This window comes from Asticcacaulis endophyticus (assembly GCF_014652575.1).
Classification (GTDB): domain Bacteria; phylum Pseudomonadota; class Alphaproteobacteria; order Caulobacterales; family Caulobacteraceae; genus Asticcacaulis; species Asticcacaulis endophyticus.
Genome location: NZ_BMZB01000003.1, coordinates 401,348 through 441,729, shown reverse-complemented (window position 1 = coordinate 441,729; position 40,382 = coordinate 401,348). Strand labels below are relative to the sequence as shown.

Annotated in this window: 23 protein-coding genes (1 of these 23 cut by a window edge); 17 read left to right on the top strand and 6 right to left on the bottom strand. The window is 57.0% G+C overall.

The window, feature by feature from the left end; all coding sequences use genetic code 11:
- The 6 genes from phnE to IE102_RS13065 all read right to left on the bottom strand — a co-directional run.
- On the bottom strand, positions 1-1,012 hold a 1,012-nt coding region (phnE, locus tag IE102_RS13090; protein WP_189487366.1), incomplete at its 3' end, for a phosphonate ABC transporter, permease protein PhnE.
- Positions 1,013-1,014: 2 nt separating this feature from the next.
- The gene (locus tag IE102_RS13085; RefSeq protein WP_189487364.1) at positions 1,015-1,776 is read right to left on the bottom strand and encodes a phosphonate ABC transporter ATP-binding protein; all 762 of its coding nucleotides are present in this window, start codon (positions 1,774-1,776) and stop codon (positions 1,015-1,017) included.
- Positions 1,773-2,693 carry a phosphate/phosphite/phosphonate ABC transporter substrate-binding protein gene (locus IE102_RS13080; RefSeq protein WP_189487362.1) on the bottom strand — a complete coding sequence of 307 codons (921 nt, stop codon included), beginning with the start codon at positions 2,691-2,693 and terminating at the stop codon, positions 1,773-1,775. The genes IE102_RS13085 and IE102_RS13080 overlap by 4 nt, the downstream gene beginning before the upstream one ends.
- A 212-nt stretch (positions 2,694-2,905) precedes the next feature.
- On the bottom strand, positions 2,906-4,948 hold the full coding sequence (locus IE102_RS13075; protein WP_229807750.1) for a sensor domain-containing protein: 2,043 nt from the start codon (positions 4,946-4,948) through the stop codon (positions 2,906-2,908).
- 496 nt (positions 4,949-5,444) lie between these two features.
- Complete coding sequence (locus IE102_RS13070) at positions 5,445-6,701, bottom strand: aminotransferase class V-fold PLP-dependent enzyme (protein WP_229807749.1); 1,257 nt, start codon at positions 6,699-6,701, stop codon at positions 5,445-5,447.
- A gap of 74 nt (positions 6,702-6,775) precedes the next feature.
- Positions 6,776-9,112 carry a TonB-dependent receptor plug domain-containing protein gene (locus tag IE102_RS13065; RefSeq protein WP_229807748.1) on the bottom strand — a complete coding sequence of 779 codons (2,337 nt, stop codon included), beginning with the start codon at positions 9,110-9,112 and terminating at the stop codon, positions 6,776-6,778.
- A 459-nt stretch (positions 9,113-9,571) separates the two neighbouring features.
- Here IE102_RS13065 and IE102_RS13060 point away from each other — a divergent pair, with 459 nt between their 5' ends.
- The 17 genes from IE102_RS13060 to IE102_RS12980 all read left to right on the top strand — a co-directional run.
- Entirely contained in the window at positions 9,572-10,054 is a 483-nt protein-coding gene (locus IE102_RS13060) for an RNA polymerase sigma factor (RefSeq protein WP_189487356.1), read from the top strand.
- A complete protein-coding gene (locus tag IE102_RS13055) occupies positions 10,048-11,007 on the top strand; it encodes a FecR family protein (protein WP_189487354.1) in 960 nt (319 codons plus the stop codon). Before IE102_RS13060 ends, IE102_RS13055 begins: the two co-directional genes overlap by 7 nt.
- A gap of 492 nt (positions 11,008-11,499) precedes the next feature.
- Positions 11,500-13,131, top strand: coding sequence for a ShlB/FhaC/HecB family hemolysin secretion/activation protein (locus IE102_RS13050; protein ID WP_189487352.1), 1,632 nt, complete (start codon positions 11,500-11,502; stop codon positions 13,129-13,131).
- 27 nt (positions 13,132-13,158) lie between these two features.
- Positions 13,159-14,940, top strand: coding sequence for a DUF2341 domain-containing protein (locus tag IE102_RS13045; RefSeq protein ID WP_189487351.1), 1,782 nt, complete (start codon positions 13,159-13,161; stop codon positions 14,938-14,940).
- A gap of 11 nt (positions 14,941-14,951) precedes the next feature.
- Positions 14,952-15,359, top strand: coding sequence for an ExbD/TolR family protein (locus IE102_RS13040; protein WP_189487349.1), 408 nt, complete (start codon positions 14,952-14,954; stop codon positions 15,357-15,359).
- A gap of 3 nt (positions 15,360-15,362) precedes the next feature.
- Positions 15,363-16,049: an energy transducer TonB family protein gene (locus IE102_RS13035; RefSeq protein ID WP_189487347.1), complete on the top strand. Its 687-nt coding sequence runs from the start codon at positions 15,363-15,365 to the stop codon at positions 16,047-16,049.
- A 27-nt stretch (positions 16,050-16,076) separates the two neighbouring features.
- The gene (locus IE102_RS13030; RefSeq protein ID WP_189487345.1) at positions 16,077-17,630 is read left to right on the top strand and encodes a putative porin; all 1,554 of its coding nucleotides are present in this window, start codon (positions 16,077-16,079) and stop codon (positions 17,628-17,630) included.
- Positions 17,631-17,642: 12 nt separating this feature from the next.
- A complete protein-coding gene (locus IE102_RS13025; RefSeq protein ID WP_189487343.1) occupies positions 17,643-18,116 on the top strand; it encodes a hypothetical protein in 474 nt (157 codons plus the stop codon).
- Between the two features lie 57 nt (positions 18,117-18,173).
- On the top strand, positions 18,174-30,752 hold the full coding sequence (locus IE102_RS13020; RefSeq protein ID WP_189487341.1) for a filamentous hemagglutinin family protein: 12,579 nt from the start codon (positions 18,174-18,176) through the stop codon (positions 30,750-30,752).
- Between the two features lie 74 nt (positions 30,753-30,826).
- A complete protein-coding gene (locus tag IE102_RS13015) occupies positions 30,827-31,591 on the top strand; it encodes a SapC family protein (protein ID WP_189487339.1) in 765 nt (254 codons plus the stop codon).
- 17 nt (positions 31,592-31,608) lie between these two features.
- Positions 31,609-32,205, top strand: coding sequence for an OmpH/Skp family outer membrane protein (locus tag IE102_RS13010; protein WP_189487336.1), 597 nt, complete (start codon positions 31,609-31,611; stop codon positions 32,203-32,205).
- 1,166 nt (positions 32,206-33,371) lie between these two features.
- A complete protein-coding gene (locus tag IE102_RS13005) occupies positions 33,372-34,442 on the top strand; it encodes an ABC transporter ATP-binding protein (protein WP_189487334.1) in 1,071 nt (356 codons plus the stop codon).
- Positions 34,442-35,320, top strand: coding sequence for a carbohydrate ABC transporter permease (locus tag IE102_RS13000; RefSeq protein ID WP_189487429.1), 879 nt, complete (start codon positions 34,442-34,444; stop codon positions 35,318-35,320). The genes IE102_RS13005 and IE102_RS13000 overlap by 1 nt, the downstream gene beginning before the upstream one ends.
- Complete coding sequence (locus tag IE102_RS12995) at positions 35,317-36,153, top strand: carbohydrate ABC transporter permease (protein WP_189487332.1); 837 nt, start codon at positions 35,317-35,319, stop codon at positions 36,151-36,153. Before IE102_RS13000 ends, IE102_RS12995 begins: the two co-directional genes overlap by 4 nt.
- Positions 36,154-36,161: 8 nt before the next feature.
- Complete coding sequence (locus IE102_RS12990) at positions 36,162-37,463, top strand: ABC transporter substrate-binding protein (protein WP_229807747.1); 1,302 nt, start codon at positions 36,162-36,164, stop codon at positions 37,461-37,463.
- Positions 37,464-37,472: 9 nt separating this feature from the next.
- Complete coding sequence (arfA, locus tag IE102_RS12985; RefSeq protein ID WP_189487328.1) at positions 37,473-38,987, top strand: arabinosylfuranosidase ArfA; 1,515 nt, start codon at positions 37,473-37,475, stop codon at positions 38,985-38,987.
- Between the two features lie 331 nt (positions 38,988-39,318).
- Positions 39,319-40,382 carry the start of a TonB-dependent receptor gene (locus tag IE102_RS12980; protein WP_229807746.1) on the top strand. 1,795 nt of this gene lie beyond the right edge of the window, so the window shows 1,064 of its 2,859 coding nt (coding positions 1-1,064); its start codon is at positions 39,319-39,321; its stop codon lies beyond the right edge, outside the window.

The following is a 40,382-nucleotide window of genomic DNA, read 5'->3' as shown; positions in this document are numbered from 1 at the left end:
AATAATGCTTCCTGAGCCTTGCTGATATCTGCTCAAGGATGAGCACCAGCACAAAAATCGCCACCAGTATCGTGCCGACATGGCCGTAATCATACATGTCGTAGCGGCCTTTGAGTTCCTGCCCGATCCCGCCTGCACCGACCAGACCGATGACGGTCGCCATGCGCACATTGCGGTCGAGAATATAGAGGGTCGAGGCAATATAGTTCGGCCAAACCATTGGCAAGATCGCGTGGCGGAAAACCTTAAGGCGGCCCGCCCCAATGGCGCGCAGGGCTTCTTGGGGCTTCGGATCAGCGGCTTCGATATCGTCGGCATAGAACTTACCGAAAAACCCGGCGGCATGCAGCGCCAACGCCAGTATCCCCGCCACCGGCCCAAAGCCATAGGCCAGCACCAGAAACAGTGCGCTGATCAGTTCCGGCACGGCGCGTAAGGCGCTGACCACCCCACGACTTAACCCCTGTACCCAGCGATTGGGCGCCAGATTAGACGCCCCCAGCAGCGCCAGCGGCAAGCCCAGAATAACCGCAAGTATTGTCCCCCACAGGGCGATCTCAAGGGTCTCCAGCATCTTAACCCCGACCGTCATCAGATAGCCGTAGGGCTTGACCAGAATCTCAGTGGTCTCGGTCGTGGTCTCGACCATAAGCGTGTCGGGGTTTAGGGTTTCAACCTCAGTGGTTTCGCGCTCTATATAGGAAAACGCTGGCAGCTTATCGCGGTCGAAGTTTTCAATCCGGCTGACCTCGATGCGCTCGGCCATCTCCAAAGGGTATAACTGTCCGGCCACGGTCGCAAAACCCTTGGCGACCTGACTGTCGGCACCCGACCCGAACACCGATCCGACCGCTTCGGCGGTCAGAGCCACGGCCCTGGGCAGTTCGACCCGCACCGCTGTCTGCCACAGGATAAACACCGCCAGCAACGACAGGATCAGGGTTTTCAGGCCATAGGGTTTGGGATAGCGCCACGTTTCGGTGGCCACAGGCGGGGGTATCAGCGGTTTCATGGTCAGGCGAACTCAGGCGCTAAAGCCGGTGTCACCGGCGTCTGATAGATGCGGGCGGCGGCATCGGCGGTAAGGTCGGCGGGCGGGCCATCAAAGACCAGTTCACCGGCCTTAAGGGCCACAATGCGGTCGGCAAACTTAACCGCCAGATCAAGCTGATGCAGGCTGCACAGGACCGTCGCGCCGCGGGCGCGGGCTTCTCGCACCAGCAAGGCCAGAATGTCCGCGCTCACCGCCGGATCGAGGCTGGCGACCGGCTCATCGGCCAGAATAATGGCGGGATCGAGCATGAAGGCGCGAGCAATCCCGACCCTTTGTTGCTGCCCGCCGGATAGCTCACTGACCCGGCGCGTCAGATGGGCTTCGCTTAAACCGACCCGGTCAAGCAGGTCGCACACCTTGGCCCGATACTCGCGTGGGAACAGGTTCAACAGGGCGGGCAGGGTTGGCACAGCGGGCAAGGCACCGGCAATCACATTGGCTGCGACCGTTGCCCGTGTGGTCAGATTAAACGCCTGATGGATCATGCCGATGGTCGGGCGGATGGTTTTCAAACTGCGCGCGGTGATCTCAATGTCGCCCACAAACAGCTTACCCGATGTCGGCTGGTTCAGACCATTAACACAGCGCAACAGGCTGGATTTACCAGCACCTGATGGCCCCAGCAGGACACAGACCTGACCCTTTGGGATGGTCAGGGAAATGTTTTTCAGGGCCTGGGTGCCGCACTTGTGGGTTTGGCTGACCGCCTCGAACCGGATCACCGCGCCGAGGCCTTCTTCAGGATTTCGCCTTTTAGCCGGTCATCAATGCGCGCCATGGTACGGGCCGCGACACTGAATTTGGCGGCGGAAAATTTGGTGTCATAGCGATCGACTTTGGCTCCGCCATAGCCGCGGATCATGTCCGGCGTCACACCGGGGGCGGTATGGACGGTCTCAAACGCCGATTTTAGCTTGACCTTAAGCGACGCGGGCAGGCGGGTGTTCATCACAATCGGCGGATAGGGAATGGCGATGCTTTTGGCGATAACGCGGATGCTTTTTGGATCGACCGCGCCCTGACGGATGGCCTTATCGAAGCTGTCAAACGACAGGGCGGCGACATCGACCTGATTTTGGGTAAGTGCGGCCAGACTTGAGGCATGGCTGCCGGTCAGGCGCAGAGCCGAAAGGTCTTTGACCGGATCAAGGCCCGCATCCATGATCATGCTGACCGGAAACACAAAGGCCGAGGCCGAATTAATGTCGCCAAACGCCACGCGCTTGCCCTTGATCTGGGCCACGGTTTTGATGGGGGAGGTGCTGCGAGTGAACAGTCCTGCATAGTAGGACGACTGGCCCTTTTCGACCGCGACCGCCAGCAGTTCGGCGCATTTACGCTGATGGGCCTGCACAAAAGTGACCGCGCCCACGAAGGCGATATCGGCCGAGCCATTACACATGGCCTCAACCACCGCACCGTAGGACTGACCCACACGGATGTCGAAGGTCAGGCCGGTCTGGCGGCTGATGGCATTGAACAAGGGCGTATAGTCGGCCCGCGTCCCGTCCTCAGTACCTCCGTCTGCCGGTATCAGTATGACCCTGAGCGGCTTTGCGGCCATAGCAGGCCCTGACACCATAAGGGCGGCCAGCACCGCCAGAGCAAGAGACACCAGACCTGACCGGAGCGTGTGCATATCGCGACCCTACTGTTGACTGCCCGCCTTAAAAGGCAGGGTCTAAGCCCGCATCATGACAGCTATGTGAATTTCACTCATTTTTTTCTATGAAAATAATGAGGGAAAGGGCTTATCGAGAAAATCCAGTGGGGGGACGCTAAGCGAGCGACACGCGGCTTGGATCGATATCCCAGGCCGTTGAACTTCGAAAACGCATCACAGCATCCATTTTATGCGCCTCCGAAACTTCTGTTCGTGGGCAAGGACACAAGCATATCACCTACGGCATGGGCCGTCATAGGTCGCCCCAGCAAGTAGCCCTGAGCCTGATCGCAGCCCTCCTGAGTAACGCAGGCCATCTCGTCCTCAGTTTCAACCCCTTCGGCGGTGACGACCGCGCCAAAGCTTTTGCCCAGACCAATGACCGCGCGCACGATAGCAAGGTTTTCCGGCGTGGAGGACATGTCGGAGATAAACGAGCGGTCAATTTTAAGCTTGTTAAACGAAAAACATCGCAGATAGGCAAGGCTTGAGTAGCCGGTTCCAAAGTCATCCAGCGCGATATGGATGCCTAAGTGTTTGAGCTGGTTCAAAATACGCACGTTTTCCTGAGTGTCGGTGAGGAAAATGGACTCTGTAATTTCAAGTTCCAGCCTGTGCGGTGATAACCGCGACTGCTCCAGCGCCCGCATGACGTCTGCAGCCAGACCAAAGCCCGTGAATTGCCGGGGCGACAGGTTCACCGCCACCCTTATGGTATTTGGCCACTTGGTGGCTTCAGCGCAGGCCTGCTGCAGCACCCACCTGCCAATCGGTTCGATCAAGCCTGACGATTCAGCGACCGGGATAAATTCGTCAGGCGATATAAGACCGCGTGTCGGATGCTCCCAACGCAGTAGGGCTTCAAAGCAAATAATTTTGCGGGTACGCGTGCAGACGATGGGTTGATAGTTAAGGTAAAGCTGGTTCTTTTCCAGGGCAGTGCTGAGTTCTTCACGCAAAATACGCTGGCGATCGGCTTTCTCCTCCATCGCAAACTCAAACCAAGCATAGTCACCTTTACCCGTGGATTTGGCCGCATAGAGCGCAAGGTCGGCACGCTTCATGAGCGCATCGGCACTGCCGCCATGCAAAGATCTCAGCGCAAGGCCTGCGCTACATCCGATTGAGACATAATGTCCATCTACCGTGAAAGGCTCACACAGTGATGAGATCAAGCGGCCGGCAAGCTGCGTTGCGCTCTCCTGAGTGATCTGACCTTTGTGGATGACGCCGAATTCATCACCGCCCAATCTGGCCGCGACGTCGTCATCCCCCATGTGGGATAACATGCGCGTGGCTACCTGTTGCAGCAAGTGGTCGCCGACATGGTGACCAAGACTGTCATTCACAGCCTTGAAGCGATCTAGGTCAAGCAGCAGCAGGGCGAAATCACTGTCGGTCGCAGAATTTGCATCGATATGGCGATCAAGGATGTTTTGAAACTGCAGTCGGTTTGGCAAATCCGTCAGGATATCGTGTAAGGCCAGGTGACGGCTGCGTTCCTCTATCCGCAGTTTCTCGGTTACATCTTCGGAAATGCCGAGCAGATATCTTGGTTTTCCGTTGATATCGGGCACACCAACTTTTTGCGTTCTTAAGGATCGCACACCGTTCGGCGTCGTGAGCGGTTCATTTTCGATGGTAACGAGTTTTCCGGACGCCACCACCTTCTGATCGGCCAGCCGGAAGCGTTTTGCATCTTCAAGGTCGAACAAATCGAAGTCAGATTTTCCGATCAGGTCATGGCGACTTATTTCGAGTAGCTCCTCTCCCGCCTTGTTTAACAGCACAAACCGGCCGTCGCGGGCATCCTTTACGAACAGCATGGAGGGTATGCTCTCCACGATCGCATCAAGAAATATCTGGGTACTTTGCAGTTCCACGGAAGCCTGTTCGCGCTCAGTGACATCGATATTCCAAACGATCACGCAGTCTTCGTCGCGATAACGCGCGGGACGGGCAAAGCGCAGAACCTTTATTTTCTCGCCACTGGCCTTAAACTGGGTAACGTTCTGCTCTGGGACGAGAAACGCGGCCAGGCTTTCCGGGCCCATACGCCCGTGGAGGAAATCGCCCGGCGTATGCAGATCATTGAGCGTTTTTTCGATCAGGTCGCGCTTGGTGTACCCATAAAGATCACATGCTGCGGTATTAACGGCCACAACCTTTTGGTTTGCCAGGTTAAATACCCACATTGGGATGGGATTTTGTTCGAACAATATCTCGAACATATCCTTATCCTCGAACGGCCAGTCGAGACATTGACTTTCGCTTACAGCAAGCCGGTATGTTTCCATGTCTTCGTTCTTCTACGACACCTCTTACAAACGCAACGCGTGAGGTATTTCCAAACGACAATGTAATCGATCAAGATTTCCAATCGCTTAATCTGAACGATTAAAATTTAAGGAATCTCGAAGCGGTAATATGACAAGGAAATGTTCATTAGATAGTCTATAAATAACTGATCCTGAAATTACATTTTTACCAATAAAACTTTAGATTGCGTGCCGTATTTGAATAGGTTCTATTTTACCAATACCGAAGTCTATATAACTGCCGCCCGGCTATATTTGAGAAGACGATGTTGGCATTCTGATGCAACGGTGGCGTGGCTCCATTTTGGGGCCTTAACAGTTCGCCAATTTCCGCTTTCGGGCTTAGCCCGCGGTACCGTGTAAATGACCGCTTCGGGCGCAAGGGCGCTACTCAGGCCCGCAGCGGACTTCAAAGAGTGTGTACAACGCTTAACAACTGCGTCATGTCGGCAGGGGTTGAGCTTAGGCCCGGCGTCACCCGGATGCAGGCTCCGCCGGCAAGTCCGGTGCGCAGAACGGTGAACAGGCCGTGCTTGTCCAAAAGCCGTTTTGCCACCACAGCATGGGCTTGCGGAGACGGATCATGCCGCAACCGGAACGACGTGATCCCGACATGCAGGCGCGGATCGGCGGGGGTGAGCACATCTACCTTTTTTAGCTCTCGCACCGGTTCTGCCCACAGGGCGCGCAGATAGGACAGCCGTTGCTCACATGCCGCAGACCCGATGCGGGCATGCAGGCTCAGGGCCTCTATGGCGGCCATCTGGGCGGCGAAATTGGCGGTACCGGTATGGACGCGGGCAGAGATCGGATCGCGCTCGCTGACCGCTTCCCCCATAAACGGATCTATGTCAGCGATGCGGTCTCGGCGGATATAAAGCGCACCTACGCCGAGCGGCGCGCCGATCCATTTGTGCAGGTTAAAGCCCGCAAAATCAAACCCTTCAGCCTTAACATCGACGGGCATCTGGCCCCAGGCATGGGCGCTGTCGACCAAGGCATCGACGCCGTGGGTGCGGGCCATAGCGATGATATCGCGTACCGGCAGCCTCAGCCCGCTACGGTGACCGATCTGGGTCAGCAGGATCAATCTAACCTTGGGGTGGGCTTTCAGCGCCTGTTCGTAGGCATCGATCAGCCCCTGATGGCTGGCCGGATGGGGCAGGGCGATGTGCACAACATCGACGCCCCGGCGCGTTTTCAACCAGTCGATAGCGGTTTGCATGCTGTCGTAATCATGGTCGGCCATCAGCACGGCATCACCAGGTTTCAGACGGTTGTAGCCGCTGATCAGAGCCTGCATCGCCTCCGTGGCATTGCGGGTCAAGGCAATTTCTGACGGGTCGGCATTGAGTGCCGTCGCGATCTGCTGACGCAGGCGAATATAATAGGGCGCAAACTCCCGACGGGTGAAATAGGCGCCCTGCTGGTTGATGGTCTCAGTATGGCGCGCAAATGCCGCCTGAACCGCCAGCGGCATCTGGCCAAACGCGCCAAATTCGAGATTGATCACACCATCGGGCCGGGCCGGATAGGCGGCGGCGACCTTGGCCCAGCCGGTCTCATCCTTTGGACCCGTAGGGGCGTTCAGGTCACTTGCGGTTTGAGCGTTTGCCATTGCGGGCAGCATAGCGCCCAGAGCGGTCAACACGGTGCGGCGATCCATAGTCAGGCTTTCCATAAAAACACAAAGGGGCGGACCGAGGAATCGGCCCGCCCGGATCAGATATGACGTTAAACTTAGAATTTGGCGTTCAGGCGGACATAGGCCTGAGCCCCATAGGTGTCATAAGGGGCGTTACGCGAATATTCGATCCCGCGTGACGCCTGGAAAAGAGCCTTTTCGGGATAGTCATCAAAGAGGTTTTCCACCGACACCTTAAGCGACAGGTTGGTGTTGATGTCGTAAAGCACCGAGGCATCGACAAAGTTCATCACGCCAAAGGTCTGGAAGATGTCGCCGGTCGAATTGCCGGTCGAGTCGGTCCAGCTACCGTAATGGCGTACCCGCACCTGATACTCGAACGGGCCTTTGCGGAAGTTGCCGGTAAAGCTGGCATTATTCCGGGGCAAGCCCTCCTCAAAGTTGCGCTTGGTGGTCGGGTTAGCCGTCAGCGACCCGCCGGTGATCAGGGTCTTATTGGTGTTGTAGGCCAGGGTCAGGTTCAACTGACCGTCCCATATCGTGCGGGCATAGCTGGTCACCACGTCGATACCCTTGGTGCGGGTGTCGTAATCATTGGTGTACCAGTAAACGGACGTGAAGCTGGCCGCCGCCGGATAGCCCTGCGCGACCAGAGCATTTTTTTCAGCCTGTGTCAGTGTAATGGACGACGACTGGCCGAGCCGGTTATTGACGTCGATCTGGTAAAGGTCGATCGTGCCCGACAGGCCCATATCGGTGCGCCAGACAAAGCCCATGGTCAGGTTGTCCGACTCTTCCGGCTCTAGCGGCTTGGCACCCTTGCTGACGGCAATAGGGTTAAGCGGTGACAGGCGGCCATTGGTGAAAACCTGAAGCGTGACCGTATCCAAACCTTGAGAGACTGACAGTGAATTGATTTGACCCGGCGTCGGCGCGCGGAAGCCGGTCGAGACCGAACCGCGGGCGGCGAACTTGGGGCTGAAATCATAGCGGGTCGATAGCTTCGTGTTGGTGGTGTCGCCGAAGCTGTCGAAATCTTCGTAGCGTACCGCAGCCGCCCAGGTCCAATCCGGGGTGACCTTGCCTTCGACATCGACATAGGCCCCGTAGCTTTCCTGCGACCATTCTCCAGCCTGCACGTCCGAGAAACCGGGGAAACCATTTGAACCTACGGCCAGACCGTCTTTGGCACCCGCGCCGACCGCATAGGAGGCCGCATCACCGGCACCTATTGTATAGGTTTCTTCGCGGCGTTCAGCCCCGAAGGCGATGTTGAGCGGCTCAGACAACCCCACATCCAGCCGGTAAACGCCGTCGGCATTGAGGTTGACTTCGGCTTGAGTTTGCGTGCCGAGGAAAAAGTCAAACGGCGAGTCTGGGCCCATCGACGCATTAATAGTGTTATAGAGGTAAAACTCGGTTTCGTTCTCACCGATCGAAGCGCTGAGATCCCATGTAAAGACCTCGCCGCCACCGCGCAGACCGGCTACGGCCTGATAATCCTGATATTTGGCCTCTTCACGCGGCGTAAAACCGAGCGGATAGACCGATTTCAGATCCCAGCCGGGGAAGCTTAGCACAGGCTTATAAACGCTGGCGTTCGAGGTGGCCGACGGGATGCGCCAGTTGATGTCGTTGATGCCTTCGCCCTTGGCGGCGGTACCAAACGCATAAAGCTCACCAAAGCCGGTCTCCAGCGCACCGTTAAAAGTGAAGTTGTAGTTTTTGGTGTCTGGCGCGCCCCAGTGCTGAACCGGATCAGGCAGATCAACACCCGGATTGGCCGCTTCATAGGCCAGAGCATCGGCACGTTGATGGCTGCGCGACGTCATGGCCGCGTCGGCCCATTCTAGTGCTGCGGTGACAAAGCCGCCGTCAAAGGTCTTACCGGCCTTGATACCGGCACGGGTCGTTTCGCCGTCACCTTCAAAATACTGCGAGCGCTGCACATAGGCCGCTACGCCCGGACGCTGATCCAACTGGATATTGATCACCCCGGCAATGGCATCAGAGCCATACTGGGCCGAGGCGCCATCACGCAGCACTTCGACCCGGCCGATGCCGAGGCTGGAGATCTTATTCAGGTCGGCACCCTGAGCACCGCGCTGCCCCAGAAAGGCCGAACGGTGAAAGCGCTTACCGTTGATCAACACCAGGGTCTGGTCTGATCCCAGGCCACGCAGGCGGGCCGGACGGATGAACTGCAAACCATCCGACGACGGCAGCTTAAGCACCTGAAGCGACGGAATGACCTGCGCCAGATTATCGGCCAATTCCGAAGACGCGCCGTCCTGTACGGCCTTGGCCGAGATGACATCCACCGGGGTCAGGCTGTCGTATTTGGTGCGGCCTTTTTCACGCGTGCCGGTGACGATGACCTCCTGCACGGCATCTTCCACGGGGGCCTGAGCGACCGCGGCGGGGGCGATCATCCCCGTGACTATAGCGGCAGACACTGACCAAAACGAAACGGAAGTGCGGACGTTGCGTAAATTGAAGGCGGGGCGGAAATGCATGTCGTGATGTCCCAGAGGTAGTTGAAAGTTACTGGGGCGGTGCTACGGCGAATTCACAACAGCAAGTTAATGGAATTATGAAACATTAAATACGGTATACGCTCCGCTTTGGGTACTATCCGCCACAATCTCAAATCCGCACGACCGTCTGTATTGTGGTTTTAGCACTCGTAGTTTTCAAATAGCGTAGAGTATTTTGAGCTGGTGGTACGGGTGTGTGCAAAAATATCGTCTACAATAGGTGGCCGTGGAGTTCAGGCCTGCGAGACGTAGGTGCATGGCGGTATACATTATCCGTCACAATTTTATATTATGATACCTGTTTGACGCCATTTGATAAAATGGTTCTTTAAAATTTGAGGGCTTCAGGCGGGGATGACGGCCTCTGTTTCCGAGATCATAATCCACTTGAAAAAGGTTCTGTCGCGCCGGGGCGTTAATCCGCAGGACTCCGACGACTTTATTCAGGAAGCGCTTATCCGGCTTCAAATATATCAAAAATCAAACGAAGTCCGGCAGGTGAAGGGGTTTCTGGCCCGTACCGTCGTCAATCTTGTGATAGACTCATACCGCAAGCATAAGGATGTCGATGTGGCCCCTGAGCCGGTGGAAAATTACACAATCGTCGATAATTATCCGCAACCGGATGAGGTTTATGCCTCAAAACAACGTCTACAAAGATTAAGCCGTGGTTTTGCAGCCCTTGATCCCCTGACGCGGCAGATTGTTCGTGCCCAGAGGGTTGAGGGGTTAACGGTAGCGGCTATTGCAAAGCGGCACGGCCTGAGTGCCAGTGCCGTCGAAAAAAGGCTGGCAAAGGGATTGGCGTTTCTGTTGGATTGGATGAAAGAATGGTAAGGTCATCAGTGTCTTACATTCGTGAGCAGACGACAGGCACGTCTGTCAATCATCAGGCCGCGCAATGGATCATCGACTCTTCAGAGGGGGCCGCGGCGACCGGCGGGGCCATGGATGACTGGCTGGCTGAAGATGATGCCCATATTGAGGCCTATGCCGAGGGGCTTCTGATTTGGGAGCAGTTGGGGCAGATAGCCCAGGACAGTCCGTCTGATCGCCTTATTCAGCACAACAGATGGCGTTTGCCTGCGGGTATCGCTGCTATGGCGGCGGTCGTGTTGCTGGCGTTTGGTTTCAGTTCTGTATTCCTGATGCCGACCTACAAGACCGGCATTGGTGAGCAACGTACGGTGCGTCTTGATGACGGCACGCGGCTGGTGCTCAATACAAATTCCGTGCTGAAAGTGGATTTCGAAAAAGGTATTCGCCGGGTCCGTCTTGAGCGGGGCGAAGCGCTTTTCAATGTCGCCCATGACAAGCAAAGGCCCTTCGTAGTTGAGGCGAATGACGGATATGTCGAAGCGGTCGGGACATTGTTTGTCGTGAGGTCTGAGGCACGGGGCATGGAAGTGACCCTACTGTCGGGCCTGGTTGATATTGGGCACGGCGAATTTAATTCATCTGCTAAAATATCGCTCACGCCCGGCGATCGCTGGCGCGAGACGGGGGCGGCGTCGGTTTTGGACAGGCCTAAGATTGAGACGGTCACAGCCTGGCGAAACGGCGAGATCATATTTGACGAAACGCCGCTTAATGTGGCGGTGGCCGAGGTCAATCGCTACACCAAAAAGCCCATCGTCTTAAGTGACAACCGTACGGCTCAGCGAAAAATAAGCGGTGTTGTGCGTATCGCCGAACCTGAGATTTTCGTTGAAACCGTAGCCGGTGTTTATGATCTCCGCGTCAATAATTCTGACAAGGCCGTTACCCTGTCGAACAAGGTCGCCCCTTAAGCCTGACTGCTGGCACGGGACACGCTTTGCGGCGGCTTTAGCCGATGGCCCAATTGCGGCTTAATGCCGACAGGTTCAAGTATATCGCCCGTGAGGGCCATCAGACCTTATTTCGGCGGCGCAGCAAAAAATATTCTAGAATCTTCACTTAACGGATGTGGGTTCGTCATCCGGATTACGTCATCAATTTAGAGGCCGCATTTATGGGGCCTGAATGAAACAGATAGTTCAATTTTTATTGAATTGTTTTGGGTTCGTTCAATAGATGACGGCTTATCAATAATAGTAATATTTTCAAGTATTCATGAATTTATTCATGGGTTTAATTTGTCGTGCGTGTTATTAAGTTATTGATTTATTTCATTTATTTGTAGCCATGTCATAAATACTTCAAGGTAATATTGTAATTGACCGGAGTTGGGGGTTGTCCTGTTGGGGTTTCATTTAGGGCGCTCATCTTTTTTTATTTAATTCTACTCCGAGGGTTCTTGAATGCTTTCGAATAAATGGCTTTTCGCCAGTGCGATAGCGCTTGGCTATGGCATGGCTGCGTCTGTGCAGGCGCAGGAGGCGGTTTCAGGACCGGAAGCTGAGACAGAGGCATCTGTACAAGATGATGAGCGTCGTCTGGATGTTCTGAACTACCGGATTGAAGGCAATACGGTTCTGACTCGGATGGATGTTGAGAGTGCGGTTTTGCCGTATCTGGGGCCGCAGCGCAAAGTGTCTGATGTTGAGGCCGCGCGTCTGGCGCTGATGAAAGCCTATCACGCCAAGGGCTTTGAGACAGTTGATGTGCGCATACCTGAGCAGGACGTGCGCGGGGGCATTATCCGGTTTGAGGTAGTGGAACTGAAAGTCGGGCGCCTGCGGGTTAATGACAGCCGTTATTTCTCGCCCGAAGATATCAAGGCGCAGTTGCCGTCTTTGGCCGAGGGGGGCGTGCCGAACTACAAGAACGTGGCCAGTGAGATCGCCGGGGCCAACAAATCAGCGGACCGATTAATTACTCCGACGCTGCGGGCGGGTGATACGCCCGGCACGGTCGATGTCGATATCAATGTCGAAGATAAGCTGCCGGTGCATGGATCGTTTGAAATTAACGACCGCGCGTCTAACCGCACCAAGCGGGCGCGGATTGCCGCGGGCATCAGTTATGCCAACCTGTTTCAGATGGGCCATAGCCTGAACCTGCAGGCGCAAGTGACACCTGAGAAGCCGGAAGAGTCGTGGGTGGTGTCGGCCTCCTATGTGGCACCGATCCGCGACACGCCGTGGACGATTGTTGGCTACGGCGTGCACTCCGACAGCGACGTGTCGGCTCTGGGCGGGATCAATGTTCTAGGGTCGGGCGACATTTTTGGTCTGAGGGGTATCTATACCAAGATCACCGGTGAGGCCGAGACGGCGCGGGTGCATCAGATCACGGCAGGTATAGATTATAAGAGTTTCAAGGAAGATCTGGTTCTAGGCTCGGATACGGGCAAAACGCCGATCGACTATATTCCGCTGACCGTTCAGTACACGCAGTCACAACGCACTGAGGATTTTGATTTTGACTTCAGCGTCGGAGTCAATCTGGGCCTGCGTGGCCTTGACGCTACTGACAATGAGTTTGCCAACAAGCGTTATGGCGCCAAGGCCAACTGGGTCGTGCTGCGCTCGGATGTCGGCTACCGGTATAAGTTTGATAGTGACTGGCGTGCAGGTGCCAAGGTGTCAATGCAGTATGCCGGGCGGCCGGTGATCTCGAACGAGCAGTTCTCAGCGGGCGGTCTTGATAGTGTCCGGGCCTTTTATGAAAGCCAGGACTTAGGCGACGACGGCATCTCGGTGCAGTTCCAGGTCGATACGCCGTCCTTCCATAAAAAAGCGGGAACATGGCTGAATGAGGCACGGGCGTTTGCGTTTGCCGATGATGCGGCTTTGCGCATTTACGAGCCGCTGGCCGGTCAGCATGAAACCACGGATCTGTCGAGTGTGGGCGCAGGTATCACCCTGCGAGCGCTGGAGCGGCTTAACGCTTCGGTACTTTTGGCGCACCCGCTGACCAACAGAAATTCCGTGATCGAAGACATCGACAACAACCTCCGTGTGCAGGCGCGCATCTGGAGCGAATTCTAATTTATTGAGTGATGAGGAAGTGCTGATATGGCTTTCAAGAAGTTTTTAGTAGCGGCAGTGACGGCGGCAGTATTGCCGACCTCGGCAATGGCATGGTGGGATGAGGGTTATGCTCATCGCCGTTCGGTGACGCTGAATGCCGGTGTGGTTAAGGGGCTGACGTCTGAGGTCAAGCGCGCGCCGGTGCTGGTGCGGTTGCACAGCGGGGTGCTTGATTTTACGCAAGTTAAGCCGGACGGCAGCGATCTGCGCTTTGTGGCGGGCGACGACAAGACGCCGCTGAATTATCACATTGAACGCTTTGATCCTCTGGCCGAGCTGGCGCTGATCTGGGTAGACGTGCCAGCGGTGGCGCCCGGTGCCAACCAGACGATCTGGCTTTACTACGGCAACGACACAGCCAAGCGGGTATCGGATGCGGGCAAGACCTATGATGGTGAATACAGTCTGGTTCTGAACCTGAGCGAGAACGCGGCGGTTCCAGTCGATCAGACCGCCAATGCCAATCGCCTAACGGCGGCCAATGCCAAGCCGACACTGGAAGGCCTGATTGCCGGTGGTTTGAGCCTTAACGCCCAAAGTCAGGTGCGGGTGGCCCCCAGTGCGTCACTTAATGTTCCGGCGGGCGGCAAGATGACGGTCTCGGCCTGGGTTAAACCGGCGGCCGGTGTGGCCGCGGCGGGAGATACCGCGCTCTACACCAAGCTGAGCGCGGGTGGGGAGGGGGCACCATCGCGCCTGACCGTCGGGCTTCGCGACGGTGCGCCTTTCGTGCGTCTGGGCGCCAGTGAGGCGGTCGCGGCAACACCCTTGCCCGAAGGCACGTGGGCCCATGTGGCGGTGACGGCCGATGGCGAGACCGTGACGCTGTTTGTCAACGGTGTCGCGGCGGGGTCGTTTGCGGCGGCCTTACCTGAGCTGGGCGGTGAAGAGGTGCTCGGCACGATCTCTGGTGTCGCCGGTTTTACGGGTGATGTCGATGAGGTCAACCGCGCCAATGCGGCGCGCTCGGCGGCCTACATCGCCCTTCAGGCTCAGTCTCAGGGACGCTCGTCCGGGTTTGCCACCGTAGCGACCGAAGCCGAAGACGCAGGTGCCGCCAATCATGATTATATGCGTATTCTGGTCAGCGCTCTGACGCCGGATGCCTGGGCGGTAATTATCCTGCTGACGATCATGTCGGTGATCTCATGGATCATCATGGTGATGAAGGGGCAGATGTTTGGCCGCACCAACCGGGCCAACCGCAAGTTCCTTGAGATCTATCAGACGGCAACGCGCGGGCAGGGGGCTCATACGGGCCTAACGAACAAAGATCTGTCGTCTCAGTATCCTCAGGCGTCGGTAGCGCGCCTGTTCTCGATCGGCCAGGACGAACTGCGTCAGCGTATGACAGAAGCCAAGGATCTGGGGTCCAAATATGCCATTGCCCCGCAATCGGTAGCGGCGATCCGTTCTGCCCTTGATGCCGGCCATGTGCGCGAAGAGCAGCGTCTGGCGAAATGGATGGTTCTTCTGACCATTGCGATCTCCGGCGGTCCGTTCCTGGGCCTTCTGGGCACGGTCTTAGGGGTTATGATCACCTTTGCGGGCGTGGCGGCGGCGGGTGAAGTCAACATCACCGCTATCGCACCGGGTATTGCCGCGGCGCTGCTGGCGACGGTGGCGGGCCTTGCGGTCGCGATCCCGGCTCTGTTTGGCTACAACTATCTGACCAGTCAGCTTGATAATATCTCCGCCGACAATCAGGTGTTTGTCGACGAACTGGAAAAGCGCATCGCCGAAACCTACCGCAACAGTGACCGGTAAGGGGCGCGTTCATGAAAATTCAATCCAAGCGTAAACCCTACGATGATATCAACATTACGCCGATGGTCGACCTGACCTTCGTGCTCCTGGTGATCTTCATCCTGATGACGACGGCGGCCATCCAGGGCGTCAAGGTCAATCTGCCTAAGGCGTCAAGCTCGGTCAGTCTGGCCCAGCCGACCACCAAGGCCATCACGGTCGACAGTGCGGGCCAGATCTATCTCGACACCTTTCCGGTGACGCTGGATGAGCTGGAATCCGAGTTGCGCACGCTGAAGTCTGCCACGCCTGAGTTTCCTGTGGTCATCAAGGGAGACCGTGTCTCCCAGTATGGCCGCATCATGGAAGTTCTGGATGTGTGCGGTCGTGTCGGCATCACCCAGATCGGTCTGGTCAGCGAACGCGTACGGAGTTCGTAAGCCATGATTGAACCTCCCAAGTTCAGGCTGCGGGATAACGTGCCGGTGATCCTGCTGGGCGTAATCGTGGCCGCCGCCCTGCTTCTGGCAGGCTGGTGGCTGTGGCCCAAGGGTGAGGCTGTGCGCACGGAGCGGGTGATCCAGGAAATTGCCCTGGCCACCCCGCCACCGCCGCCGGAGCCGCCCAAGCCGGAAGAAAAGGTTATCGAAGAACCTGAGGAAGTTGCGCCGGTTGAGCAGCCTTCGCCGCAACCGCCGTCGCCCACGCCGTCTGAAACTCCATCGGACGCACCACCGTCACCTTCCACAGAAGCCGCCGGTCTCGACCGGCTGGCGGATGCGGGATCTGACAGTTTCCGCCTGAGCTCCGGCAAGGGCGGGGGATTGTTCGGTCGCGGGGGCGGCGGGGGTGGAGGTGACTGGGATGCGGCGGTGGCGCTGCACATCACACGCGCTCTGCAACGTGATCCGCGTACCCGCAGTGCCAAGGGCAGTGTCAAGGTGGCGGTCACTATCGATGCAAAGGGCCAGTTCACCTCAGCGCGTTTGTTATCCAGTACGGGCGATCCGGAGCTTGACGCGCATATCCGCGCCGTCCTGTCCGAGATCGGTCCCATGAGCCGTGGGCGTCCGCCCGGTGTGAACGGTTCGCTTAACTTCACTATCAATCTGAAACGATCCGCCGGTTAAGCCGCGCGACTTAAAGGAAACCTGACCATGTCTCTTCGTACCTCCCTTTTTGCCGGCAGCGCCTTGCTCCTGTCGCTGGCGGTCACCTCACCGGCTCTGGCTCAGTCCAGCGATGTCGGCATTGAAATTCTGCAATTGCTTGTCGATGAGGGGGTTATTCCTCATGCCAAGGCTCAGGAGATCCTGACCAAGGCCCGCCAGACCGATGCCGCCAAGCGTGAGGCTGAGGCCGCCAAGACCGCCTCCACGACCATTGACGTGGCTTATGTGCCGGAAACCGTGCGGGCGCAGATCAAGGCTGAGGTCAAGCAGGAAGTGGTGGCACAGGCCAAGTCCGAGGGCTGGGTCGCGCCGAACACCCTGCCGGATTGGGTGGACAGCATTAAGATCAGCGGCGACTTCCGCGCCCGTTTCCAGAGCGAAGACTTCCCGACCTCGGTCATCACAAACGGGATCGTGGTCGAAGGCAACCCGCCGGTGTTCCCGAACGCCGCCGCCATCAACCGCGCCGGTGGCGTCAATATCGCTGACGGCTTCCCCTTGCTGAACTCAACCATCGATCGCCGCCGTTCCAACTACCGCGCCCGCCTCAAGTTCGAGGCTGATATCAATGATAAGGTGTCGGTGGGTTTACGTCTGGCGTCGGGTAATGACAACAACCCGGTGAGCACCAACACCAGCTTTGGCGACTACTTCTCCAAAGATGAGATCTGGATCGATCAGGCCTATGTCAATGTCAAGCCTATCAAGGGCCTGACCCTGACGGCGGGCCGGATGCCTAATCCATTTTATTCGACCGATCTGGTTTGGGATACGGACATCAATCTTGAAGGTCTGGCAGTGTCTGGCGATTATGGCTTTAATGACAGCCTGAAGATCTTTGGCACGGCGGCGGTTCTGCCGTTGCAGGAACGCGAAATCTACGACGACAGCTATCTCTATGCCGCTCAGGCCGGGGTCGGCGGTACGTTTGCCAGCCAGTTCGGCTATAAGGCCGCGCTCAGCTATTACGACTTCAGCAATGTTCAGAGCACAGTCAATGCGCCGAACTCGCGCCTGACCGACTGGTCAGCGCCGAAGTACCTGTCCAAGGGCAACTCACTGGTCAATCTGCGTACCGATGGCACGACTTTCCTCGCGGGTCTGGCCTCCAAGTATGAACTGATGGCGTTTACCGGTCACCTCACTTACGGCACGGGCCCACGTCAGTACCGCCTGTCCGGGGAAGTGGTCAAAAACCAGGGTCACGACACGGCGGAACTGCTGGCCCTGGGCCTGCAGGACTCCGGCGATACCGGCTATCAGATCCGTTTTGATGCCGGTTATCCGGTTATCACCGAGCGTAATCAGTGGCGGGTGGCGGCAGCCTTCAAGCATGTCGAAGCCGATGCGGTTCTGGACGTGTTTACCGACTCCGACTTCGGCCTCGGCGGCACCGACAGCGAAGGCTACATCCTTGAAGGGGAATACGGTGTCTACAAAAACTTAAGCGTGAGCGCGACCTGGTTGTCGTCGGACTCGATCGACGGCCTGCCGTTCTCGGTCGATGTCCTGCAACTCAACTTCAACACCCGTTTTTAAGGAGGGATGACCATGACCTTTCTCTCCAAACTCTTTGTGATGTCTTCGGCTCTGGCCGTGATCTCAGGTGCGCCGGTTTATGCTCAAACCGCCGCTAAGGCCCCGGTTCAGGTCGATTCCAAGGCGCGGATGACCCAGCTTGAGGCCGATCTGCACCAGCAAACCACGATCGCCCAAAATGCCCGTCAGGAAGTCGAGCGCCTGCGGGCGGAGTTGGCTCTCAAGGACGAACTGATAGCCCTTGGGGTTCAGCGCAATGCCGAGCTTTACGCCATCGCGTCTGAGATCGCCGACAAGGGTCTGAGCAAGCGCTCGTTAGAGCCCTTCGTTCAGGCCAGTCGCGTCAAGATGGAAAACCTCAAGCAGTCCTATGAGGATCGTCTGCGCGCAGCCCGCGTCTACGACACCACCCTTGCGCCCAGCGTTCAGGCCCGCATGGAACAGGATCTGGCCAAGCCCAAAACAGATGGCGCGGGTACTCAATAACCGCGCTGCTACCCCTGATATGTTTGCCATATAATTTTTGATTACAGGAAGTCTTCCATGTCCCGCATCGCCGCCTCCGCCCGTACCGGTCTGACCGGTTCACGCCGGCTTAAAGCCAGCGCCAGCCTGATGGTTCTGGCTCTGGCCGCCAGCGTTTCGTCCACCAGTGTCTCGCCCGCCCTTGCCGCGGAACCCTTTGCCAACATGGTGGGCATCCAGGCCGGACGTATCATCGGCACCGGGCCAAACGCGCAGGTCGCTCAGTGGACCGGGGCCAACGCCCCGGTTATCGGCACGGACGTGGACGGTCGGGCGCTCATGACCATCCAGCAGACCCAGGCCAAGGCCCTGCTCGACTGGGAAGACTTCCGTCTGCAAACCAACGAAGTGCTGGAGTTCCAGCAGCAGTCGGCTGACTGGATCGCCGTTAACCGCGTCCACGGTAATCAGGCCGCCGAAATCAACGGCGAAATCAGGGCCATCGGTAAGGTCTTCGTCCTCAACGACAACGGCGTCCTCATCGGTAAGGACGCCAAGATCAACACCCGCACCCTCGTCACCGGTCAGGGCATCTCCGACGTCCTGATCGACGGCAAAACCACAACCCTTGTCCAGTCCAAAGAAAAAGCCATCCTCGACTGGTCCGACATGTCCTTGCAGGCCGGTGAAGTCCTCAAGTTCCAGCAACAAAAAACAGATTGGGTCGCCCTCAACAGGTCTTACAATGTCGACAAAACCGTTCTGGCCGGTGATGTCAAAGCCGACGGCCACATCTATCTGGTTGCGCCACGCGGCCTCGTGGTTGACGGCAAGATCAACGCTCAGCAGGTCGTGCTCTCGTCGCTGTTCATGCGTAACGACCAGTTCTTAGGTGACCCTGATCAGAACTCGGCAACCGGCGGGTTGATTTCCTATACCCGCCGCCAAGAGCAGGGCGGGATCATGAACCCGACCTTTACCAATACCCGCTTTGCCGGGTGGGGCCTCAATCCGAACGGTGAAGGCTATAATCCGCTGGGGTGGAAAGACGCGATTGTAGGGCTTGGTGATAACCAATACGGCTTTAATGCCCCCTACTACAAGCTGATGAATGGCGGTCCCGAAATCGTCGATGCCAATGACCCGCTGAAGTACAATGTCACCATCGGTAAGACCGGCTCAGTCACGACGGGCAAGTTCGGCAAGGTCATGTTGTTTGGTCCAAAGGTCACCAATTTTGGCCAGATTAACATACAGGACGAAGGCCAGGTCATTATGGCCGCCGGTGAAAACGTCTGGCTGCAACCGGCCGGCAGCGGGATGCTCGCCGCCGGTAATGGCCGGCTCGATGCCTATGTGGGGGCTTTATATCCCTTGGGCAATTCGCTTGGGTTTACGTCTTGGGACAAACCGCCGCAAAGAGCGAACACCGAAGAATGGCGCGCCTTTTACTCTCTTCTTTTGGGTCGCAATGTCGCACTGAACGAAAACCTCAGCACCGCCGATCACACTAAGATTTGGTCCGGTGGCTATGTCTTTAACGGCACGCAATATGTTTATAATCCAAGCCTGATTGAGACCTATATTCATACTATTGAGGCTGAGCGCGCGCAAACCTATACCGCGCGCAACGAGGGCATAATCAGCTCCAAGCGTGGTGGCAGCGTGGTGATGCGCGGTCTGAATCTGGAGCAAATGGGGGCCATCGATATGACCTCCACAGCCCTGTTCCGTAGCGATATCAGCCTGTTCGCGTCGGTTTGGGATTGGCGTGGGGGACCTGGTACGGAATCTGACAATCGCGCCACCGCAGTCCCCGGCCACGGTACGGTCGTGTTCGGCAAGGGCAGCCTGACCCAGATCACGCCGGACCTCGATTCCACTGATGCCATTCCGGTTTCATCCGGGGCCCAAAGCGTTGGCCAGATCAAGATCAACGCCCGCAGCGTCCACATGCAGGAAGATTCGATCATTCACATGCCTAGCGGCAATATGAATGTTCTGCTCGATGCCGGGGCTCACATCTTTGATAACAATCTCGGCGCGGGGTCCAATCAGGGCAACGAGGACGGCACGCGCTTTTTGATGGAGCGCGGGGCGACCATCGATCTGTCGGGGTGGGAAACCACGCTTGAGATGGGCTACCATCAGGTAGCGGGTAAGCTTTATGCTGCGCAACTGGCGGACTCGCCGCTGCAACGTGACGGCGCGCTGTATCGTCAGGAAATCTCCGTCGATCGCCGCTATGGCACCAATCTGGCCAACTGGCAGGGCCTTGATAATTTGTCACAAGGCACGCTGGGTCAGTTCCTGACCAATGGCGGCACGCTGAACATGGATATCGGCGATGACTTCATTATGAAGTCGGGCTCCGTCATCGACGTATCCGGCGGGGTGACGACCTATAAGGACGGCTATGTCTATACGACCTTATTGCGTCGTCTGGATGGCTCGATCATCGATATCCGCGAAGCTGACCCAGATGAGCTCTACATGGGGCTGGCCAATCAATGGACGGTTTACGATACCAAGTGGGGCAAGCAAACCACCTACAATATTCCGCTAATGACGGCGACCCAAGGGCGGTTCGAGACCAGCTACCAGCATGGTGGCAAAGGCGGTACGGTTGACATCATGGCCCCCGACAGCGTGTTGCAAGGCACACTGAAAGGTGAAACGGTCACGGGACGGTATCAACGTCAGGGCGGCACAATTCCTGTGGGCGGGGCGTTTATCCTCAACAATGCCGGGGAATCTGAGGGCGAGTACGTCAGCAACAATATCCTGATCACCGCGCGCGAAACGGCACTCAACGCCAATTTTGGCTTTACGGATAAACTGAGCGACACCTACGGCGAGCTGTTTGGTGTGGAATTTGATCGCGAAACCGATCCGGTAAGCAGCGATAGAGCACGCAGCGGCAACACCACCTTAACGTCGGCGGACTTTTTCAACCGCTCCACCATGGGCAGCTATACCCTTAATCAGGGCGGTGTTTCCGGTGATCATACCGCCGTTCAGGTTGAAGCTGGTGTGACCCTGAACCTGCAAAACGGCGCCTCGTTTAGTCTGGCGGCGGATCAGCGCATCGAGTTTTTGGGTTCCATCCGCACCGAAGGCGGTGACGTATCCTTAAGCGGTATGGGCTTGACCTTGGGCGGTAGCACCAAGATCGACACGCGCGGGTCATGGTACAGTGATTACGAAATCGATCAGTATATAGCCCTTGATACCCTGCCGCGTATCCATGGCGGGGACATCACGCTGTCGGCCAACGGCGATATTTTGAATAATGCCGATAATGTCGGACTGGTGCTGCCGGACACGGTCGTGCTGGACATGAGCGGCGGCGCGTGGGTAGAGCGCAGTGGTAAACTCAATGGTGGCAAGGGGGGTAATCTCACTATCAATGCCCTGTTGGCTGAGAAGGATGAACTGGATCTTAGCGGCTTATCCAATGCGCGGGCTTACGGTCTGGGCGGCAATGGCGCGTTCAGCTTACGCTCCGGCGATGATATCATCATCGGGGCGGCGCTACCTGTTGCTGATGAGGCGGCAACCGGTCGGCCACCGCTTTTGTTTACACCGGATTTCTTTGAAAACAGCGGGTTCTCGGCGATCAATCTGATCGGTAAGTCGGTCGAACTGATGGACGGTGTGCAGGTTCACGCCACCAGTGCGTCACTTCAACTGAAAGAGCCGGCACCGCTTAGCGGTAAGCCGCCCGCATTCTGGGCACCGTCGGGTACCGATATCTATGATGTCGCCGAAGCCCGCTACTTGGCGCCTGAATTACGCAGTCCGTCCCTGCGTGGCGGCATGACCATCAACCTCAGCGCTCAGGGCGTCACGGCGGGGGCCGCCCTCGGCGACGTCCGCATCGGTGAAGGCAGTCTGTTGGCCACGGAGGTGGGCGGCAAGATTTCTCTGCGCGGTAATACAACCGTCGCCGGGACCATTCTGGCACCTGCTGGCGCGATTAGCCTGGCATCAGATACGGCAACCGGTAACTTTGTTCATGTGACGGACACCGGCAGTCTTCTGGCGCCGGGTGTGGCGCTGATCACCTCACGCAATGTCGTGGCAGGCCGTGAGCTGATTGGTGGTGAGATTTATGATGGCGGCAAGATCACGCTGACCGCCAATGAGATCAAGCTCGACAAAGGCTCAAAGCTGGATGTGTCGGGTACGTCGGCGACCTTCGATCTTCAGGACAGCAACCGCACAGGGGTGTATGTCCCGGTGACGCTTGCCTCCAATGGTGGCGCTATCGAAATCAATGGTCAGCGTCTGGCGATCAATGATACGGCCTATAAGGCTAATGCCGGTGGTGCCGGTGCCCGCGGCGGCAGCCTGACGCTGAACTGGACCGTTCAGATGGGCGGCGGCGGCACGCCCGGCGGCTATACGCCGGCGCAGGTGCTTGAGCAACTGGAACAGTATGTCGAGTGGGGCTATGTCACCGACAAAGACTTTAATCCGATCACCAGCCTCTACGGCATCGATCTGAGCACGATTGCCTGGGAATATGTTGTCGGGCCGCTCGATTTCCCGCCGGGCTACATACTCAATAACCGGGCTGAGGTCGTCGCCCTGTTTGATGCCTATGGTGCGGCCGCCGCCGGACCGGCGCCGATGCTGATCATTGGTGAGGCGTTCTCAAGGGGTGGCGGCAGCGGGCCGGATATTCCGAACGCACTGGTAGAACTGTTTACGCTGGCGGGCTATTCGCCACCGCCGCCGTCAACCGAAGCGCCGATCGTCACCACCTTGTCTCCGGATAAGATTGCGGCGGGTGGCTTCTCGGCTCTGACCATTAACGCCTCTCCGGGTGTTGTGTTTAACGGCGATGTCAACCTGGGCGGTAAAAAGGCTGACGGCTCCTATATCTTTGACACCCTCAACATCAACGCCAGCCAGATTGTCGGCAACACCGGCTCAACCGTGCGGCTTGAAGCGGGTGTCGTAGTTTTGGGACAGAACGAGACCATTCTGCCCACGTCGGGCTATGGATCGCTGCTGGGCATAGACCCTGCCGGTCAGGGTACGACCATTACCGTATCAGCGGGCACCCTGCTTCAGGTCGGCAATGCCAGCTTCCATGGCTTTGAGGATACCCGACTGAATTCCGGTGGCGATATTCGTTTCGCAGGCATCAGACTTGCGCCAAATCAGGCGCCTTCGGGATCTTTGTACTCGGCCGGAAAGCTGACGCTTAAGGCTGATCAGGTCTATGCCGGTACGGGCCGTATTTTCTCGGTAACCTCCGATACGGCTATTGAAATTCTGGCTCAGGATGACGGCGGGCTGATCAATGACAGCCCTTATGAAGCGGCCGCTAAACTCACCCTCAAAGCGCCGACCATCATTCAGGGCGGCACATTGCGCTCGCCCTTGGGCACCCTGACCCTTGAGGCCTATGATAATGGCACGCAAGGATCGGGCGACCTGATCTTCAAGGCAGGTAGCCTGACCTCGGTTTCCGGCGACGGCAAGTCGATCCCTTATGGCTATACGGCCAACGGCGATACCTGGACCGATCCGTTTACCGGTCTTGAACTGACCACCCTTCCGACCAAAGCGCTGAACCTGACCGCAGATAAGGTCGATCTGCAAACGGGGTCCGAGATAGATGTCTCCGGTGGCGGTGATCTGTTTGCCCGCGAATTCGTTCCTGGTGTGAACGGGACGCTTGACTGGCTGACCGGCTATCGTGACGTCGATTATAATTGGGTCACAGACCCCGGCAGTATCTATGCGGTCATCCCTGATTTTGAGGGCAATATAGCGCCTCTGGGGTTTGGTTCATCGCAAATCGGCGCGGGCGATAAGGTTTACCTGTCCGGCGGTTCCGGACTTAAGGCGGGCTACTACAGCCTGTTGCCGGCGGAATATGCGCTGATGCCGGGTGCTTACCGTGTCACGGCGCAGCATCGTTATAGCGGCAGCTTTGTCGATGCCAGCTTGGGCACCAGCCGGTCGTTGACGGATGGTTCATCCGTTCAGGCGGGTTATGTGGTCTCAGGTGCTTCCGGGGCGCGTGATCAGCGCACCCAGGGCTTCCACGTTATGTCGGGCCAGACGATGCGCACGCGCTCATTCTATCGTGAGACGACCGCCAATACCTTCTTTGTGTCGGATGCGTTCCTCAAGAAAGCCCTGCGCACCAACCGTCCGGTCGGCGAAGTGCCGCGTATACCGCTGGATGGCGGTTCGGTGGTGTTCAGAGTGGCCGAAAGCCTTGAACTTAACGGCAAGCTGACCTCTGGCGCAGCCAGTGGCGGTCGCGGTGGTTTTGCCGACATCGCGTCGTCGAAAGTTGTGGTGGCCGGGACCAATACCGACCTGTCGCAATATGACGGCTATCTGGTACTCAAGAGCGACCAGTTGTCGGCCTTTGGGGCGGACAGTCTCCTGATCGGCGGTACCCGTCAGCAAGGTGCGGTCAATATGGAGCTGTCGGTATCGGGGACGGACATCGTTGTCGATAATACGGGCTCTGTGCTGTTTGGCCCGGAACTGTTGTTTGCCTCTACCGGTAATATCGACGTCAAGGATGGCGCAAAGCTTGAAACGCGCGGCAAAATCAGTGGCGTGTCCGGCGATCTGCGGGTGCTGGCGAATATCGCGGCCCTCATAGACAACAACGGCACACCGACAGAACTCAATGATGACATAACCATTCATGGTGTGCTGGATCAGGGCACCGTACTGCGCTTATCGTCCGGCGATCAGGTGGATATCCTGCGCGATACTGATGCGGTCAATGCCGCCAATGCGCTTCGCAACGATCCGGCAGCGCTGGCTCTGGTCAACAGTCAACGCGCCGATAGGGGCCTGGCACCGCTCGACCTTAGCCAGGGCCTGTTAAACATCGCCGATGGGGCGTCACTCAAGAGCGGTCGCTCGGTGGCCCTAGATGCGACCAACAATACCCTTCTGGGCAGTCTGGTGACGCTTGAGACCCAGCAGCTTAGCGCCTCGGCCTCACGGGTCAGCATTGGGGCGGTACCTGCAGGCACCGAAGGGCTGATCTTTGCCGATGGTTCACTGGGCGCTCTGGCCAGGGCCGCCGATCTTACGCTCAAGTCGTACTCGACGCTTGATCTTTATGGCGGCGTTACGCTGGCGGCCACCGGGGCCCTGCGCCTCGATGCCGGCGAAGTGCGGGTGATCGACGCCAATAACCAGCCGACGACGCTTAAGGCGCAAACCCTGACCCTGACCCTGACCCACACCGGCAGCGGTAAGTCAGTTGCCACAACCGGCTCTGCGTCTCTGAACCTTGACGCGAAGAATGTATACTTCGAAGGCAATGACAAGTGGCTGTCGGGTATCAACACTCTGAACATCACCGCAAGCGAGCGGGTGATCGGTCGTGACGACAGTACGCTTTATATACCCGGCGCCTTGTCGGTCACGGCCGCAGGACTGACGACCGAAAGCGGTGCGCGTTTGTTCTTTGACGCGACGGGTGCGATCAATGTCACGTCCACTGCCAATGCAACCCTTCCGGCGTTCCAATCCTTCGGCGGCACACTGGGCCTGACCGGGGCTTCGGTCAACTATGCCGGTCAGTCACGCCTGACGGGCGGTACGATCAACCTTCAGGCCCGCGCCGGCGATGTGGTGCTGGCTCAGGGGGCTGTGCTGGATGTCACGTCAAATGCCAGCCAGTTCTTTGATAAGACGGTCGGGGTTGGTGCCGGTTCGGTCAATCTTGTGGCTGATCTTGGCGATGTCAATCTGGGCACAGGCTCACTGATTGACGTGTCGGGCTCCGCCGCAGGTGGTGATGCCGGTACGCTGACCATCAAGACCGGGGTTGGCGAAGCGATCCTCAACGGTACGCTGAAAGGGACTTCGGCTGCGGGTTCACGCGGCGGTTCATTCAGCCTGCTGACGCAATCCCTGACCAATTTCGGCGCCTTTAATACGGTGCTTGATACGGGTGGCTTCCGCCAGTCACGCCGCTTTGAGATCAACTCAGGCGATGTGACGGTTGATGGCACGGTCAATGTGCAGGACTTCGCGGTTATCGCCAATGACGGCTCCGTCAATGTCACCGGCACGGTCAGAACCACGGGTGATAATGGTGGCCGCATCCAGGTATCGGCGGCTGAGGATGTGACCTTATCCGGCACCGGCAAACTGCTGGCCAGCGCCAATGCGATCGGCGGTGCAGGCGGTACGGTCATTGTTGAAAGCACGGGCCGTAACGGCGGTCAGATCGCCACGCAGGCCGGTTCAGTCATTGACGTCAGCGGCATGGGTGAGGGCGGGCGTCTGGTCCGTTTCCGCGCCCCGCAGGTCGGCAATGATGTCGCCATCGGTCAACTGGCTGGTACAATCACCGGTGCGCGTTCGGTGCTGGCCGAAGGCTTCAAGGTTTATGATGGGGTTTCCATCATTGATCAGGGTGTGATCACTCAGGTGTCTAATGACGCTACGGCCTTCATGAGTGCTAACGGTGCAACGATCCGCAATCGTCTGGGGGCAGGCGTTACGCTGGTCGCCGGGATTGAGCTGCGCAGCGACAGCGACATGGAGCTTAAAGATGCCTGGGATCTGTCGGGTCTGCGTTTTGACGGCGCGGCTGGGGTTTTGACCCTGCGCGCCGCGGGTGATTTGCTGATCAATGCCAACCTGAGTGATGGCTTCAACGGCGACCTGCTGCTGGACGGTGAAAGCTGGGCCTTCAACCTGACGGCAGGTGCCAATACCCAAAGCCCGGATACCCTGGCGGTACTTACCGCCGGTCAACTGGCGGCAGGTAAGGGCTCAGTGAAGATCGGCGGCACGGCCGATACGCTCGAATACTTCTATGACCCGGCCTATGGTAACGAAAACCGGCTCTATGTGATCGGTGCTGACGGACGGTTCGTAAATGATCCTTCCGGTGGCCGTGAGCAATTCCTTGAACTTCAGCGCGATACAGCGACGGGGCAGTATATCCACCCCATCACCGGCGAACTGATCGAAAAAGATCCGGTAACCGGCGACTATGCTGACACAGGCATCTATGCCCGCCGGCCGCTGCCGTGGCTGTTCGGTATGTATCGGGCCGACGGTTCATCGGGCAATGGCGGCCTTGATGGCAATGGCAACCCCCGCGATGACTTTGATGCGCGCGAATATCAGCAATGGGATAATTCGACCGGCTATCATGTGCGCACCGGCACGGGGGCGATAAATGTCGCCTCGGCGCGTGATCTGGTGCTTCAGGAACGGGCTTCGGTCATCTACACGGCGGGTAAAAACGCGGCCCCTCTGGCAGGCTTTTATGTGCCAACGGGTTCCTTGCGTATTTCCACCAGCAATGACACGCCGATCCTGACGCTGCGAACCGTCCAGTACGGCGAAGGCGGCGGCGATGTCACCTTGCGGGTCAGTGGCGATATCCTCGCCAGTTCGCAGACTCCGCAATTGCCGTCCGGCTATCTGTTCCAGCGTCGAAGCCTCGATGAGACGACCGGATTGTTCGCATCTGCTCCTGACCGTGCGTATGATCAGACGTCATGGTGGGTAGATTACAGCCTGTTCCAGGGCGGTATCGGCGCTTTGGGTGGCGGTAATATCGCCATCGACGCGGGCGGTGACATCGACAACCTTGGTGTCAGCATCCCCAACAGCGGCCGCGTCACCGGCAATACCGGATCGGGCGATGCTATCGCCCTGACCCTGACGGGCGGCGGTAATCTCAGCCTGAGAGCGGGCGGTAATATCAAGGGCGGCGTCTTCTATGTCGCGGACGGCGAGGGCGACCTGACCGCAGGCGGCAGCTTCACGGCGGGCTCAAAGGCTAGGGTGTTCTACGACCCATCCTGCACATTCTCTAACAGCCCGACCTGCTACCTGCACTATGACCCTCGCGGCAAAAGTCCGGAATACGACGTCTATTCGATGTTCTTCACGTCATCGGGTCAGTTCGACATCAAGAGCGGTGGCGATCTGAACATAGACGGGGTCATGGACCCATTGCTTGCGGGCGCAGTGTCTGAATATCGCGGCTGGAACTTCCTCAGTTACACCGACGAAGCCAGTGTGCGCCTGTTCTCTGCGGGTGGTGACGTCAATGTCTGGAACAACGGCCTCAACACCTCCATTGCCTTCTATAGTTCCGGCAGCAATGTGCCTAATCCGGGCGCTTCACCCCTGTGGTACTACGGACGGATTGATGCGATTGATGATGGCCGGGATTCCATGGCCTGGGACCTGCGCCCATCCAAGTTCAGCGCGATTGCGGCTACCGGCGACGTTCGGGTTGTGGGTGGCATGATGCTGATGCCATCGGCCAAGGGCAATCTTGAGCTTCTGGCGGGTAACAACGTCATTATCGGCTACGGCACGCAGTCGGAGCAGGGACGTAATGCAGAGCGTGGCCTTGATGGTGCGTACTTCACCAGCCAAAGAGACGTAGAGAAAAACCAGCGCGGGGCGACCATTTATGAAGGTATCTTCATGAGCCAGGCAGATATGACCTATCTGCCAACGCCGACCAATCCGATATCGTTCGTTAGAAATATAGACCGGATACATCTGCGCAGTGCCGGTGTTGGCGATGACTTCTTTGGTGGCGGACGGAATTTCTCGGTCGACGCCCTGCCGGATCTGCATGCCGGTGACCATGAGCCTGTGCGGATCTACGCCGCCAAGGGCGATATCGTCACGGCAGGACGCACCGTTATGAACCTGCCCAAGCAGGCATGGTTCCAGGCGGGTGGAAATATCTACTTCCCGTCCTATGACATCCAGCACAACAACCCGAATGACCTCAGTCTGGTGCGGGCCGGTAAAGGGATCTACTTCGATATTTCGGGCCAATTCGGCGACTCAAATGACGGGATTGTGGACTCCTATGGTCACCTGACCGTCTCCGGCCCCGGCCGTCTTGAGGTCGAAGCCGGCACGGATATCTATCTGCCAAGCAACAGCTATGGGATCAGCAGCAAGCGCATTACGATTGAGCCGGGTGCGCAGTTCTGGAAGCCGGAAGAGAAGGCGGCGGACATCGCCATCAGCGCCGGTTTCAACCAGAAGCCATCCTATGATGCCTTTGAAGACGCCTATCTCAATCCTGAAAAAGCCGGTGAGATGGCCGATTACCTCAAGGACGATACGGGTAAGTCACTCTACCTGTTTGACCGCGAATATGATCGCGCCAAGGGGGCCACGGGTGAGTTTGCCGTGCCGGAACCGCGTGAGGGTCTGGTCAACTATGTCCGTCGTTTGCAGGGCCTTACGCCTCTGGAAACACGGGCTGAAGAGGTCGCCTATCTCGACACGGCCTGGACCTATTGGAAGGCTCTGCCGTCCGATTACAAGACGCCTTACTTCCGCAGTGTTCTGTTCTTAGAGCTGCGTACCACCGGCCGTGAAGCCAATGACGCGGATAATGAGCGCTACAACACCACCTTCCGCGGCTATAAGGCGATTGAGACCCTGTTCCCTGGTGCTCAAAAAGAGACCATTGAAACTCTGGCTGAAGGTGAATCGCTCTGGAAAGGTGACTTCGAAACCTATGCCAGCCGTGTTATCTCCAGCGGTGGCGGCAAGATAGAGTTCGTCCTGCCCGGCGGCGCCATGACCATGGCCAACGTTTCGGCCTTGCCGAGCGAGACCGGCCAGCCGACGATTGATCCGGCGACGGGCAAGCCGGTGCAGGTCTATAATCCAACAAGCCAGCGCTATGAGGACGACCGTGGCAACGCTCAACGCGCCGGTGTTCTGACCACCGATGGCGGTGAGATCAATGTTCTGACCCACGCCAGTGTGACCCTGAACCAGTCGCGTCTTCTGACGGCAAAGGGCGGCAACGTCATGATCTGGTCATCATGGGGCGATATCGCGGCGGGTAAGGGTGCACAAACCTCGCTCAGCCCGGCCTTCTTTGACTATGGTCTGGACCTTCTGGCGCGGATGAAGCGTGAACCGGCCGGTCTGCCGACCGGCGCGGGTATAGGCACCTTGTCCACGCAGGATGGTACGCCGCCCGCCGACGTCGATCTGATCGCACCCGCCGGGGTGGTGGATGCCGGTGATGCCGGTATCCGGGTCGCGGGTAACTTCAACGTCTTCGCTGTTGAAATCCTCGGTGCTGATAACATCGACGTCGGTGGGGTGACCTCTGGCCTGCCGATACCGCCGGCAGCGCCACCAACCTCGCTTGATATTGGGTTGTCGTCCACGAACGATCTGGTGGCCAAATCTCTGAAAGATGCGATTTCAAATGTTCAGAAGGACAAATCGATCGTTCCGCCATCGCTGATCGAAGTGAAGGCAACAGGGTCTGACGAAGAAGAAGTGTGCGGCACAGATGAAAATCCGTGCCCTGATGACAACAACGTTCAGCCTCAAGCGCCGGTTTCCAGTGCGGCACCTAGTTTCACACCCGTCAAGGTGGCCGTGCGTTATGTCGAACCGCGCATCGACTTCAAACTGCCGTCCCTGATGCTTGACGATGCCATCCGCAGTGTAGGGCAGTTTTCCGGAATGACGATCATCTACGACTCGGCGGTTTTAAGAAACCGTATGGCGCCCGCCTTGAGCGGCAAGATGACCGCCGGTGAAGCTCTGGAGCGTCTGCTTAAAAACGAAGGCCTCATGGCCATTCGTGTCGGGCCGCGCTCAATCCGTCTGGAACGGGTTCAGGGTTGAAAAGAAAAGTAAGCCGGTGGCCCGCAGTCTTGTGGCCCCGGCGACACCTCTCATGATTATGCAGGAGTTTATTTATGTCTGACACCGTTACCAACCCTTCCGGCCTTCCGCTGTTTTACCAAAAGCCTCAACCGCTTGCATCAGGCATCCACGGCGCCTTGCGGATTAAGGACGGCGACTATGGCTTTGCCGCCGATACCGCCTGTATTCCGCTGATGCTGAGTGAGTTTGCCTTTGCGGCCCGCGATTATCCGGTGTTGTTTGCCGCACAAACCATGGCACCGGTCGCCCTTATGGGGTTGCAAAACCAGAACCTGTTCGTAAGCGACGGGGCCTGGGATGAAGACGCCTATATTCCGGCCTATGCCCGTCGGTATCCGTTTAGCACCCTGCGGCTTGAGGAAGACAAGGGTTTTGCCATGGTTCTCGACGTCGCCAGTCCACGCGTGACCGATAGTGCTGACGAAGGCATAGCCCTGTTTGAAGGCGATGAACCGTCGGCCTACACCAAACAGGTTCTGGCGTTTTGTGAGCAGTTTCACGCTGATGCCCTAATGACTGAAGCTTTTAGCGAGGCCCTGAAAGCGCAGGACCTCCTGATCGAGCGCCGCGCCGATATCGTGCTGCCCGATGGCGAAAAATTGGGCGTCAATGGCTTTCTGATTATTGATCCTGAGCGGTTCTCTGCCCTAGATGAAAGCATCATCACCGAATGGCATCGCAAAGGCTGGTTAGGAATTGTTCATTTTCATCTGGCCTCGCTTGAACGATTTCAGAACCTTGTAAAGCGTCAGTCGCGACGCTCGAATTCGCCAGATTCACAAGACAAAGCCGCTTAATTTTTAGGAAAAATGTAATGATCTTCCGTACACACAGCCTGATTTTATCCTCGTTTCTGGCCGCTCTGACCGTTCTGCCGGTTCAAGCTCAAACGCCCGCCGCGCCACAGACAGGGCTGGGCGGGCCGGTAATTGCCGGGGTTTGCCTGATGTCGCGTGAAGCCGTCCTGGTCAATTCCAAGGCCGGCGTTGCCGCTACCGCCCGGTTGCAGCAATTGACCACCGAAGCGCAGACCGAAATCGTGAACTTAAGAAAACCTGTCGAAACAGAGGCCGAAGCTCTGCGCAAAGAGCAGGCAAAGCTTTCGACTGAGCAACTCAGCACCCGTCAAAAGGCGCTGGGGCAAAAACTTCAGACGGTTCAGCTTCAGGCCGAGCATCGCGGTCGTGAAATAGAGGCTACGCGTCAGAAGGTGCTTGATAAGATCAGTACAGAGGCACAGCCGGTTATTGCGTCGGTTTATAAGGCCAAGGGTTGCGGTCTTCTGGTAGATCGCAACAGCGTGCTGGGCGGCAACCTTACCAATGACATCACAGCCAGCGTCGTGGCAGCCCTGGATACCAAGTTGAGCACCGTAACCTTCAACCGCGAAGTTTTGCCGGTTTCACAATAATCAGCTAGGTCTAATTATTCGCTGTTAGCGTCGCTAGCGACGACGCCATCTTCAATATTCTGTCGCGCCTCACGCAATAGCCGGTAATGGGATTTTGCGAGCTGGGCGAATATCCAGGGATGTTCGACAGCCTTGGCTTGCCGGACATCCCTGTTGGCGGTTACAAGCCAATCTGCTCTGCCATTTCCAGAGCGTCATCAACTTCGATGCCCAGATATCGCACCGTGCTTTCGAGCTTTGTATGTCCGAGGAGGAGTTGCACTGCTCGTAAGTTTCCTGTCTGCGATACAGTTAGGGTGCCTTCGTTCGCCGCATCGTGTGGGTGCCGTACATCGTCGTCTCCAGTCCGATACTTTCGACCCAGGTGTGGACGATCCGAGAATACTGTCTTGTGGAAATATGAGGCCGGTGTTTTGATCGGCCGGGGAAGAGGTGTCCTGAGCCGCCAGCAGGTAATTGCGCGAGCAGTCTTTCAACCGACAACCGGGTGTGTTCAGTGATTTCGAATTTTACAGGCTTACCGGTCTTCTGTTGAATGATGGTCGCCCGGTCACGGACTTTCCCAGCCTGGCAGAGATCATTTACGCGCGGCGCACAAGGTCACAGGCCCTTAGTTTACTATCAATTGCTAGATTGAATAGGGCGAGGTCTCGCGGTGACTGGCTCAATTCTAGCCTTACGCGAATTGACCACACGTGCTTAGGCTGGAGTGGCTTTTTCTGCCCAATCAGTAAGCCCTGTTCCATGGCGGGGTGCGGGTAGGAAGTTGATCTTCGGACATGGCGGATTCTCCGCCGGCCCCCCCACCGCAACTCGCTTTTGCACACCACCAGTGTACCACGGATTGGAACCAACGGCGACGGCTAAGAATAAGCGTGCGGTTTGGAAATGTCCGCTTATGGGGCGCTCGCAAGCGGTTGGACCCAATGTCCGGAATGGGCGCAAGGTGGAATATTTAGGGGTCATTGGAATGTTCGGCCCCTATAACAGCCGAAATAAGTGGCTTGCTGAAGTTAACCCATGATGCTAGCTATATTGTCTGAGTTTTAATGCCGCGTATAAGCAGCGACAACTCACAGGGACAAGATATTCATCTCTTTACATAAAAAAGCCCTTGGAGTTAGAGGCTTGAAAGGGATGGACCAGGGAGCAAAGGTCTAAGCGTCGTGAGCGCACTCGACATCCGTAATGTCACCAAGGCCTATGGGCCGACTACGGTGCTGGACGATATTTCGCTGACAGCGGAATCCAATGAATTTATTGCCTTTCTGGGCCCGTCGGGCTGCGGGAAAACGACGCTGTTGCGCATGATCGCGGGCCTTGAAACCGTCGATAGCGGCCAGATTCATATCGGTGGGCAGCGTATCGATGAACTGGCGCCGGGGGAGCGCGGGGTGGCCATGGTGTTTCAGCACTATGCCCTCTATCCGCATATGACCATCCGCGAAAATATGGCGTTCGGGCTAAAGAATATCAAAACCAGTAAGACTGAAATCGACGCCCGTATAGGTGAGGCGGCGCGCATTCTGGAGATCGAAGCCTTTCTGGATAAAAAGCCGGGGCAACTGTCCGGCGGACAGAAACAACGCGTCGCCATTGGCCGGGCGATCGTTAAAAAGCCAGACATTTTCCTGTTTGATGAGCCATTGTCAAACCTTGATGCCGCGTTACGGATGCGCACGCGGTTGGAACTGGCGCAGCTTCGGCGGCGGTTAAAAGCGACCATGATACTGGTCACCCATGATCAGGTGGAGGCCATGACTCTGGCCGACCGAATTGTTGTGATACATGGCCGAAAAATCCAGCAGGTCGGCACGCCAATGGAAATCTATGGCCGTCCGGCCAACAGGTTCGTGGCGTCTTTTGTGGGTTCGCCGCCGATGAATTTTCTGCCGGTTACAGTATCAGGCGCTAAGGCCGTGGCGACCCTTAGTGATGGCACCGTCTTTGCGACGGCTATTACCAATTTACCGGAAAGTAGATCATGGGAACTGGGGCTGCGGCCTGAGCACGTGCGCGTCAATGACACCGGTGTTTCGGCCAAGGTCGAGTTTGTTGAGCGGTTAGGGGAGCGCACTCTGATTTATGCGCGCCTCAGTGACGGCACAGCGATCACCGCCGAAGATGTCGGTCTGAGTCGCCTGAATATGGGTGACGAGGTGCATCTGTCCATCGACGCGCAGGCAGCGCACCTGTTTGACGCTGACGGGCGCGGTTATCATGCGGAGACGGCGTGATGCTGTCCGCCAAGGCCAAAACTCAACTCGGCAATTTTCTGTTTGTGGCGCCGTATATGTTTGTGTTCGCGTGGCTTTTGGTCTGGCCGCTGATGTCCGGCATGGGGCTGAGCCTGTTTAAGGCTGACCTGTTCGGCGGGGCCACGTTTGTGGGGCTGGAAAATTATGGGCGGCTGCTGTCCGATCCTGTATTCTTGCAGGCAGTAGGCAATACGTTTTTGTTTGTTCTGTTGTGCGTGCCGCCACTGGCAATCATTCCGCTGATACTGGCGCTGCTGCTTAATCGCTCTACTCGCGTCGCCGCCTTTTTCAGGGGCGTGTTTTTCTCATCATCCGTTTTGTCGGTCACCATCGTCACCCTGATCTGGCGGATGGTGCTGATACCTGATGGGGGTTTTGTCGCCAACATACTGGCGGTTTTTGGTTTGCCGCCGATCCCGTTTTTTTCCGATCCCGGCATTGTTATGGGGTCTATGGCGATCATTACGGTGTGGTGGTGTCTGGGCCTGCCGATGATGTTGTACCTGTCGGCCCTTCAGCAGGTGCCGCAGGATATTTATGAAGCCGCCGCCCTCGACAACAGCCGGTGGTGGACGACGCTCACCCGCATCACCTTACCCAGTATCAGCCGCACGGTCGTGCTGGTGGTGATCATGCAGTGTGTGCTGCAGTTTCAGTTATTTGGCCAGCCACAACTGATCACACAGGGCGGACCGAACGGTGCATCGCGGCCAATCGTCCTATTTATTTTTGAGGTCGGGTTCCGGCGCTGGGATATCGGCTATGCCGCGGCGGCGTCGCAGATCCTGTTCGCGATCATCCTGCTGGTGACACTGGGGCAGTATTTACTGACGAGAAAACGCACAGGTGACGCATGAGCCATTCGCGCAACCAGAAATGGCGTGAAGTTGGTGTTTTGATTTCCCTGATCGTACTGGGTCTGATCATGGTCAGCCCCCTGATCTGGACGGTGATGCTGTCGCTGAAATCCAATGGTGAGTTGCTGCGCTCGACCGCCAATGCGTTCAATCCGCCCTATACGGGTGAAAACTATGCCGCGATCATGGCCAATTCCGGCGTGTTTCGCTGGCTGCTGAATTCGGCCTTTGTGTCGACCCTGCAAACGCTTGGGGTGCTGATCCTGTCATCGCTGGCTGGATACGGATTTGCGCGGCTGGAGTTTCCGTTTCGCAATCAGCTATTCCTGATTGTCCTGTTTGGCCTCGCGATCCCTGAGCAGGCTGTGATCATTACCCGCCATCAGATGTTTGCTGATTTGCACCTGCACAACACCTATCCGGGGCTGATCCTGCCGGGATTGGCCGCACCGTTCGGCGTATTCCTGATGACCCAGTATTTCAAGGCGATCCCGAAAGAACTGGATGAAGCGGCTATGCTGGATAGCGCCTCACGGTTCAAAATTTTCTGGAAGGTGCTGTTGCCGCTGACCCTGCCGGCGCAGGCGACGCTTGGGATTTTCACATTTCTGGCGTCATGGAATGATTACTGGTGGCCACTGATTTCGGCAACGCGGGCGGATATGTTTACGCTGACCGTCGGAATTGCTTCATCCCAGATCAACTTCGCCCAGACGTCGGGGCTGGGCTACCTGATGACGCAGGCGGTGTTTGCGTCTCTGCCGATCCTGATCGTCTATATCATCTTCCAGAAATATATTGTGCGCGCCGTCGCCGGGGCAGCGGTACGATGAAGACACTCGTGTCTCTTTTAATAATGGCGTTGGCGATTTCGGCTTGCTCTCCCAAAGACGAGCGCACCCATGTTACGGTGCAGCGCATCTTTGGAGAATGCCGTGCCAATGTGCCGCGCGATCAGGCGCCTCTGCGTAACCCTGATGGCGAATGCGAAATCCTGACCGGCCTGATCGACCAATTCGAGCGTGAAAATCCCGACATAGACCTGACCGTAAACATCGTTGCCTGGCCGGGTTATGATCAGTTATCGGCGCAATATGCCGCCGGTAATCCGCCGGATGTGGTGTCGATTCACATGTCATCTATGCCCGATTATCAGTCACGCGGTCTGATCGTGCCGTTGACCGCCGAACTGGCGCAGGTCGGAGTTACGGCCAAGGCTTTTACCCCCGCAGCCCGTCAGGGGGTAACCATCAAAAATGAGCTTTACGGCCTGCCGTTCGATAATTGGACGCCGTTGTGGCACATCAACACGGGTTTGTTCGCCAAAGCCGGATTGATGAGAGACGGTGAACCCATCCTGCCACGCACGCCCGAAGACCTGCTGGCTCAGGCGCGCCAGTTCAAGGCCGCGACCGGAAAACCCTATTTCGTTCAGTCGATGATCAATGAGCGCGCGGCCTATACCCGCAACCTCTATACCTATCTGATGAACCAAAAGGCGGCGTTTTTCGAAGACCCGAAACATATCCGCCTCAACACCCCCGAAGCCCGTCGCATCGTCGCCTTGTTCAAGCAAATCTATGATGAAAGCCTAACCACAAAGGATCAGGATTATTCGTCGGCGACCCAAGGGTTCATGAACGGGCAGGGCGGGGTTTACCTCGTCGGTACATGGATGATTGGCGCCTATGAAGCCGAGGCCAACACGCCGGGGCAGCCGCTCTATAAATCCTATACCGTAAAACCGTATCCCATGCTGTTTGGGCCGGAGCAGGCTGCCTATGTCGATGGCCATGCCTGGGTGGTCTCGAACCGCGAGCGCACGCCGACTCAGAACGAAGCCGTTCGGCGCTTCCTGAAATTCCTTTATGACCATAATTATGACTGGTCGCGCACCGGCCACCTGCCGACCGTTCAGGCCGTGGCGCAATCGCCGCAATATCTGAGCCTGCCGCACCGGCGCGATATTGTCGCCCTGTCGGAGATTGGCAGGACTTTGCCGTCCGAGGTTCAGCGCCAGTTCGCCATTCAGGACATCATCGGCGATGAGCTGTTTTCGGCCATTGCCGGCCATAAACCGATCGAACAGGCGCTGACTGACGCCGAAACTCGTACCAATGATCTGCTGTTCCATCTTCTGTGAGAGACCGTCATGACCCTCAAAGCCACCGTCATCGCTGATGCTGATTTCGTCATATCCAAGTTGGATCGCCGCCTGTTTGGCACCTTCGTTGAGCATATGGGTAGGTGTGTCTATGGCGGCATCTATGAACCCGGTCATCCGACCGCCGATGCCAACGGCTTTCGTCAGGATGTCATGGCCCTGACCCGCGAATTGGGGCCGACTATCGTGCGCTATCCCGGTGGCAATTTCCTGAGCGGCTATGACTGGGAAGACGGGGTGGGTCCAAAGGAAAACCGTCCGATCAAGCTCGATCTGGCATGGCATTCAACGGAAACCAACGAATTTGGCACCAACGAATTTATGGTCTGGTGCAAGGAAGCCGGAGTCCAGCCGATGTTTGCCGTAAATCTGGGGACGCGCGGGCCGGATGAGGCGCGTCATTTTCTGGAATACTGCAACCATCCCGGCGGCACCTACTATTCTGATTTGCGCATTTCTCATGGCTTCACGGAGCCGCACAACATCAAGTTCTGGTGCCTCGGCAACGAAATGGACGGGCCGTGGCAGACCTGCGCCAAGACCGCCCACGAATATGGCCGTATCGCGCAGGAAACGGGCAAGGTCATGAAGTGGGTTGATCCGTCGATTGAACTGACCGCCTGTGGCTCATCCCAGCGCCTGATGCCGACCTACGGCAAGTGGGAATATGAAGTGCTCGATACCTGCTTTGATCAGGTCGATTATATTTCCCTGCATCATTACATGCGCAATGATGGCAATGACATCAAAGAGTTCTTTGCCGAGATCGAGGCGCTCGATTATTTCATCACCGAAGTGGCCGCCATTGCTGATGCGGTCGCCGCTAGTCGCCGATCCACCAAGCGCATCATGCTGTCGCTCGATGAATGGAATGTCTGGTATAAGGCCCATACGCCGGATGATCTGAAAAAGCCGGGCTGGCCCAAGGCGCCGCCGTTGCTCGAAGAAATCTATAATTTTGAGGACGCGCTGGTGGTTGGTGGTGCGCTGATTGTCATGATAAACCACGCCGACCGCCTTAAGGCCGGGTGTCTGGCGCAGTTAGTCAATGTCATTGGCCCGATCATGACCGAAACCGGCGGTCCGGCCTGGCGTCAGACCATTTTTCACCCGATAGCTGACTGCACACGGCTGGGCCATGGTGAGGTGCTGCGCCTGAAGGTCGACACCACCACGTTTGAGACCAAGTCCCAAGGCGATATTCCGCATCTGTTGACCGCGGCGGTGCGTGACCCGCAAACCGGCCATGTGGCCATCTATGCGCTCAACCGGTCGACCGAAGACGCGATGGAGTTAGACATCGATCTGCGCGGTATGGGCGCGGGGCTGGCTCTGGTTGCCGCCACCGAATTGCATCATGCGGATCTGAAAATCGTAAATACCAAAGATAATGAAGTCATTAAACCGGTACCCAATGGCTCGGCGACTGTAAAGGGTAGCCGGCTCACAGCACAGCTTAAGCCGCAGTCATGGAATGTCTTTGCTATTGAAACTCAGCAATAGACCTGACCAACCACGATTTTTGGTCTGACAAATAGACTGTCGATTCATTATGAAATGTTGCGGCAGCTTTTTTTATTTGTAATTTTAACTGACAAGTTGCTGCGTCGCGGTATTTCTTGAATAAAAAGTATAAAGTATGATTTCATGTGTAAAAAATAACTATGTCAATATCCGTTGCGAGATAGATACACTGTAGTCTCTACCCTCAGAAAGCGAACATTATGTCTGAATATTGTTCTTGACTCTGGTTTTATGTCAGACAATTCTACCCTGACAAATAAAGGCGTGAGTCCGGTGAACCGGAAACGCTATAAACCAGGGAACACATCAAATGAACAACAGCGTCAAAGGCCTGAAAAAGGCATATCTGCGCTCCGGCGTCGGCATGGTCGCGCTGGTGGCGGGCGTCATTGCCGGTCAGGCGTTTGCGCAGGACACAACCACCGCTCCCGAAGCTACTGAGGATGTCACCGAAGTGGTCGTCACCGGCGTGCGCGCCAGTATGGCTAAGGCGGTCGCAGTCAAGCGCCGCTCAGTCCAGATCGTCGATTCAGTCATCGCTGAAGACATCGGTAAGCTGCCTGACAACAACGTGGTCGAAGCGCTGCAACGTGTGCCGGGCGTTCAGGTCACCAACCGTGCCGGTGGCGAAGTGTCGGGTATTTCGATCCGCGGTATGCCAGATATCACGACCACCTGGAATGGTCGTTTCGTGTTCACCGGCACAGGCCGTCAGTTGGCTTTGCAGGACATTCCGGCCAACCTGATCAACCGGATTGATGTGTTCAAGACCCGCACCTCTGATCAGATCGAAACCGGCATCGCCGGTCAGATCGATGTATCCACGCACCGCCCGTTCAACTTCAAGGGCCTTCAGATCTCGGCAGCGGCGCGCGGCGTCTATCATGAGCAGGCGGGCGAATATAACCCGAACATGAGCGCCCTGATTTCTAATCGCTGGGATACGGGTGCGGGCGAAGTCGGTGCTCTGCTGAACGTATCATACTCGCGCACGAAATACCGCAACCAGGATCTGAATGTCGGGGCGATGGTGCCGTTCCTGACCGAAAATCCTCCTGCGGGTTTTGTGCCGCTTGAGCGTCTATTCCCAGATAATCCTCGTTCGCCCTGGCCAACAGGTCTCGAAAACGGGCTGCCTTATGCGCCGGGTTCTACCCTTTTGGTTGACGGGGTAGCGACACCTTACTATCTGGCGCGCGATGCCATGATTGCGACCGATCTTTACGGTGACCGTGAGCGCCCTGCCGTAAATGCCGCTTTACAATGGCGTCCCAACGACTGGTCTGAATATACCTTTGAATATTTCTACGAAGGTTATCGCAACGAAATCTTCAATTCGATGCTGTTTACGTTCGTTGACTGGTGGGGATCTGT

Excerpts from the sequence above, each read along its gene's own strand:
- IE102_RS13080 (WP_189487362.1), bottom strand. The coding sequence starts at position 2,693 with ATGCACACGCTCCGGTCAGGTCTGGTGTCTCTTGCTCTGGCGGTGCTG.
- IE102_RS13075 (WP_229807750.1), bottom strand. The coding sequence starts at position 4,948 with ATGTTCGAGATATTGTTCGAACAAAATCCCATCCCAATGTGGGTATTT.
- IE102_RS13070 (WP_229807749.1), bottom strand. The coding sequence starts at position 6,701 with ATGGATCGCCGCACCGTGTTGACCGCTCTGGGCGCTATGCTGCCCGCA.
- IE102_RS13065 (WP_229807748.1), bottom strand. The coding sequence starts at position 9,112 with ATGATCGCCCCCGCCGCGGTCGCTCAGGCCCCCGTGGAAGATGCCGTG.
- IE102_RS13060 (WP_189487356.1), top strand. The coding sequence starts at position 9,572 with ATGACGGCCTCTGTTTCCGAGATCATAATCCACTTGAAAAAGGTTCTG.
- IE102_RS13055 (WP_189487354.1), top strand. The coding sequence starts at position 10,048 with ATGGTAAGGTCATCAGTGTCTTACATTCGTGAGCAGACGACAGGCACG.
- IE102_RS13050 (WP_189487352.1), top strand. The coding sequence starts at position 11,500 with ATGCTTTCGAATAAATGGCTTTTCGCCAGTGCGATAGCGCTTGGCTAT.
- IE102_RS13045 (WP_189487351.1), top strand. The coding sequence starts at position 13,159 with ATGGCTTTCAAGAAGTTTTTAGTAGCGGCAGTGACGGCGGCAGTATTG.
- IE102_RS13040 (WP_189487349.1), top strand. The coding sequence starts at position 14,952 with ATGAAAATTCAATCCAAGCGTAAACCCTACGATGATATCAACATTACG.
- IE102_RS13035 (WP_189487347.1), top strand. The coding sequence starts at position 15,363 with ATGATTGAACCTCCCAAGTTCAGGCTGCGGGATAACGTGCCGGTGATC.
- IE102_RS13030 (WP_189487345.1), top strand. The coding sequence starts at position 16,077 with ATGTCTCTTCGTACCTCCCTTTTTGCCGGCAGCGCCTTGCTCCTGTCG.
- IE102_RS13025 (WP_189487343.1), top strand. The coding sequence starts at position 17,643 with ATGACCTTTCTCTCCAAACTCTTTGTGATGTCTTCGGCTCTGGCCGTG.
- IE102_RS13020 (WP_189487341.1), top strand. The coding sequence starts at position 18,174 with ATGTCCCGCATCGCCGCCTCCGCCCGTACCGGTCTGACCGGTTCACGC.
- IE102_RS13015 (WP_189487339.1), top strand. The coding sequence starts at position 30,827 with ATGTCTGACACCGTTACCAACCCTTCCGGCCTTCCGCTGTTTTACCAA.
- IE102_RS13010 (WP_189487336.1), top strand. The coding sequence starts at position 31,609 with ATGATCTTCCGTACACACAGCCTGATTTTATCCTCGTTTCTGGCCGCT.
- IE102_RS13000 (WP_189487429.1), top strand. The coding sequence starts at position 34,442 with ATGCTGTCCGCCAAGGCCAAAACTCAACTCGGCAATTTTCTGTTTGTG.
- IE102_RS12995 (WP_189487332.1), top strand. The coding sequence starts at position 35,317 with ATGAGCCATTCGCGCAACCAGAAATGGCGTGAAGTTGGTGTTTTGATT.
- arfA (WP_189487328.1), top strand. The coding sequence starts at position 37,473 with ATGACCCTCAAAGCCACCGTCATCGCTGATGCTGATTTCGTCATATCC.